This window comes from Pleomorphomonas oryzae DSM 16300 (assembly GCF_000422965.1).
Lineage (GTDB): Bacteria > Pseudomonadota > Alphaproteobacteria > Rhizobiales > Pleomorphomonadaceae > Pleomorphomonas > Pleomorphomonas oryzae.
This window is the reverse complement of record NZ_AUHB01000002.1, coordinates 1-57,671: the sequence shown is the minus strand read 5'-3', so window position 1 is coordinate 57,671 and position 57,671 is coordinate 1. Positions and strand designations below refer to the sequence as shown.

The window sequence follows — 57,671 nt, the reverse complement described above, 5'->3', positions numbered from 1 at the left end:
ACGCTGGCCTCGATTAACACCGACGCCCGCACCGTCGGCCTCGATTACCGGCCGGTGCACACCTACACGATGACGCCGGAGATTGAGTACATCAAGCCGAAAGCGCGCGTGTACTGAGGGCCAAGGCTTAACCAAGCCGATGAGGACGATATTTCATGCAGTTGAGGCTGCTCAGAACAAAGTCTCGGCCGGAAGCCTTAATGCTTGCAGTGGTCACGGTCAGTGTGGCGTTCTTGCAGTCCTGTAGCGGCTCCCCGTCTGCCATTGGCACGTTCTCATCGCCATCCACCCAAAATGGAGGCGGCCTGATTGGCGAGTGGACAATGTTCGATGGTCCATCAAGATCCTGCGCCAAGGAGAGTGACTTCTATAGGGAGATAACAATTGGGGTCCATAAAGACCGCACAGTCTCGTATCAGCGAGTTATTTGCGCTGGCCAACCTTTAGGAGCTTATGAAGAAATCGATGGTGAAGGATACTATCGCCTATCTGGAAATAGGATCTCCTTCCTCTCGAACGACCCTGGTTATTTTTCAGCATTCGCGAAGTCTCCGACGACTTGCACATACAGGATCACTTCAGAAGACCGGCTAATCCTCACAGATTGTGATGGTATTTCTGAGGATTGGACCTTCGATAGGTTTGAGAACGTCCACCAGCTGGTTTCACCTGCCGAGCTGGAACGCAAAAAATAGAGACTGATTTGAAATGATACAGGCGTGCAAGCTCAGCATGGTATGGATAGTGGCGGCTACCCTTTTGGTTGCCAGCTGTGTTGCTTCACCTCGACCTGAAACCTCTGCAACGAAAGCTCAAGCAGGGAGCCCAGGGATTCCTGTCAGCCGGGCCAACCTAGCCAGGTTAATCGGATGCTGGACGTATGACGGTCCCCAAGATTCTCATGCGACGAACTTGCCAGAAGCAATTTACGGCGCTGATCGCCCCCTTGGAACAACCACTGTTTGCTTCGGTCCACGGGGCAGATTCGTTCATTCCACGTTCTACCAGCGCGAGGGATTGCGTGATGTTTCAGCCAAATACTCCCTTCTACGCGAAGGTCATCTTGGGTTGAGCGAACGCGATTTCATCTGGGGTTCTGACAGAATTGAGCTCCACTTCACCGCAACAAACCAATTGTACATGGTGATTCGCGAGGCAGGAGCAAACACAAAAACTGCCTATCTCCTTCAACGAGATATGGCTGACAAAGATTATCTAGAGACGACAGGCGACCGCTAGGCTCTGGCTTAGGTTATGGGCCTCAACAAAGCAGGATGATCCCATGGTTCAGCTGACTCTGCCGAAGAACTCGAAGATCAAGGCTGGCAAGGTCTGGCCGAAGCCGGAGGGCGCGACGCATGTTCGCGAGTTCCGCATCTATCGCTGGGATCCGGAGGACGGGCGCAATCCGCGGCTCGATACCTTCTTCGTCGATCTCGACGATTGCGGGCCGATGGTGCTCGACGCGCTGCTGTGGATCAAGAACAAGGTCGACCCGACGCTGGCGTTGCGCCGCTCCTGCCGCGAGGGCATCTGCGGCTCGTGTGCGATGAACATCGACGGCATGAACACGCTGGCCTGCACCAAGGGCATGGAAGAGATCTCCGGCCCGATCAAGATCTATCCGCTGCCGCACATGAACGTGGTGAAGGACCTGGTGCCGGACCTCACCCACTTCTACGCCCAGCACAAGTCGATCGAGCCCTGGCTGCACACCGTATCGCCAACGCCGGAGAAGGAATGGCTGCAAAGCCACGAGGACCGGGAGAAGCTCGACGGCCTCTACGAGTGCATCCTCTGCGCCTGCTGCTCCACCTCCTGCCCGAGCTACTGGTGGAATGGCGATCGCTACCTCGGTCCGGCCATTCTGCTGCAGGCCTATCGCTGGCTGATCGACAGCCGCGACGAGGCAACCGGCGACCGGCTCGACAATCTCGAGGATCCGTTCCGCCTCTATCGCTGCCACACCATCATGAACTGCGCCCAGACCTGCCCGAAGGGCCTCAACCCGGCGAAGGCCATCGCCGAGATCAAGAAGATGCTGGTCGAGCGGCAGATCTGATCGTCTTTTCATCTCCTGCCTGAATTGGCGGCCCGGCTCACGCTGGCGCCGCCTTTTTTGGCATTGCCGCGATAACACCTTATCGGCGGCCCGCTTCCGTCCCCTTTCCTCCGCAATGCCGACGGCTTCCGATGGCCTAATGCCATCATCACCGGATCCACCGGTACCCTTGGAAGCCCAGATTATGTTCGTTCGGAAACTCCTCGTCAGCCTCCTCTTCGCCGCCATGTTTGCCGAGGCTCTCGCCGCCCTTGCCGACTATGCCGCTGTGGAAAATGCCGCCTCGAAATCGACGGTGGGAACCATGGCCGCCGCTGGGGAACCGCCGGTCTCCTGACCGCGTATGTGGCTGTAGACTGCCCACAAAGCCATCAAGAGTGGCAGTCGAATATCACCGGCAACGACACCCCGAAATGTGAATCAACGGATGCGCTACGCCCTTCGGCGGGGTTGAAGGCGGGCATCTGAGACTATACCTCGCCATCGACCGACTGGCGGCCAGCCGATTCCGCCTTGAAGATGAATGACTTAGACTTTTGTCTATTTCGCTTGTCGGAAAGGCCCCGATTGATGGCGCGCTTTATGCATTTGAGTTTTGCGAGAGGCGCGTCATCGGCCTGTCTCGCAAACGTCATGGAGAGTCCATCGACGCGGCGCACAGGAGTTTGGGATGGCTCGCGGACCGAGAGGGACGCGTCGCTTTCCCGAGTAGCGAAAAGAGATGGAATGATGGCGTTGGCGACACCTCAGAGCGTCAGGGGCTTGTTCAGGATGCAGACCGTCGATGTGCTGTTTCTGTGCGAAACCAACAGCGCGACCAGCCTGATGGCCGAAGCGCTGCTCAACCAGCGTGGCGACACGCGCATTCGCGCCTTCAGCGCCGGCAGCCGGCCGGCGGCTGCCTTGCTGCCGGAGGCCGAACAAGCCCTCAGCCAGCGCGCCATTCCGACCGATGGCCTCGAGCCCAAGTCGTGGACGATCTTCGCCCTGCCGGGCGGCCTTCGGCCGCATATCGTCGTTGATCTGGCGACCGTCACCTGGACTGAGCCCGACTGTGCTGCGCTCGCCGAATACGCGACACTCCGCTGGCCCCTGCGCGACCCGGCGCTGGTCGAACGCAAGGCGGATCGTCGCGCGGTGACGGAGACGGTGCTCAATGCCCTGCAGACGCGCATCGAAGGCGAGCTGATGCGCCGTATCGACGGCGTGCGCCAGACAATCGATGGCGAGCAGTCGCCGGCTTCCAAGCTCTGGGCCTGACCGCCGGGCCAGTCCCGGCATTCAGGTATGAACAGACCGGCCAACAGGGTCCGTCGGCGCTTTTTGACGCGAATTTCCTGGTGCAAGTACCTATAGGAAACAAAGGGTTGGCGCGAAAGCTGGCTCTTATTTCACGGACTTTTTCTTTGAGTTCGCTACCCCTCTTGCGCTCCGAACGAACATCGCTATAGTGCGCGGCCACGAGCCGGGGCGCCGGCCGTATGGAGAGGTGGCCGAGTGGTTTAAGGCGCACGCCTGGAACGCGTGTATAGGGGCAACCCTATCGAGGGTTCGAATCCCTCCTTCTCCGCCATCGCATTCGCAAACCATTGATGTTCAAGAAGTCCTGGTTTTGGGGACTTCTTTACCGCCGGACTGGTACACAACGGTGGTACACACATGGTCCTCGCAATGGCACGCCCCTTCAAGCATCCGGATACCGGCATTTTTTGGTTTCGAAAGAGGGTTCCTGAAGCCCTTCGGGAAATGGTTGGCAAGCGGGAGGAGAAATTCACCCTTGGAACCCGCGACCCTTCCGAAGCCAAGGCCCTTTTCGCCATCGCGGCTGCTGAAGTCGAATCACGCTGGAAAAATCTTCGCAGGGGTTTGATTAGCCTTAGCGAGCGGCAGGCTGCGGCAATTGCAGGCGAAATCTATCGCGAGATTGTAGACGGCGAAAAAGACAATCCATCGGATAATCGCGAACATCGAATAGACGCCCTCATGCACGATCGGCTCGGAGAAGATCCGAAGACGGTTTCTGTTGCCATTTTCGGAGACCAGAATACTGGACAGCGCTTCTTGGCCGTCATGCAACAGCGCCGCGTGGAAGAGCCGATTACGAAATACCTTGATCGCCATGGGCTCCGGATCGATCCGCAAAGCCGGAAATTACTGGAGACGCAGGTTGGTCGCGCAATTTACGAGGCACGCCAATATCTGCAGCGGCTTACCACGGGCGATTGGAGGGAGGATCCGAATGGAGACCGTTTCCCGGTACTAGAAAAGGCAGAAACCTCCCCATCGCAGAAAATTGGAAAGAGGACCGTTCTCGACGCTTTCGAGGGATATCTAAAAGAGCGCAAGCCCTCGGCCGCGACCGAAAAACGGTGGCGTCCAATTATCACTGCTGTATCCGATGAAGTCGGCGATATTTCGGACTTAACCGACGATTGGTGCATCGCTTGGAAGAATCGTCTTCTAGATCAAGGTCTAGAAAACGGAACGGTTCAAAACGCGTATCTCGGATCGTTGAGGACAGTTTGTGAGTATGCAGTCGACCAAAAGTGGATTCGAGAAAATCCTGTCGCTAAAATTTCAGTCCGTGTTCAGAAAAAACGGCGAACTCGTGCTCAAAAAGGATTCACCCACGACGAAGCGCGGACCATATTGAAGGCTACGCTACAATCAACAACCGAGCGAATGACACCTGAAGGCGCCGCCGCGCGGCGCTGGGTTCCTTGGCTTTGCGCTTATACTGGCGCGAGAGTTGGCGAGATTGCTCAATTGCGCAAAGAGGATGTGCGGCAATCCGATGGCGTTTGGGTTTTCCATATAACCCCCGAGGCCGGGACCACCAAGAACGCTGCCGCCCGTGATGTACCACTTCATAGCCATTTGATTGAACAAGGGTTTTTGTCTTTCGTAGCTCAATCACGTTCTGGCCCACTATTTTATGATCCACGGATGGGTCGTGGCGGAACCGTCGCTAATCCAACTTATAAGAAAATCGGCGAGCGCATTGGCAAATGGGTTCGCAGTCTGGGAATTAATGATCCGGAACTTCAACCTAATCACGGCTGGCGCCATAGATTCACGTCGGTAGTGCAAGACCCGGAAGTGCTTCTAAAAACAAAACAAATCAATTACATACAAGGTCACGCGCCCGCCAACGTCGGCGAGGAATACGGCGATTGCCTTCCTGCGGCACTCAAAAGAGGCGTCGATACGATTCCGAGAATCATTGTCGACGGGCTGTAACCTCTCGGTTCGTTCGGACAGCTTAATCACCCATTGTCCCGGTTCCACCATCATCATCCGGCGGCTGCTGCGAGGACGGGATGACAACGGCTCGATATCGCCAGACATAGACCGTCGAATCCGCATGTGATGCGGCTGTAGCGGCCGAAATCACGGATGCGAATCCGAGGGCGATGAGGGCGGTAGCTAAGATGCGCATGTCGGACTCTATTTCTGAGTTGCTGCGGGTTTCGGGCCGGAGGTCGGACGATCCGGCGTGATCAGTTTGAGCAATGAGCGCCGTCCGGTTCCACGCTCCCGGAACAAGTTTGATGCGGGGGAAGCGGGGTCGCGTCGGTTTCGGGTCGCGGCGGCGATCAGTCGAGCACCGGCCGCCCGCCACGCGGCGGCGGCCTGTCGCTGCGAACGTCGAACGGCAATCGCCAGCCGAGGCCATTCGTCGTCCGGGACCGTTGCGAAAAACGCCTGCATTTCGAGATCGTCGGCCACGGTCATATTCGGACCTAACCAGTCGTCCCAGCGCTGCGCTGGAGTTTGTGTCCGGCGGACGAGGTCGTCGCGGCCGGAGTTTTTAGCTTCGGATTCGGTGACCGTGGTCCACCCAATCCAACCCGGAAGGCCGTCCGGTGTGGGTGGGAGAAAATACACAGCTTTCTCCCACCCGGGCACGGGACGGCCCGAAGCCCGGCGGTTGACGTAAATCCGCACCATGTCATCCGAGGCCCGCGAGGCCCGGGCGCGCTTCATTTTGGCCTCCACGCGGGGGCGTTGTCGGGGGCGGAAACGCTCGGGGATGGAACAGCGTATCCGGCATCCTGCGCATCGTAAATATCTTGCAGTTCTTCGCACCCGACTTTCTCCCAATGGTAGATATTATCAATAATATCAATCGGTTGCATCTTCGCGAGTTCCGCACGCTGCTTGTCGTCGAGATAAGAGCTGACGAACGCCTGCAGTCCCATATCCAACTTTTTGAATGCTTCCTGATCGCCTTTCGCGGCGCCGACGAGCAAATTGGCGTTTGCGGTGCGTTCCTTAACATCGGCAAGGAACTCTTCCTCGCTCTCATACCAGTCCATGTCAAATTGTGTCATTTCTTCCTCCACTTTTGCAGTTCAACCATTGTTTTCGTGACGAACGAAATACGGATCACGTCGGCCGTTGTTCGTCCGTCGGGGCGGCCTCGACGGCCGGACGGGCGATCGAGCCGAGGGCATCGGGATCGTGCTCGGCTTCGGCACGGCCTTTGGCACGCCAGTTTTCCAGTTCGGCGACGATGTCGAGCGGCCGCTGACGGGCGAGTTCGGCGCGCTGGTTGTCATCGAGATATGAGCTGACGAATTTTTTCAAATCCGGATCGAGCTTTTCGACGGATTCGAGGTCGCCACGGGCGGCAGCAATGAGCAAATCAGCCTCGGACGCGACCCGGCGCACACCGGCTAAAATCTGTTCGTCGGCCGCCTTCTGAGCGACCTCGGCGGCCCAACGCTGCTTGAGGGCGTCTGAGGCATCATAGCCGATCACGGCCACATCCTGACGCTGCGCTTCAAGCCACAGGCGTTCGCGAAATTCCTCGGGGCCGTGGCTCTCAAGCTGCGCGCCCCATTCGTCATGGGCTTTTTCGACAAGGGCGCGGATGGATTCGTCAGAAAGCGAGCCGTGGACGGTGACATAGTCGCCCGTGTCATGCAGCCTCGATTCCGCGACCGAAACCCAGGCGCCATCATGGCTTTCGGTGACATCTTCGTAGCCCCTTTCGCGCCAACTGTCTGCGATCGATGTAATTGCATATTCGGTTAGGGGGACAGGACGGCTGCTCGGGTTCCGGCGGACGGCAGCAGACTTTTTAAGATGCTGGAAGCCGCCTTTATCGATGCCGATGTCCTCGGCAAGGGCGGCGGCAAGCGGCGCGGCCTGACCGTCCGGACCCCATGTGGAGATTCGGCGGCCCTTGACCTCGACCCAGCCGCCATCGTTGCACTGGATGCGAATCCGATCGCGGCGCCGAACGTCAACCAAGTTGATGTCAGAGGCGAAAGGCGACGGATCGAAATCCGGAAACCGTTGGCGGAGTAGGCCGGACTTGTAATCCGTTCGCGCCTCCTCGGTTGGGAGCCTCGGGAATCCTTTTCGATTTTGTGACATCTCTTCCTCCACTTTTTGCAGTTCGTTCAGGGCTTTTCGATGTTCACGAAATGCTGACACAACGGCCGTCCGTCGATCGTGCAGCCGACGGCGACGAACGGATGCCATCCTCTGTTCACCCATCTGCGGTTCCGGTTCGCGATCGAGCCCTCGGGCGGCGTAGCTCCGGGAGTCGACACGACGGCCAGAATCGACCTCGCGGAGCAAGCTGTTGATGAGGTCGGAGACCCTGGCGCGTTCGGCTTTCAGAGCCGAACCACGCTCTCCACCCTGTCGGCCGCCGGATTCAAACATGGCGGCAAGGGTGGCGTTGCGGACGCTTGCAAATCCGGACTCGGTCGATGGATCGAGCCGACGGGGCGTCATGAGAATGTGTGCGTGGGGTTGTTCCTGGCCGTCGGCCGCCTTGGGAGCATGGATAGCGACATCACAGACCGCGCCCGCCGTAATGTATTTTTTCATGACGCTCTCAACGAACTCGCGCCATCGATCGCGGGGCAGATCGCGAGGGATGGAAATCTCAACCTCGCGGGCGCAGACGGCATCTTTTCTTCGTTCGGCGGCCTCGACGTGGTTCCATAGCTGCGCGCGATCCAAGGCCCATGACGGAGCACCTTCGGGGGCGAGGATGAAACTATCGATGACGTGTTTTTTCCGGCGAAAGTCGAACTCGCGGCCGGTTCGGGAGTCGGTCAGCACCGTCGCAGCGCGGTAGGCGGCGGCTGCGACGGTGCTGCGGCCTTTCGAGCGTTGAAGAACCTTCACGCTCATATGGAAAAGCGCTTCGGAGGCTGGGAGCGATGTCATGATGGCCGGGCGCTTAAGCGTCGGCCCATGACATTCGACGACGGATTTGAGAGGTCGGGAGACCGCGAAAATCGTCCAGGCGAGGAGTGGGCGGAACGGATTCGGAATACGTCGAAAACATCGGGGCACTTAAGCGTCGGCCGAAATTCAGGGACGAATTCGATGCCCGGATCGGCGAGTATAAATCGACCCTGAAACCGTGTTCCGGCCGTATCACCAGCGCCGATGGTAGAGTTTAAGCGCCGTCGGAGCATGTAATCCGTCTCCATGAAGTCCATACAGGCAAGCTGCGTCACTTGTGACGCTTAAGCGCGCCTTTCAGGTACATCTTTATTGGTTTCAGCATGCGACTACACTTGTGCCGGCGCAATATTGAGAGAAAGATATTCTCATTCAGAAAAGCTATTTCGGGAGGAAAACATGGTCGATTTGAGCGCGTTGAAACAGCGAAAAGCGGACCTCGAAAGCCGCTTGGCGCAAACCGAATCCGCACTCAAGTCGGCTCGCCGGGCGGATGACAGCCGTAGAAAAATCGTCCTCGGCGGAGCGATCTTGGCGGCGTTGAAAGCGAGCGAAATCGACGGGTCGGCCGTGCGGAAAATCCTGGCCGCGCATGTCGCTGACCGGGATAAGCGGCTGTTTGACGGCTCGCCGCTTGCGATCAGGGAGCCGAGGCAATGAGCACGATTGATATCAATCCTGCCGTCGATCTTTTCGCAAACCTTCCCGCGACTGACTGGTCCAAGAGAATGATCGAAGCCATTCTGGGAACCACAACTGAGCCGTCAACGGTGTCGGGGTTGCTCGGAATCATCGCGTCGGCGCTGATGCTCATAGGTGTGATGTGGATGGTCTACAGCGTTGGCTCAATGATCATTGGAGCAGCGCGAACAGGGCATCCGCTTCCAGAGGCGACCTCGGGATATTGGGCCATGATGAGGCCTACGATTGCGCTTGGAATGCTAGTTCCGATGACGACAGCAGGTCTCTCCGGCGTCCACTATCTTGTCAAAGAAGTGGCAACGATTAGCGCCAATCTGGGAAACGCGGTCGCTCTGCAATATGTTGAAAACGCAACGGTTTCAGGCAATTCACCGTTACCGATTTCAGGCTCCGGGCAGTCGCTCGTTTATGGGTTGGTGCGCGCCGAGGTCTGCTCGGCCGTGAGGCTGAGGGCCGGCCGCACACTGGGGGAAACGGCGACCACGGCGGCGCGGATTCCGGCCGCATCCGGGAGCGTGATTCAAGCGGGCGAACGGAGATCCTGGTGGACTGGCGAGGTCACAGAAGCCGGAAAAAACACCGGATACGCATGGGACTATGGTCCGGCGTGCGGCTCCTTGACAGTTTCGAACCCTGAAAATTTCGGAGATTTCGGAACGACACGGAGGCAGGCGGTTGCAGGAGTGGTTTCGTCCATTCGGGCGCTGAAAATCGGCGACCAGATAGCTGATGTGATCGGGCGGACTCCCGGCGCAACCTCGGAGGACTCGGAAACACTAGTGAAGTCAATAGTTTCGACATGGCGAAATAACGGGACACTGATAACCCAACTCGTCGAGCAGCTGAATCAAATCGCGGAAAATTATAATCGCACGATTTCACAAGCTGCTCGATCGGCCGCAACAGCCTCGGATTCTGGACTGAGACAAAAGCTCGTCGAGCATATCAAAAGTTGCGGTTGGCCTTGTGTCGGCGGCTACTATCGAACTGTCGCCACTCTGAATCTAGCTGCGTCGTCGAACGCTGCGGAAAAGCCAACGGTCACCGAGCCAGATCCAAAATCATGGGGAATGTATGGTTCGACCGTCGGCGCAGCGCTGAAACTCGTTGATAATCAAATACTTACAGAAAGCGCAGATGTCCGATTGACGGCTGATGATCTTCGGACGCAAGCCGACGATGATGCAGACAGCACGTTCGCACGGATGATTGAGAGCATAACTCAGCCGATGAAAGATTATTTGACAGTTTATCCAGGGTTTTCACCGGACCCGATTTCCGATTTGATGAATACAGGTAACTCATTGATAGTTGGTGCGGAGGCGGCTTTCGGCATCGGGGCGGCCGCGACTGGAACGGCACATTTCTTCGGATCGGCGGCAGGGGCCACCCTTGATTTTCTTCTCGGGGCGGCCTCTCCGGCAATCAAGGCCTCCTACGGCGCGGGTGTCATGCTGCAATATGTTCTTCCTATAATACCTTGGATATACGTGACATTTTCATTTTTTGCATGGGGACTTGAGCTGTTAGTGGCCTCGATCGCCGTCCTCATCTGGGCGTTCGGGCATTTGCGTCTCGACGGCGGCAGCTTCGTCGATAAGGCCCAAGCGTTCGGGTATGGCTCCTTGTTCGTGTCCATCTTGTTGCGTCCGGCTACTATCGTGGCCGCGTACGTTGCCGCCATCAGCGTAAGCATCGTTGGTCTGAATTTCCTGAGATATAGCTTCTCGTTCGCCTCTGATGCCGCGATGGCCGGATTTACATTGGGAATTTCTGGGGTATTGGTCTATGGGATACTCGCAATCGTCGTTCAATTCATGGCATTTCATTACATTTTCCGATCGATACTTACCGCTCCCGAACGCGTCGGTCAGTGGTTGGGGCTTCAGATTTCGAGCTGGCGGGAGTCCGAAGGCGGTGCCCTGATAATCGGAAGCGTCGGCGGACGGCTAAGTGGGATGGGAGGTGGGCTCCCGGGATTCAAGGGAGGCGGCGGCAAAGGATCGGCGGGCGAGACATCCGGCAGTGGTAGTGCCGGAGCGTCGGCGGGGCCGGGCGCTTCGAGACCTCGATAATAAAGAAAAGGGCGGTCCTGGTGGGCCGCCTTTTCGATTCAAACTCGCCCTCTGCGGGACGGACTAGCGATCTATCTGAATTTAAAAGCAATATTTGATATGGTCAATGCTCGACAGGGCATAATGAGATTTCAATTTCATCACCCTCGATCTCAACCATGAGGTCAGTTGGATCGCCGCATTGCACCGATGCGCAGGCCATCGCAGCCATATCCTCGATGTCAGCTGCGATGTCGATTTCATCATAATTATCAAGAAGATAAAGTCGAAGTGCAGCGGCCCGAAGGCGACTTGCGACTGGGCAAGAGGCGCATTGCGCCGGGAAAAAAGAGACTCGCATGTGGCTGGCCTCACGAAAGAAGGAACGGGCGCTACAGCGCGCCCGCGAGGTGAAGAAAAACGATGGTTGTAACCGGCGTCAGGATCGGCAGAAGAGCCGCGATCTCGGCCCAATGATCGCGGATGCGGTAGCTGTGCATCGCGGCCTCCATCAGTGACCGAGCCACGCGACGAATGCGAGGATCGCGAGGAACCAGAGCAAAGTGATCACGGGAGAGAAGGCGTAGAGGGCAGCTGCAAGGGCGCGGCGGAGGCGGTAGGACATCGGGGTTCTCCTGTTTGGCCGCCGCATCGGCGGTCATCATGGCGTCCGATGAGACGTCGATCCGGTCGGGTAGCTGCCTGTCGCACAGCGACACGCTTGCGCTTGGGCATGAGCGCGCCCGATCCGGATCGATGTAAGGAAAAGCCGATGATGACCGTTCAGGCGGCCGGAAGTCGGAGAGCGAGAGTAAGTCCGCCCATCAGCATAACGCCAACAACCACGCTAGCGCGCCAGTACAATGACTGCCCTTGCGCTCGGTGCCACACCAGAGCGCCACTGGCTATTGCGGTCACGACAGCGGCGTACAGCAGCCACCACAGCCCGAGGCGGTAGCCACCTGTCAGCTGATAGCCAATGATCACCACGACCGCCGCAGCGTAAATGGCTGCAATGGCGCGGATTTTCCAATTCTCCATTGTCCTGTCCTTTCATTTCGTTCGCCGTGAGTTTCGCGGTGGGAGGCTGGCCCTCCTAGTCGCCGTCTGCGTTCGACGGCGATTAAGCAAGGTCAGATGGCACCAACGATAACGTCGCGGCAGGTGTCGACGATTAAAATGGTGCAGGCTGCTGCTGTCAGTTGCGCTTTCTAAAAACGCACTTGGCGATTTCCGCCCCGACTATGCCGTATTGGAAGTCAAATTCGCAGGTGGAGATTGTCGGCTTGCCCGCCTCGATAGCGGTAAACATGGAGATGTGTGGGCCAACATCCCGCCCCCATTCCTCACGGACTATCACGAGTCCGGCATACCTCGTTGCGGCACACGACTGAACGCGGCCAGCCTTAAGTTTCCGAGTGCTCTGGGCGTCGGTGTGGGCCTCCACGTACTTCTCGTGCTCTTCAAGAATGCGATAGATTGACTCGTTGCGTGTGATCACGCCCTCACTTACAAAAAGTCTCACTGCGACCTCCTGTTAGCTCTTGATCTAGCGTTGTATTTCATCAGAGAACCCGCCTGCAGATGGGCGGAAAATGCGTCAGACTTAGGTGATCAACACGCGTCAGGCATCGGCGTCGCCATGCCGGCAACCATCGCCGCCGACGCCGCGCGGGCGGCTTCGCGGGCCGCACGTAGTGCCTTGGCGGGAGTCGGGTACTGATCAAACACGACGGAGTCGTCATCGAAATCGATCGAGATAATGTGCCAGTACTCGCGATCGGGTATCCGTCGTCCGCTGCCCGTCGTGTAATCGCCACCGAACTCAATCACATCGTTGGCCTTGATTGTGGTCAGGTCGACGATGCGACCGCGCTGCGACAGGTAGGTGCGGGTCATCCGGGCCGCGTTCGGACCAGATAACACCGCAGCCCAGTTGCCTCCCCGCTTGTGGGAACAATACACGAATGACCTGATTGAGCCGCCGTCCATCGGCAGTTCATAGCGCTCTGCGCCCTCTGGCGCGTTGTCCGCTATCTCGGCGGTTTGGGTGTCACTCTCACTCATATCAGTCTCCAACTTTGCTCGGCCTCGCCGTACCACCCGGCTTCGCCATTCATGTTGCCTCATTAGCAACCCCACCATAAAAGCACATCCTCCTCGTCGGCGCAACAGTATCGATTGTTTGTGTTAGGCTATAGTTAAAATCAAATCATCGTATTATCTCCGTCTCAGGCCTCGCGATACTATTTTATGCTCTAATTAATTTTTTGGTTATTAACATCATTTTGGGCATTTCTTTTCGTTTGTTACCATCGAATTCGTTACGCCTTATTTTTTAATTCGTGCTCATCGAATTCGAAATTCCATTTATTTCGCGCGACAGTTGGGAATTAACCAACTGCGAATTCGCAGCGGAACGGATTCGCATTTCGTGCGTCACGAAAAGGAAGGCGTCGTGAAATCGTTCGCGAGGCGGTCAGCGAACGGGTTGACGGCCTCGTCGTCGGCATAGGCTTTCGCTGGTCACGCCCCCGAGGAGGTGGGACCCAGCATCGAAGATGCGTCAGAAAGCCGACGACGAGGCCGTCACCGACGACCTGGCTCCGGTGACTATGCGTGAGGAGTGGTCGGCGTAGCCGATCCGGGCGAGACAAGTGGCTCGTCCAGAAGCGAGGGAGCATCGCCGCCGGAAGGGAGGAGGGAAACCCTGAGCGGGTTTTTCGAGGTGAGGAATCGTACTGCCGGAACGACAACAGGCCTCTGGCGGGCTCTGTAGGCGGTTTTAGAATCGCGTCAAACGGGTGGAGTGACGAGAGCGACCGAATTTACCGCTATGACGGGATAATGGAGATCTGGGATTCCAATCCCCTCCGGATCGTTGATTCGGCTGCGGTCCCCCAGGGGACCTCGCGCCGCCTCGCGGGGGCGACCTCGATTCCCCGCCTTCGGATCGGCTAACCGATCCTCGGCGTTGCGGATTGAGGGCTAAGCGGCAACGGGCAACGAGTCGTCGTCGTCCCACGGCGGCGGTTCGGACGATGCATGGTCCTGTGACGACAGCCACGACTCGTGCGCCAGCAGCATGATGACATCCTCATCGTCCTCATCATCGTCGAGAGACGGTCGGACAGCATGAGACCATATGGAGACCACATCGACCGACGACGGTGGAGCAGTTTCGGTGTCGGGTTGTGGAGACCGATCTGGATCAGAATGGGACTGAAGAGCTGTGGCTGACTGGACAATTGCCGGAGCATCATCGTTGTCCGAACCACCGTTCTGAAATGTCGTGTGATGTGATGATGAGCGAGCCGTGAAAACCTCTGCTATTTTTCTAAGACCGTCTGTCACAGTGGTCTTGCAGGCCTCGGAAACCTCGCTAACGACGGACATCGCCGCCTCGAAATGCCGGAGAACCGTGCGATAAGCAATGCCCGCACGATCGGCGACGGCCGCCTTGGTGATCTCCGCACCCTCGGCACGAAGGGCGGCCACGGCCTCCCGTATCGCGTTGAGAGATGCATCCCTACGAGTGCCTGCCGCATGCCGGCCGCCAGCAGCCTGGCGGTCGTGAAGTGACAAGCCGCCGAGGGTGCCCCTGAGGGCTCCCGGGTTTGCCGTCCGGCGCCGGACGGACGGGTCAAAGTGCTTCGCGGCCCAACGGCAAACGGAACCTAACATCGCCATCGCCTTGCGGGGCGGGACACTTGCCATTGCGTGACGAGCATCGTGTCCGAGAGCGGCGACGAACGCCTCGGCGAGGTCGTCGCCGGCTAACGCGCCGCGTTCGTCACCGTCGGTGATCCATTGACGAGCGAGCGACCAACAGGCGGCAGACGCTTCCTTGAAAAAAGCGTTTGACTGGCATGTGTCGAGACCGACGGCGGCGGCGCGAACAGCGGTCTGGCGTTCGGCCATCGTCGTATCGTCTTCGCCGATCCAAGGTTCCAGTCGAACAAACATATGGCCGAGCGACATCGGATCGCGGGAATTCATAATCGCCGTCGTCCAATGGGGGCAAAGTGGATTTTTGACGCGCATCGGATTCGACAAACCACCCAAGTCGGAACCGACGGGCCTGGTGGCCGCCGTCAACGCCCGCGCGACGGCATGATAGAGACGCTGGGGAGCTGGAAATGCCTTGGAATCGAAGCGAATTCGGCTCTTTTCCGGAAGCAGCCAGATAAAGTGCGGCCGGACGATTCTGCCGTCGGACAATTCGTCCCCCACGACGAGATGAGGTAGCAACTCTATGCTTTCAAACGCCTCAATCAACGCGAAACGAAGAGCGTCCCAGCTGCTGAATATCCCATCACAATCGACGCGGATGAAGCCCCTCACACTTTTTTGCCCCTCGACATACACTTCGTCGAGTCCGAGCAATTTGCTGCCGACTGCCTTTGTGTATTCTTTCGAGCCGACCTTAAGCGACTGTTTCAGCTCGGTTTCGTCGGCATCGCGCTTGCTTGGGCGGGCCTTGGGAAGGCATGAGGCGAAGAGCTTCAGAAGCTCGTGTTCGTCGCTTCGGAGGCCCTGATATGTGAACGCCGAGCGCTCACGACCCGTCGCCAGATCTTCGCCGCCCGCCCATTTATAGCCGGCGACCAAACGGTCGATGACGGCCTCACGTCGATTGCGGAGGGCATCGCGGATGTCGAGTTCCTTGACGACGCGCCTGCGGATGCCTTCTTCTGTTGCATTCGGGAACTTCTGTCGGGCCTTCTCAGCGAGGTCGGCTTTCAGAATCTCGCCGCTGGCAACGTGCCACGCGTCCGAGATCGAACCAGCCGCCCCTGATGCGAGTATCTCCCGCGCCGCCTCGCGTATAAGCGCCTCCCGGATCGACCGTTTGGCGTCTCGCACAAGGCGAGCATTCTGGCGGCAAACCCGACGAAGGTCAGTCTTCTTGAGATGCGCTCCTTCGGCGGCGGAAGCGAAAGTGATCGTGCTTGGGCCGATCGAGCCTGCGGCTCCGTCGGCCCACGTTTTCACAGGCCGAGGCCAATTTTGTTGACAAGCAGATTGTGAGGAGGACGTCGTCTGGCTGGGTGCGTATCCCAGCAGGGCGCTCACCGATTATCGGCGCGGGTCTTGACGACTATGCGGAACGGGCTGATCATGATCCTGTCCTTGACATGACCCCCGCGAGCGGCTCCAACCGCGTTGACCGGGGGTCTTGTTATTATTGGACCCACCGGGCGGTTTCAGCGTCAAGCCGTCGGCAGACTCGTTCCGCATCCGAAACAACTATCTGCAATGAAATCAGAAGCGTATAAGCCGTAGGGCATCGCCCGGGGGCCATTCGCGACCCGGCCGGCGGTTAACAGGGCAGCATAAAGAGGTAGGAGCCGACGGCGACGGACGGGACATTCTGCACCCGTCGGACGGGACAATTTCGTCATGAACTTTTTCGTTACGCGGATTGCTTATAGGCTGAGCCCAAAGCCCTTAGTGGAGTGACCACATTAAATAGCGGAGGCGCGGGACCGGACCTTGTGCCCCATGGTCGCGAAGATTTGGCACCCTCAGTCAACGTATTGATATCGATCCCAGTTCAATCTGACATAGTCGGCCATGCCGCGCGCGGGCGAGTAAGGTGGGTAGAGTAGCTGGAACGTCTGAAGCGCTTCGACAAAAGCCATGCCTGCGAAGCGATTGGTGTGTCGCCTCAGATAGAGCAAGGCGATAGAGGGCGAACGCGACTGGCCCTGGTTGCAGTGGAGTAGGACCTTGGTAGTCCCCAGATTACGATGAATGGCTTCAAGCGCAGCCTCGACAATCTCCATGGGGACGTAGGCGACATCATTCGTATCAACCAAGTTGAGGAATAGGTGACCATCGCGGTGCGCGATCAGGTATTCTGGATGATCCTTAGGCGCGCCACGCCCAGTATAACCGACCGCTCGGCGATGATATGGATCCTTGCAGGCGTGGATGAAGAACCAGCCGGGCTCGCGGCATAGGTGCTGTTCATCCTTTTCGTCGCCGACGAAAAGGTTCGAATGGATTTCGATCATAATGGTCTTTCCTTAATCGATCAGGCGCTCTCGGAGGCGACAAGCGCTCCCTCCATGTCAGGCAGCGCTTGGACAACTTCCGTCGCAAGTTCCGCAGCGGTCGTGGCTGCATCATCTTGGGGAGGCGCTTCCTCTGGCCCCATCATCATCGCGTAGTGCGCGCCATGATTGGTAGTCTGGAAAATCTGTTTGAAGACCGCAAGATAGCGCCCAACGGTCGTCTCGTCGGCCGCGACATAAAGATCGTCCGCGAAGTTATGCGATCCGTCATTGATCCATGAGAACAGCGATGCGCAGATCTGCTGGTCACGCCCCACAAACTTCGCGATGACGGCGTCCTTATCCATATTTCCGAGGATCGTGAAGTAGTACTCCAAAATCCTCCGCAGAACGTTTTGAATCGTGAGGTTTGAACGACCTGGATTCTGGACCTCAGCCCAGAGCAATTCGTATGAGGTCCGGATTGGGTTCTTTTGGTGCCCTTCGACGATCGTGATGTTTCCGGTCTTCCGGACGATCCAGAACGTTTCGTGGGAGCGGCGTTCACCTTGCTGTCGTTTCGGATCGAATGACACTTCCTTATGGAAGTAGATGTTGTGGGTCAGGACAAAAACCTGTTTCACCCGCCCTTTGCCGTCCACCGCTTCACCCAGAACTCGCTTGATAAGTGCGCTGACAATGAAAAGCACGTCGCTGTCGAGACTTGACACTGGATCGTCGAAGACGACGATACGATCGACATTCATCCCACTTGCCGACGTGCTGCCGCGGATCAAGTGATAGAAGTACAAAAAGGTGATGAAACTTCGCTCGCCCTCGCTGAGGGTTTCCCGGGCATCGCTGCCGTCGCCGCGAACAATGGCATAGAATTGCTGTTTGTCGCCGGCGGTCGTCAGCCAAAAGCTACTGAACCCAAATGACGCGAGGATTGCGTTGATCTCAGTCACCGTGGGCTGAACGCTAGTCACCTGCCTCTCAAGCTCGGCCAGTGTTGATTGCGCTCCGATCAAGGCTTGGGCCTTGGCCTCGATGCCGATCGATAGCCCAGCGATGGCCCTGTCGAGATTGCTCTTGGCAGTCGTATATTGTGCGATCAAGTCCTTCTTTTCTTCAGTTAGGCATTTCCAAATCTCGGCGACGAGCGTCTTGCGCTCGGCGACGAGGTTATCGACGAGGGCATTGTGCCTAGCGATCTCTCGGTTTGCCTGCTCAATGACGGAAGCCACGGCACCTAGAGGCTCAGCCATAGGCTCTAGGGTCACCGGTATGCTGGGTTCCTTTCGCTTGCGTTCAAGGTGCCCCTTATTGAGGAGGATTAGCGTGCGTAGCCTCTCGCATAGGGGACGCAGCTTCTCCACGTCGATATGTGGGCTTCCGGAGGCAAGAGCCGCTTCGGCTTTAGTGAGGATCGCGTCAGCAAAAGTGCGATAGGCTTCTTCCAAGCGTGCGATCGCCACCACATCGGCTAGATATGCTTCGTCGAAGAAGGCGTTCAGCTTGGATAGCAATTCCTCATCAAGGGGCTTCTGGCAGAATGGACATGGAGAACCAGGCCCCTCGGCATAGCGGATTCCCTGGCGCACCCAATCGCTGTTGCCCAGCCGACGAATGAGCGCACCGATGTCGATATCTTCCTTGCCGACGACCTTCTTAGCGAGCACAGGCTCCTGTTCTATATCGAGCAGGTCCTGCCCACCTAGCGTCGATACTGCCGCTAATCGAGTGACACCCTCAGCGAAGACTGTTTGGGCACGGATTTTCAGGTCGTCGACCGAATAGACGACCGCCTGATTGCCCCCAGCCTCTTCGAGGACTCTGTCGCAAAACCTCGTGCGCGAGTTACGCAAGCCGGTGAACGCCTCAGAGAAATGAGCATCATGCGCGGTCTTGATTTCCCAGCATTGGGTTTCAAACGCATCGCGAAGTGCTCGTAGTTCGGCCCGTTTGCCGGTCGAGTGATCCGCAGCTCCAAGAGTTGTTTTCAGCGTACCAATCTGGGTTTCGATCTCTATTACCTTCGCGCGGACATCCTCGATCCTTTTAAGGGTATCGTTCTCAACCTCTCCGAGGGTGAATATGCCGCGCAGTTGTGGGGTAAAGGTCCTATCTACGAAGTCGCTGTTGTAAACGAGCGCTTCAAGTGGACGAGCTCCGCGCCAGATCACAGCGCAATTTGGATATGCAGTCGGGTCAGCGATGATCCTTGAGATAGTCGTCTTCCCCGATCCATTCGTTCCAAAGAGAAAGTTGATGTGCCTAAGCCCATTAAGACGCTGTGGCCCTTCCCCATAAGTCGCCACTCTTGAAATGCTGACTTCCTCGAGCATTTTGCCCCCCATCGGACGACGGCGTTATTGTTGGCTTATCGTCGATCCAGAGGATGATTGGGGGTGAATTAAGCGGCGAAATCAATTCGCTTTGTTGACTGTTAGTCCCTTTCAACCCTTAGCTTCGATAAATCCTATTGTCTTTGCCAAAGGCAGCAGTGTCTTCTTTTAGATTGCCGGAAAGATAACCGCCACGACCAACTTGAGCCGCGGAAAGCCTCGTTCATATGGGGCGGCTTCCGGTCAACTGGCCGCGGTACGATCGTTATCGTCATGAACTCTTTCGTTACGTCCGTCGGTTACGAAACCCCTCTGCGACATGGAGTTTGCGGGGGGCGTAGGTGCGAGCGGTCGATCTTTTCTGCGGAGCTGGGGGCTTGTCCATCGGACTTAGCAAAGCGGGAATGGACGTCGTTGGCGCGATCGACTCTTGGAATGTGGCGGTCGATGTTTATCGTCGGAACGTCGGCGATCACGTGCGGCTCGGAGACATCCGGGATGTCGTTCAGATCGCTCCGATAGTCATGGATCTGCGGCCCGACATTGTTATGGGTGGGCCGCCATGCCAGGATTTCTCGACCGCCGGTCAGCGCATCGAGGGAGCGCGCGCCGAGTTGATGACGGCGTTTGCCATGGTGGTTGCTATTACGCGACCTGAATGGGTTCTGATGGAGAATGTGGCGCCGGCAAAAAAATCGGCAACTTGGGCACGATCTCGCGCAATCCTGAAAACGGCAGGCTATGGGCTGACCGAAACTGTAGTCGACGCCTCTTGGTATGGAGTGGCGCAGACTAGAAAGCGGTTAATCGTCATTGGGCGACGCGATGAAGCTGATGGATTCCTATCGGCGGAAATCATGGCGGCACGGCGACCGCGTCGGACAACGATCCGGGACATCTTAGGCGACGATATTGGCGAGCAGGTTTATGTTCATCGGCGACAGGGCGAATGTACTTTGTTGCAGACCACGGATGCGCCAGATTCCACCCTAAGAGCAGCATCATCTCGCGTGCCTGGCGCGGTAAGTCGCTATATTTTTGTCCGGCCGTACGGTAAGGGGCGTGGCGTGAGGTCGATCGACGAACCTATGCCGGCTTTGATCAGAACATCGAGAGAGGCGCCGACCTCAGGATACCTATCATCCCCATCGCCAAAGGACCCCGTTCCAGCAGAAAAGGTGCCGAGTCTGACTCAAAAGCAGACGTCCCAATTGCAAGGCTTTCCCGATAGCTGGGATTGGAGTCCTGTCCGAAGGGTGCGCGATCTAGATCAGATGATCGCGAATGCTGTTCCGACGCAGCTCGCTGAGGCTATTGGCCGCGTGATCGTGGCGAGGCATAGGGGAGAAACTATCCCAGCGGTTGACGATGGATTCTCGGATTGGCTCCGGGCTCAAGGGGTTACTGGGCAAGTACTAAGAAATCGACGACACGCCCTTCGACGGGCGCGGCATCTTCTCGACGGTCGTATCTATGCCAACCTCGGCGAGGAACTATGGGCGCTGGACAGAGCCGATGGCTTTTCGGAGTTGCCGCCATCGACGCGCTCAGATCTTCGTGCAGCGCTCCGGATGCACGCTGACTGGCGAGCCTCTGAGAAAGACATACAAAATAAAAAAACACCCCCCAGAAGCCACGGAAAGCGAATTTAGTTACCTTCGTTGTAAACCCCATTGCGACATGGAAATCTCTATTCAATCTGCGGCTTGCTTCTAGAGATCACTAATCCTTAGTGATCTCCTCTAGTGAAGTGGTGTCTCGAACCTAGTGATGTCGATAGTTCTCGAAAAATGAAGAGCCTGCGGGTTCCATCAGAGCGCCGCATGAGGGTCGCTTGGAAAGCGCATCTCTTGCTGACACATGGCGACAGCTGACGAACATTTGTCAGGATTGACGGCGTTTCAACTTGAGAACATAACGCGAACATGTACTCAAGCATGTGAGTCCCAAATGAGGCAACCCAATACTCTCGAAAGGTTGTATTTGGATTTCGATGGATTTTTCGCAAGTGTCGAACAGGCAGCGAACCGCAAACTTCGTGGGCGCCCTGTGGGGGTCGTGCCGTACGAGGGCGGCGGTGACCGAGCAATGCTCATTGCAGTTTCGAGGGAAGCGAAAAATGCTGGCATCACCAGCTTGATGAGTGTTCGCGAGGCGTTCGCGCAATGCTGCGACCTGGTGACGGTGCCCCAAAAGCCAGACTTATATCGGCGGGCGCACAACGCCCTCCTGAGTGAGATCGAGACGGTGATTCCCATAGATACAGCTAAGTCGATAGACGAGCTCACATGCGTGGTTGGGATCGATGGTCGAGAAAATCCAGAAGCCCTCGCTTGGCGCATCAAGAAGGCAATCCGGGATCAGGTGACGCCAGTCATAACCTCGACAATCGGCTTCGCTGCTAATAGGCAGTTGGCGAAAATGGCCTGCAAGGCAGGTAAGAGAAGCAGGGGCACCTATGGCGACGGGTTGGCAATTTGGCGCCCCGAGGACATGCCAGGGCCGCTGTTCAAAGTCCGCCTTGAAGATATTCCCGGCGTCGGTAGTCGGCTGGCTACTCGGCTGAAGGCTATGGGAATTTTTTCAACTGAGGATTTGTATGGGCTCCAGCCAAAGCATCTGCGGAAAATATGGCGCTCGGTTGTGGGCGAGAGAATGTGGTATGCCCTGCATGGATACGACATCCAATCTCCTGCTTCTCAACGCGGCATGTTTGGCCACGGCAGAGTTTTGCCTCCAGAATCGAGATCCAGAGCTGGAGCCAAGGACATCAGTCGTCTTTTGCTTACCAAAGCCGCTCGTAGGCTCCGACGAGAAAATTACTACGCAGGGGCTTTGTGGCTTTGGCTTGCTTTGCGCGAGGGCTCCTGGTTCCGCCAGTTGACGCTCCCAGTTGTCAATGACAATCAGGCCATTTTGTCCGCCTTGGCGTTGCTTTGGCGGGCATTCGATGACGAACATCCAGAGAGACTCGCCATATTTAGGGTCGGGGTGACGCTCCTAGACCTTTCGCCTGCCACCGAGCGGCAAATGGATCTTCTGCTGGCTGACGACGACAACCGCAGACGCTGGGAAGCAGCTTCTGCAGCAGTCGATGCCTTAAATACCAAGTACTCTGGAACCGTTGTGAGCCTCGGTACGTGGAAGCCACCCAAAGGCGGAAATGTGGGCGGCAAAATCTCCTACACACGCGTTCCGACGTCAGAGGATTTTTGGTGATGGCGAAGAACAAAGGTGGCTGGCAATCACAGATCCAAGTCCAAGATCTTAGTGACACTCAGAAGTTAGAATGCACGTGCATCAAGTGCGGTCACGTGCATTACCTTTTTAGGGCTTCTCTAGCCGGCCGAGAGCAGGACTACATCGATGAAGTGCAGTCGACCGAAAGGTGTTGGGCACGAGGTTGCGGCGGTCCAGTTCGAATTATGTTTGTTCGTCAGAACGAATTAAGCGGCTTTGTAGGCGGGATGGCGTGAGTCACGGGCACCAGGGATGACGAGCGCCATCCCATTGCCTTGCAACACCCTCGCTCACAAGAATTGCCCCTATCGATTCGCCCTGTTCGTTCCGAACTGTTCGCAGCTTCCGACCGTATCGGTCTTCATCACGATCGACATGCTCCAGTGTGACCCTCCCAGAGTTGAGTAGTTCACGAAGCCTGGCTTTGGCTTTGAGGCCTAACTGTCGTTCATATTCGCATCTGGGAGGGCTGAGCTCTGGCGTGTCAATGTCGGATATCCGGACCTTGAAATCATCGATCCAGAATGTGTCGCCATCAACGACGCACGCCATCTTCGAAGCCGATCCACAATCGTCGAAGGTTCGCTTATAGCTTCCGATCGCGATGGGCTCTTCGCCATTACAGCGGATTAGCTGGCGAGCTTGGGGCGAGAAACCCACAGCGATCAGTAGCAAAGACGCCAGAAAAGCAAACCCACCTCGCATTGTTCGACGATGGCGACGATGCCCTTTAACCTTCAAATTCATCGTAGCCTCGACAACATGCGCGCATACACCAAGCAGAAGGCAGCAGTATCACATCAGTTATTTCCAACATCATTAGGCCGCCTACACCGCAACGAGACCATTTGGCCCCGAAGGAACAACAATGGTTGATCGGCTCTCATCTGACAGGCGCTCTTGGCTGATGTCCCGCGTCCGATGTCGCCATACTGCTCCAGAAATGCGCGTCCGGCAGGCAGTACATGCACTGGGCCTGAGGTTTCGCCTACACCGAAGGGATTTGCCAGGGAAACCAGATTTGGTTCTTCCGGGACGACGTCTCGCAGTCTTCGTTCATGGATGCTTTTGGCATAGGCACCTCGGGTGCAAACATGCGACCACCCCCAAATCAAACGCCGAGTTCTGGAATGCGAAGTTCGAAGCAAACATCGCTCGCGACAAACGTGTGACGAGTGAGCTCGAAGCGCTTGGATGGCGCGTAGAGGTCATTTGGGAATGCGAGACAGAAAACTCGGCGACCCTTGCACAAGCGATATTTGCCAGGGTGTTCGCTATAAGGCCCGCAGCGGAACCCAACGGAAACAGCTAATTGTGAACAGGATAGGAACGTTCATGTCCTTGACCCCCGACACCGGCACGGTACGGTGGTTATGGACTCGCTTCGTATGCATGAGGCGAAGGAAAGGCAAAAATGAAAGTCGTTGGCCTGTTTGCAGGTATCGGTGGATTGGAGGCTGGACTGGCCGCAGCTGGGCATGAGACCACGCTCTTTTGCGAGATATGGTCGCCCGCACGTGCCGTATTAGCCTCCCGCTATCCCGACGTACCGTGCGAAGCCGACGTCGCCGACCTTCATTCCCTTCCGGGTGATACGGAGGTTCTCGTCGGCGGCTTCCCTTGCCAGGATTTGAGTCAAGCAGGCCGCACAGCCGGTATCGCAGGAGAGAAATCAGGATTGGTTGGGCATGTATTCCGATTGCTCGACGAGAAGCGAATCCCGTGGGTGGCACTAGAAAATGTCTCGTTCATGCTCCACCTTGACCGCGGCCGAGGACTACGTACGCTCGTTGAGGCGTTTGAAGAGCGCGGATATCGGTGGGCATATCGCGTCGTCAACTCGCTCGCTTTCCTTCCTCAGCGGCGGGAAAGAGTTATCTTTCTAGCGACGAACACGGATGTCGATCCGGCCACCGTTCTTTTCGAAACCGATGTTCGCCCTCCCGCAGCTAGCCCTACCCCAGAAGCAACGGCCTATGGATTCTACTGGACCGAGGGGATTCGGGGTTTGGGCTGGGCCGTCGATGCGATTCCGACACTTAAGAACGGTTCGACAGTCGGCATTGCTTCTCCTCCCGCTATCCTTCTCCCAGACGGGACAGTCATTACGCCCGATATCCGGGACGCCGAACGGCTGCAGGGATTCGACGCGGACTGGACAAAACCTGCCGAGGATGTCGGACGCGCCTCGTTACGGTGGTCGCTCGTCGGTAACGCGGTCACTGTCCCTGTTTCGAAATGGCTAGGACAGCAGCTCGCCAATCCAGGGTTCTACGACAATGGTCTCGATCGGCATCTAGACAATCACGATCGATGGCCGCGTGCGGCGCGTTTTGACGGAAAGACTCGTCATGCGGTGGAGATCGGGGCCTTCCCAGTTTGGAAGAGCCGCAAAAGGCTTGCGGAATACCTCAAGTTTCCTGGAAAGCTATTGTCCGTCAGAGCTACGAAGGGCTTCCTTTCTCGGACTGAGAGAAGCAGTCTTCGGTTCGAGCCATTCTTCCTAGATCAGCTGCGAATGCACCTTGCCAAAATGGAAGGCGAGAACAAACTCGGTCTCAATACCGCTTTGCGCTCCATCGCAGCAGAGTGACGTAGCGTTGTTGCTAGGAGTGCGCAGCATCTTTTTATGAAGCTTATAGATCCTTAAACCGAGTGGTATAGGTAAGAGCCAAACGATCAATCATCGACTCATACATATATATATCACCGGCTTGGGGGGCTGGCGCTGTCTCTACTAGCTGAGCGTGTGACCCGTCGTTCCGCATGTCAACCACTACGATCGCAAGTGCATCGTATCCAACTTCACCAGGCTTCGAACGACGCGGCAGCTGTTTCACCTTATCGACGGCCAAGGTAGCATCGCGCGGCTGTTTGTGGCGGCTCCATTCTGGATCAGCTGCCCGGTTCTTCTTGTTAAGATCGGGGCTGAGATATTCAGAAGCCATATTGACCATTACAAAGCCTGCAGCAATCGCTTGGTCAGTCGCTCCATGTACGGTGAGATGTGACGAGTTGAGCTCGTCGTAAAGGCGTGGAAGCGCCCTCTGATGTGCTGTCATGCAGGCTTTTGCCTCTAGCGCCATCAGGACACTGCCAACCGGTGCTTCGCAAAGCATCGGCAAACCTGAAAAGGCCGCCTCCTCAATTATATCTAGCTCTATCTCATATCCTTTTAGCATATCGAACAGAGACATAGATCTCTTGTTGGCGTGAGAACTGGATTTGGTACACAAAACTAAATCCAGGTTCTTCTTCCGATCCTGCACGAAATCACGCATCTCATGATTAATACCAAAGAAAACTTTACCGTTCGCTACATGTTGACGCAGTAAGGGGCAAACCAGCAAGAGGTCGAAAACAATGCCCCAACACGCGACTTTGGAGTGATGATCACTTCTAGATAGATACTGCCAACGGTTTCCAAAACGATCCTCGCGCGTCGATTTAGATAGTGTGCGAACCAATATGCGCGGGCCGAACATCGGGTCTGTCCAACTAATAGAATCACCACATGATGAGGGATACCATATCCTGGTTTCCTACACATCTCAGCGCAACCCGCAGTGTAATTAATCGACGCTCAACGCCGTACGGCATGTAAGGAAATGCAACCTTATTCAAACGACAAAGGCGCATTCTGCTCGGTTGAACCCACATTAATGCGAGCCATGTAAGGCGACCATTCGACATAGCCTCAAATAGACTGCTGCCCTAAATAGCATTCCAGAAGTCATTGTCCCTTGCGCTGTAACGAGGGCGGCCCAAATCGCCATAGAGCCGAGGCAGAATTGGCTGTTCGCTGCATCGAGAAACCTGGTTGACACAAGACCACTATCGGTACATTTCTTTGGTACACAAAGCGTAGGTCTGGCACCCCAGAATTGGCGGTTTTCTGCGGTTTTTGGCAGCTGTGGCGAGATTCCCTCCTTCTCCGCCATCGCACTCACAAACCGTCATTTTTTACACCAGGCCACCTGCGGCGACGTTTCATTGTCGCTGCTGGCAAGGTAACTGGCACCCATGCCGATCAACGCCATGACTTGCGGCGAAGCAGAGATCAGCCGGGACATGATCAGCCCCGGCTCGTTCGTGATCTCTTCGAAGGTCAGAAGCCCGAGAAGGCCCATTCCATGCGGTGGGAATAACGTTCGCCGGGCCGCAGCACCGAAGACGGGAAGCCCGGCTCGTTGATGGCATTGGGGTAGGTTTGCGGCTCGAGCGCGATGCCGCCGTTTTTCACGACCTTCGAGAATGGCGAGATCAGTGCCTCGGAGAAATGGGTCGCCGTATAGAGCTGAACACCGGGTTCGGTGGTCGACAGCGTCATGGTCCGCCTGGTTTCCGGCTCAACCAGACGCGCCGCCAAGTGGAGAGGACCACGGCCGGCATCCAGGCAGAAGTTGATGTCGTAGTCCTCGCCGATGGTGCGGAGGCGCCGGAAATCGAAGCGCGTTCCGGTCACATCGGCAATCTCACCAGTCGGAATGAGCATCTCATCCGATGGCGTGTAGCGGGAAGCCGGGATTTCGACCTGATGGCCCAGAGCCGAACCAGCTCCGCTCAGGTTGAGATAAACGTGATTGGTGAGATTGATCGGCGTTGACCGGTCCGTCTCGGCCGTCATGTCGAGGTAGAGCGAGGCTCCATCGAATCCATAGGCGGCGACCACGTCGAGATTTCCTGGAAAGCCCATGTCGCCGTTTGCCGAGAGCAATCTGAACTCGACACGAGACTCGTCGACTTGTGCCACCGTCCACTCGCGGCGCGAAAAGCCGATCGGCCCGCCATGCAGGGTGTTCGGCGCCTTGTTGATCGGCAGCTCAAACCGTTGACCGTCGAGTTCGAACACGCCACCGGCAATGCGATTGGCGACGCGGCCGCAGATGGCGCCCCCCGAGGCATCGGCGCCCTCGTCATTGGGATGGGCAGACGAACCGATGACCACCTGGACTTCGGCTCCGTCCCTGGTGGGAACGAAGAGGGCCACGAGCTTGGCCCCAACCGGGCTGAGAATTGCTCTCAGACCGCCCTCGCCCTTGATCGTTACAAGCTTATGCTGGTCAGTCATGTCGTTTCCCTCCGGGCCGCCGCGGATAAGTCCGGACGACCCAAGTCGTGGTCTTGATAGCATTGCAAGGGACAGTCGAGGAACCCGCCAATAGATAACGTTTGACGGCCTGGAACAGTTGCCTCCGGGGCGGGTCAGCCGATGCCGATCACAGACTTGTCATCCGCCGGCCCGTTCCCGGCGAGGCCATGGACACTGCCAACTGGCTGGAGACCGAAGCGGCGCGGATTGTGCCTGAGTATTGGCTTGCCCACCGACGGACAGTGAACTACCAGCTGCCGGCAGACCATGTAGTAAACCGGGGTGAAGGCGAGTGTTACCTCCGGCGGCAGACGTGAACTTGCTGTTCAGCCAATTGTATCGAACGAAATTGCAAAAACAGAAAAGACATTGGCCTCCGCTTAACTAAACGACAGGGATTATCGTTCAGCCTCACTACTTGCCATAACGGACGGTTCGGCGGCGCCGGTCGCGCTGCTTCGTCGTTCTCGCACCGGTACCGGGAGGAGGAACCCGCGCATCGGAAGCTTGGCTGGAGGCCTCATGTTCGATCGTCTACGCATCATTTCCCGCATTGCCCTGATCTGTGGCGTCATGATCATTCCGGTTCTTACTCTCGGAACGATCTTCTTTCAGCAGTCGCAGGAACAGACCCGGCAGACGACCGCCGAGACAAAGGGCATGCAGCATTACCGGCTCGGCTTCGCCCTCTGGGAAGCGCTGCTCACCGAAGAGCGGGCACCGGGTGCCTCCATGTCGCAAGCAGTGGCCGACGTGCGCAAGACCTATGCCGAGGGCACGGTGGCCTATGACGGGCTGCATGGCACCGACAAGCTATCGAAGGACTTCGTCGCTGCGGCGGAAGTGGGGCGCGGCAACGAAGCCAAGGTGACCGGCCTGAAGCTGCTTGATGCGGTGCGCAACACGTCCGAGCTGACGCTCGATCCGAAGGCGGCCAGCTCTTATCTGGTCGATGCCGTGACGTCCCAGATGCCGACGCTCCTGATGGCATCGAGCAACCTCGGCGATCTCTTCAGTCTCGCCGACCATACCAAGGGCTTCATCACACCGCAGCAGCGCATCGACATCGTCAGCGCGCTGCATGACATCGATAGAAGCGCCACGGCCCTGACCGACGATTTCGAGATCGGCCTGGCCGACGTCACCGATGCCAAAGCCGCCGATCTTAAGGCCAAGGCGGCCAATCTTAGCAAGACGGCCGCCGCGTTTGCCGACAAGCTCAGGCCGGCCGTGCTGGTTCTGGCCACCGGCAAGTTCCCCAAGGATCTCAATGTCGGCGTCGCCGAGGCCAAGGGCGCCCTGCGAACTGAGACGCTGGCGCTTTGGCACCAGACGGCCGACGAGGTAGATACCCTGCTTGGCAACCGCCTCAGCGGCCTCAGCTGGGCCATGTATAGCAGCCTTGCCATCATTGCCGTGATCCTGGCCATTGCCGGCGTGCTCGCCTATGTCGTCACGCACTCGATTGCCCGGCAACTCAAGCGCCTCACCGGTGTGCTTGGCGACATCGAGGCCGGCCGGCTCGACGTCGAGATCCCCTATGTCGGTCTCCGAAATGAGATCGGCGTCATGGCCAAGAGCTTCGCGGTTTTCCGAGACGGTCTCACCGAGGCCGAACGCATGCGGTTCGACCGGGAACACCAGAGCGCCGAGGCGGTCCGTGCCGCCGGCCGCCGCATCGAGCTGGTATCCGCATTCACGGACCGGATGACGGCGCTGGCGAGTGCCTTTACTGCCTCGTCGGGCGAGGTAAACACGGCCGCCGACGGCCTGTCGACCAATGCCCGCCATTCGGCCGATCGCACGGACGTGGTCAACACCGCCGCCGAGGACGCGTCTCTCAACGTCAACACCGTTGCTTCGGCCACCGAGGAACTAGCCGCCTCCATCGGCGAAATCGCCGGACAGGTCCGCAAGTCGGCCGACGTGGCGGCGGCAGCGGTGGATGATGCAACGCTATCCGAACAGAGCATCAGCGCGCTGTCGTCGGCTGCCGAGAAGATTGGCGACGTCGTCAGCCTGATTTCGGCGATCGCCGAACAGACCAATCTTCTGGCGCTCAATGCCACCATCGAGGCGGCACGAGCCGGCGAGGCTGGGCGCGGCTTCGCGGTTGTGGCGTCGGAAGTAAAGCAGCTCGCCTCCCAGACCGCCAAGGCGACCGCCGATATCTCGCAGAAGATCGTCGAAATCCAGACGCAGACCTCAACCTCGGTCGAGGCGATCTCACGCATCGTCAGCACCGTCCGGTCCCTAGGCGAAATCACCCAGAGCATCTCGGCCGCCGTCGAGGAGCAGGGTGCCGCCACCCGGGAGATCGCCGTCAACTGCCAGCGCGCCGCCGTCGGTGCCGGTGCCGTCACGGAGAATATCGGCGAGGTGGCAGCGGCGGTCGACCTGACCGGCACATCGGCCGGCCGACTGACCAACCTAGCCCATGATCTCGCCCGCCGCGCCGAGGATCTCAATCGGGAAGTCAGCACCTTCGCGGAGCAACTGAGCGCCGCCTGAAGGTCATTGCAGCAAAACAAGCAAAGGGACCGGTCTGTCGTGACCGGTCCCTTTGCTTTTCATGCCCTGCAAAGTCGCACCATGCCCCAACTAGGCATGGCGCGACCGCACCGGTGTTCGGACGCTCATCGCCCGAACGCTGTCCCGATCAATACTCGTAGTACATGGTCTGAATCGCCTTGGTGTCGTCGGTCTTGGTCAGCGCCAGCATCAGCAGGATGCGGGCCTTCTGCGGATTGAGCGTATCCGACACCACAAAGTCCAACTCGTCATCGTTGGCCTCACCATTGCGGGCGACGATGCCGTTGCCGACGCGCGAGGAGCGAACCACGACGACACCCTTCTTGCGCGCTTCGATAAGGTCGGGCTTGATGCCGGCGCCGAGGCTACCGTCACCGACGGCGGCATAGACGATGCCCTTGTCGCCGGCGCCTATGAAGGCATTGAGGGCAATCGGATTGATGTTGGCGTAGCCATAGACGATGTCGACCGCCGGCAGCTTGTCGAGATTACTGACGTCGAACTCGGCATTGGCAGTGTGCCTGCGCAGCGACTCCCGATAGAAATGCGGCGCGTTGTTCTGCATGTAGCCGATGACGCCGAGTTCCGGCGTGCGGAAGGTGCTGGTCAGCGAGGTGTTGGTCTTGGTGACATCGCGAGCTGCGCTGATCTCGTCGTTCATGGCGATCATGACACCCTTGCCCTCGGCCTCCTTGGAGCCGGCAAGCACGACAGCGTTGTAGATGTTGACGGGACCATCGGCCGAGATCGCCGTCGACGGGCGCATGGCGCCGACCATGACCACCGGCTTCTCCGACTTCACCGTGAGATCCAGGAAATAGGCCGTTTCCTCAAGCGTATCGGTGCCGTGGGTGATGACGATGCCATCGACATCGGGCTGGGCCAGCAGGGTGTTGACGCGCTTGGCCAGCTTCAGCCAGTGATCGTTGGTCATGCTCTCGCTGGCGATCTGGAAGATCTGCTCGCCCTTGACGTTGGCGACCTTCTTGATTTCCGGCACGGCGTCGATCAGCGCCTCGACCCCGACCTTGGCGGCCGTATAGCCGACAGTGGTGGTGCTATTGGCACCGGTTCCGGCAATGGTGCCGCCGGTGGCAAGGATCGTAATGTTAGGCAGATGGCCCGCGTCGGCGGCCTCTGCGGTGTAGCCAGACCAGGCCAGCGACAGCGCGAATACCGGCGCCACGGCAAACCTCGTCATGAGCTCAATCTTGGTCATGCGTTCCTCCGCTTGTGCTTTGTCAGCCCGAGAACCCTCGGGGTCGGTCCCTCCTCCTAGACGGACCGATGCAAAACGGATTGAGCAAGCCATATGCCATGGCGAAAGCTCGTATGACGCCGAACTAAACACCTGTTTTAAATGCTTATTCTTTGATTTGATTGCTTCGCCAATGTTCGGATCTCCGAACACCACGCTTTGCCTGTTCGGAGATCCGTATGTTTGGCAAGCACCGCGCCCTCTGAAATGGCGCGGTAAAGCCGCGCGCGCGTCGGAATGTGCCGGAGAAAGGCAAGTTTCTTGCCCGCAAAACAAACCACCGCCGCCCGAAGGCAGCGGTGGAGCGTATTTTCTCCAGGCAGATCCGATGATTTCGAGCGCGGGTCGCCTGGCTTTCGGAGGCGTTCGGATTTCCGAATGTCCAAGTCAGGCGGCTCAGCCCAGGTTGAGCTCGGCGAAGAAGTCGTTGCCCTTGTCGTCGATGACGATGAAGGCCGGGAAATCGACAACATCGATCTTCCATACCGCCTCCATGCCGAGTTCAGGAAACTCGACGAGGTCCACCTTTTTGATGCAATCACGGGCGAGCCGTGCGGCCGGACCGCCGATCGAACCGAGATAGAAGCCGCCATGACGGGCGCAGGCGTCGCGCACCACACGCGAACGGTTGCCCTTGGCCAGCATCACCATCGAGCCGCCAAAGCTCTGGAACTGGTCGACGTAGGAATCCATGCGGCCCGCTGTCGTCGGTCCGAACGAACCGGAGGCATAGTTCTGCGGTGTCTTGGCCGGGCCGGCGTAATAGATCGGGTGGTTCTTGAAATAGTCCGGCAGCGGCTCGCCCCGCTCCAGCCGTTCGCGCAGCTTGGCGTGCGCCAGATCACGGGCAACGATCATCGGGCCGCTGAGGCTGAGGCGGGTACGGATGGGATGGCGCGACAGCGTTTTGAGAATTTCGGCCATCGGCTGGTTGAGGTCGATCTCCACCACCGCGCCGCCAAGGCTGCGCTCGTCAATATCGGGCAAGAAGCGCGCGGGGTTATGCTCCAGCTCCTCAAGAAATACGCCATCGCGGGTGATCTTGCCTTGGGCTTGTCGATCGGCGGAACAGGACACGCCGATGCCGATCGGCAGCGACGCGCCATGGCGGGGCAGGCGGATGACACGCACGTCGTGGCAGAAGTATTTGCCACCGAACTGGGCGCCAACGCCGGTCGCCTGTGTGGCCTTGAACACTTCGGCCTCGAAGGCGAGGTCGCGAAAAGCATGGCCGGCCGTTGAACCGACGGTGGGCAGGCCATCGAGTGCCTTGGTCGAGGCGAGCTTGACCGTCTTGAGGTTCATCTCGGCCGACGTGCCGCCAATGACGATGGCCAGATGGTAGGGCGGGCAGGCGGCAGTACCGAGCGTCAGGATCTTTTCCTTGATGAACGCCAGCATGCGATCGTGGGTCAGCAGTGAAGGCGTGCCCTGGAAAAGGAAGGTCTTGTTGGCCGAGCCGCCGCCCTTGGCAACGAACAGGAACTTGTAAGCATCCTCGCCCTCGGCGTAGATGTCGATCTGGGCCGGCAGATTGTCGCCGGTGTTGACCTCGTCAAACAGGGTGAGGGGCGCGAGCTGGGAATAACGGAGGTTCTTGGCCGCATAGGCATCGCGCACGCCCTGGCCGAGCGCCGCATGATCGCCTCCAGCCGTCCAGACGCGTCGCCCCTTCTTGGCCGATATGATGGCCGTGCCGGTGTCCTGACACATGGGCAGCACGCCACCGGCCGAGATACAGGCATTCTTTAGAAGATCGTAGGCGACGAAGCGGTCATTATCGGTCGCCTCGGGATCGTCGAGAATGCTGGCGAGCTGGGCGAGATGGGCCGGGCGCAGCAGATGATTGATGTCGTCAAACGCGGTGGCAGCCAACAACCGCAGCGCCTCCGGCTCGACTTTCAGAATGGTCTCGCCCTCGAACGACGCGGTGCTAACTAGATCGCCGGTCAGCCTGCGGTAAGGCGTGTTGTCATCGGCGAGAGGAAACAGGCCACTCTCATCAGACATCGAATCGTCCTCCATTGAGGGAATCGGCCGGCGCAATACCGCCGCCGGAATAGGTGGCGGCCTCTCTAGCGCGACGTTGCGGCATGGCCAATACCGGGCGCCTCGTCCAATGGGATGATTGTACATGGCCACGATTTTGCCGACGTTCGCGGTCTCGAATATAGCCCCAGCCGCGTTCGGATTTCCGAACGAACGACGGATGATCGTTAAAATTCCCTTTAATAACAGTTAGATGGCTAAACGCGATTGCAAGTCGATCGCACCTATGCCGTCACGTCCCACACCGGCAACGCCACACTGCAGCCACATCGTTCGGATTTCCGAACAGAGCGACGAATATGCCACATAAAATCGTTTAAAAACAATGCTTTGCCAGATGCGTTTTCGGAGCACCCTTGGCACGCCATTTGCCGATATCACCGTGCCTTCTTGGGCAAAGGAGGCGGGAAAATGGGAGTGAGTGATGCCCACCGACAAAATGAGGATCGAACACGATCTGCTCGGTAACCTGGAGGTTCCCGACAGCGTCTACTACGGGGTTCACACCCTGCGCGCCGTCGAGAACTTCCCCGTCACCGGTACGCCGATTTCACATTATCCGGACCTCGTCAAAGCCTTGGCGATGATCAAGCAGGCTGCGGCACGCGCCAACGCCGACCTCGGGCTGCTGCCGCTGCCGATCGCCGACGCGATCGCCGCCGCCTGCCGCGAAATCCGGGACGGCCAGCTCAACGACCAGTTCGTCGTCGACGTGATCCAGGGGGGCGCCGGCACCTCCACCAACATGAACGCCAACGAGGTGATTGCCAACCGGGCGCTCGAAATCATGGGGGCCAAGCGCGGCGACTACAAGCGCCTGCACCCCAATGAGCACGTCAACATGAGTCAGTCCACCAACGACGTCTATCCGACGGCGCTGAAGGTGGCGACCTATGCCGGTATATACAGGCTGGTCGATGCCATGGCCTATCTGCGGGCGGCGTTCCAGCGCAAGGCCGACGAATTCCGCGACGTTCTGAAAATGGGCCGTACCCAGCTCCAGGATGCCGTGCCGATGACGCTCGGCCAGGAGTTCGCCACCTATGCCGTGATGCTCGAGGAGGACGAGGATCGCCTCAAGGAAGCCGCCCAGCTGATCCGCGAGATCAATCTCGGCGCCACCGCCATCGGCACCGGCATCAACGCCCATCCCGGCTATGCGGCACTGGTCTGCCGACACCTCGCCGAGATATCCGGTATCCCGGTGATTACCGCGCCCAATCTCATTGAAGCGACGCAGGACTGTGGTGCCTTCGTACAGTTGTCGGGCGTACTGAAGCGCGTCGCCGTGAAACTTTCGAAGGTGTGCAACGACCTTCGCCTGCTGTCGTCCGGCCCGCGTGCCGGCTTCGGCGAGATCAACCTGCCGGCCCGTCAGGCTGGTTCGTCGATCATGCCGGGCAAGGTCAATCCGGTCATCCCGGAAGTGGTCAACCAGATCGCCTTCGAGGTGATCGGCAACGACATGACGGTGTCGCTCGCCGCCGAGGCCGGTCAGCTCCAGCTCAATGCCTTCGAACCGATCATCGCCCATAGCCTGTTCAAGTCGATCACCCATTTGCGGCAAGGCTGCATCATCCTCGCGGACAAGTGCGTCGACGGCATCACGGCCAACCGCGACCGCCTCGAAGCCATCGTTCGGGATTCGATCGGCATCGCCACCGCCCTCAATCCGTTCATCGGCTATGCCAACGCCACCGAAGTGGCCGTTGAAGCCCATCGAACCGGACGCGGCGTTGCCGAACTGGTGCTCGAACGAGGACTGATGAGCGCGGAAGAACTCGCTGACGTGCTCCGTCCCGACGTTCTGACCCATCCGCGCCTGTTCAAGGCCAGGTCCGAAGCCGTTGCAAAATAAACAAAATCCAGGAAACCCAAGGTAGACAAACATGCAGCCCGTAACGACAACCCCACAGAAGAAGTCGCGCCAGTCGACTTACATTCTCATCGCCATGCTGCTCGGCATCCTTGCCGGCTACATCTGCAACAAGACGGCGGCGACCCCGGACGACGCCAAATCGGTCGCCAGCTACTTTGCGATGATGACCGATATCTTCCTGCGTCTCATCAAGATGATCATCGCTCCGCTGATCTTCTCGACGCTGGTATCCGGTCTCGTCAACATGGGCGACGCCAAGACTGTCGGGCGTATCGGTGGCCGGGCCATCGGTTGGTTCCTGATGGCGTCGCTCATGTCGCTCACCATCGGCCTTATCCTCGCCAACGTCCTGCAGCCGGGCGGCAGCCTCAGCATTCCCCTGCCGGACGTCAACGCCGCCGTCGACCTCAAGACGTCGTCGCTGAATCTCAAGGACTTCCTGACGCACGTCTTCCCGCGCAACATCTTCGAGGCGATGGCCGGTAACGAGATCCTGCAGATCGTCGTGTTCTCGGTGTTCTTTGGTCTGGCTCTCGGCAATGTTCGCCACATCAAGGCGGCCGATACGCTGGCCACCACCATCGAAGGCGCCGTACCGGTGATGCTGAAGGTGACGGGCTACGTCATGCTGTTCGCCCCGATCGGCGTGTTCGCGGCGATCGCCAATGTCGTCACCACGCAAGGCCTTAGCGTGCTGGTGGTCTACGGCAAGGTGATGGGCGGCTTCTACTTCGCCCTCCTGGTCCTGTGGGCCGTGCTGATCGGCCTTGCCTACATGGTGCTGAAAAACAAAGTGTTCCCGCTGCTCAGCGCCGTTCGCGACCCGATGATCCTCGGCTTTTCGACCGCGTCGAGCGAGGCTGCCTATCCGCGCGTCATGGAAGCGCTGAAGCGCCTCGGCATTTCCGAGCGTGTCATCGGTTTCGTGCTGCCGCTCGGTTACTCCTTCAACCTCGACGGCTCGATGATCTACACCACCTTCGCTGCCCTGTTCGTGGCGCAGGCCTATAACATCCCCATGGATCTCGGCACCCAGATCACCATGCTGCTGGTGCTGATGGTGTCGTCGAAGGGCATCGCCGGCGTGCCGCGTTCGGCGCTCGTCGTCGTCGCCGCGGTGATGCCGATGTTCCACCTGCCGGAGGCCGGCGTGCTGTTGATCATGGGCATCGACGTGTTCCTCGACATGGGCCGTACCGCCACCAACGTGCTCGGCAACTCCATCGCCACGGCCGTCATCGCCAAGTGGGAGAACGCCTACGACGACCAGGACAGCGTCGAGGAGATCGAGGCGGACGTCGCTCCCGAGGCCGTCTGACGCACGATGCGCCGCCTGTCGCAAGATGGGCGGCGCATTTCACCGGCTACGGTCCGGCACCCTAGGCAAAGCGCGCATTCGGCCGACACGTATGGACAAGCAGCCCGGCCAATGCCAAGCAGGATCGCAATATCGGAGCTGGCCGGAGGCCTTTCGGCCCATGACCCAACGCCACGCGCAGCGATCGCTCGCTCTCATGCTGCCCGCCATTCTCGCGCTGGCGCTGGCATCGAGTTTCGTCGGCTTCAAGGTCAGCGAGGGCACCAGCATTGCCCGACTTGCCGAGCGCGGACGCCAGCGTCTCGATCTCTACGAGACCAGCCTGGAACGCGAGATCGACAAATATGCCTTCTTTCCGGCGACGCTGGGCCTCGAACGCGATGTCGTCGATCTTCTTGTCAACGGCGGCGAGGGGCAGACACGACGGATCAATCGCTATCTCGCGGAGCTCAACAAGAGGGCCGGATCGCTGTCCATCTATGTGCTGGATTCGCGCGGCCATGTGGTCGCTACCAGCAACTGGGACCTGCCCGACAGCTTCATCGGCGAGGATTTATCCTACCGTCCTTATTTCCACGATGCCATGTCCAAGCGGACCGGGCGCTTCTTCGGCATCGGCACGACGCGCGGCGAACCGGGCTATTATCTGTCTTCGCCCATCCTGGTCGATGACCACGCAATCGGTGTGGCGGTCGTCAAGGTCAGTCTGGAACAGCTTGAGAAATCCTGGTCGACGGTTGAAGCGCCGGTGCTGGTCACCGACGAGAACGGCGTCGTCATTCTTGCGTCCGTGCCCTTCTGGAAGTTCACGACGGTGGTGCCGCTCAGCGATGCCCGACGTCGTGAACTCGCCCAGTCCCTGCACTACAACGCCCGCCCGCTGCCACCGCTCGGCTTGCAGTCACAGGGCGTCGTCGGGGCCGACAAGGCTGAGATCGTCCAGCTCGTCCGGCCTGCCGGCGAGGCTTCGCAGACCTTTCCGGTATCCGGCTTGTTCCTGTCACAATCGGAGCCGCTCCGAGGCACCGACTGGCGGCTGACGGTCCTCTCTCCCTTCGGCGACCTGCGCACCATGGCGTGGCTCAACGCCGCCCTTGCCGCGGCCGTCGGCGTCATCTTGTGCATCGCCATGATCGCGCTCTATCTGCGACGCGTCCGCCTGTGGGAACGGCTGCGTGCCCGCGAGGCGTTGCAGCAGGCCCACGATGAGCTCGAACGCAAAGTCGAGGAGCGTACGCGCACCCTCAAGGAGGCCCAGGACGAATTGATACATGCCGGCAAGCTCGCCGTGATCGGCCAGATGTCGGCGGGCCTCGCCCATGAGCTCAACCAGCCACTCGCGGCCTTGCACACGCTATCCGACAACACCGTGAAATTCATGCAGCGCGGGCTTCTTGAGGAGGCGGAAAGCAACCTTACGCTCATTTCCGAGCTGGTGACCCACATGGGCACGCTGACCGGTCAGCTCAAATCCTTCGCGCGCAAGTCGACCGGCCAGCCGCGTCCCGTCGAGGTGCGGCACTCCATGGAGAACGCCCTGTTCTTCCTCGACCGCCGGCTGTCTCAACGGTCCATCCGGCCGGACATCGACGTCGAGCCTAACGATCTTGCCGTCCTCGCCGACTCCAACCGGCTGGAGCAAGTTCTGGTGAACCTCATCGCCAATGCGATCGACGCGGTCGAAAGTATCAAGGAAGCACGCCTCCATCTGTCGGCCCGCCGCGATGGCGAGCGTGTTCGCATCGAGGTGCGCGACAACGGACCGGGGTTCAGCGACAGCGTGCGCGACCGGCTGTTCGAGCCATTTTTCACGACCAAGGACTCGGGCGGCGGCCTGGGGCTGGGGCTTGCTATCTCCGCCGGTATTGCCCGAGACTTCGGCGGCTCGCTATCGGCCGTCAGTCTTGAGGGCGGAGGCGCGCTTTTCGTGCTCGACCTGCCATCCGCGGCCGCTTCGGAGATCATCGATGCCTGACACGCTCAAGGTCTTGATCGTCGAGGACGACCCCAATGTCAGGCGCGGCTGCCAGCAGGCGCTGGTGCTGGAAGGCATTCTTGCCGATGCCGTCGACAGCGCCGAGAACGCCTGGCGCTATATTTCCGACAACGCACCGGCCGTTGTGATCTCCGACATTCGCCTGCCCGGCTTGGACGGCATGGCGCTGATGGCGCGCATTCGCGCCTTTGACCCGGACCTGCCAGTCGTGCTGATGACGGGCCATGGCGACATCTCGCTGGCCGTGCAGGCGATGAGGGAGGGTGCCCAGGACTTCATCGAGAAACCCTTCTCGTCGGTGCATCTTGTCGAGGTCACGCGCCGCGCGCTTGAGAAACGGCGCCTGGTGAACGAGGTGCGGGAACTGCGTCAGCAGCTCAAGAACGGCCAGAACCTGGAGACCCGCATCATCGGCAAATCGCCGCAGATCCAGATGGTGCGGCGGCGCATCGTCGATCTCGGCCAGGCCTCGGCGGACGTGCTGATCACCGGCGAAACCGGCACCGGCAAGGAACTGGTCGCCCAGTGCCTGCATGATTCGAGCCCGCGTCGGAACGGCAACTTCGTCGCCCTCAATTGCGGCGGCATGCCCGAAAATCTCATCGACAGCGAGATTTTCGGCCACGAGGTCGGCGCGTTCACCGGTGCCGCCAAGCGGCGCATCGGCAAGATCGAGCACGCCAATGGCGGAACGCTGTTTCTCGACGAGATCGAGAGCATGCCGATGGGCATGCAGATCAAGCTGCTGCGCGTGCTTCAGGAACGCAAGATCGAGCGTCTCGGCTCCAACCAGGTCATCGACATCAACTGCCGGGTGATTGCCGCCTCCAAGGCAGATCTGCGCGAACTGTCCGACCAAGGGCGCTTCCGCGCCGACCTCTACTATCGCCTCAATGTTGCAACGCTACGCCTGCCACCGCTTCGCGAACGGCGCGACGATATCGGTTTGCTGTTCGAGCATTTTGCCCATCAGGCTGCGGCGCGCTACGGCCGTCCCATTCCCCGCGTCGACAGCGAAAAGCTTCAGGCGTTGATGGCCTACCAATGGCCCGGCAATGTACGCGAACTCAAGAACGCCGCCGATCGCTGGGTGCTCGGCGACGTCGAAGGCTTTCCACTCGACGATCCGGATGGCGAGAATCGCAGATCGCTGACGGAAACATTGGAGGTTTTCGAGCGCCGGCTGATTTCCGAGGCGCTGCGCCGCAATGGCATGTCGCTGTCGCGCGCTGCCGAGGACCTCAAGATGGCCAAGACCACGCTGCATGACCGGATCAGGAAATATAAACTGTCGGTGCGCTGACGCGGCTCCCGTGAGAAAATCCCGTTGAAATCACCGGCGGTCCGTCTATGCATAGGCGGCGCAACCGAACCCCGAGCCCAACGTGAAACCGCGCACGACAATCCGCGACGTTGCCAGGAAAGCCGGCGTGTCCGTTGGTACGGTTTCCCGGGTGGTCAACGGCCACCCATCGGTCACCGAGGCCAAGAAGAATATTGTCCTGCGGGTAATCGCCGAACTGGGCTTCCAGCCGGACGCCGCCGCGCAAAGCTTGCGGCGCGGCACCAACCGAACGCTCGGCGTCATCATCCCCGATCTGCGCAATCCATTCTTTGCCGAACTCATGCAGCGCATCGAACTGCGCGCCAAGGAGCATGGTTACAGCGTGCTGTTCGCCAGTTCCGACGAACAGGTCGATAGCGAGGCGGAGCTGATCGCCAACCTGGTGCGCCGCAAGGTCGAGGGCGTGGTGGTGGTGCCGAGCAACCGGGCCGAGACGATCGCCAATCCCGACGGGATACGCCTCGTTGTGGTCGATCGCCAGATTGCTGGCCACCCCTTCGTCGCCGCCGATCACCGGGCTGGGGCGCGGATGGCCGCGGACTATCTCGTGTCGCTCGGCCACCGGCGCATCGCCTGCATCTCCGGCCCCGAGAATTCCTTCGTTGCCCGCGAGCGTCTCGCCGGCTTCATGGATGTCATGGCTGCCCATTTCGTTGAAGTTGGCCTTGACCCGGCCTCTTGGGTCATTTCGGCCCCGTTCAACTACGAGGGGGGACATGAGGCAGCCAAGACGTTGCTTGCCGAGGATGGTCCGAAACCGACGGCGGTGTTTGCCTGTTCGGACCAGCAGGCCATCGGCGTGCTGCGCGCCGCCTTCGATCGCCGCATTGCCATACCCGACCGGCTTTCGGTCGTCGGCTTCGACGGTATCCTGATTTCCGATCTGGTGGTGCCTCGCCTGACAACGGCCGCCCAGCCGGTGGCATTGATCGCCAATTGCGCCACCGATCTGCTGATTGGCGGCGAGCCGCTCGATGCTGCGACGAGCCACATCTTTCCCTGCGCCATGGCGCTGCGCGAAACCTGCGCTCCCCTGCCCTAAAGCCGCCCGCCAACTGATGACCGGGCCGGATTTTGACGCAAACACCTGTAAAGCAACGATAATTTCTATCACCCCCCGACTTTGGTCGGAATGCCGTCTCTCGCCTTGATGCGATTGTGCTATACTGATAGCGTCATTTGGAAACGTTTCATCGGGCCGGTACATTGGGTCCGGCTCAACGAAAACGTTCGCTTGGGAGGGTAAAATGACTTCATTTTCTTCGGACGGGCGGACTCTGTCTGGCGTAAGCCGTCGTCAGCTGCTGGTGGCCGGCGCCGCCGGTTCTCTGATCCTGGTTTCGGGTGGCCTTCCGGTGCTTGCTGCCGGCAAGAAGCCCAAGGTCGGCCTGGTCATGAAGTCGCTCGCCAACGAATTCTTCAAGCAGATGCAGGCTGGCGCCGAGAAATATGCCGCTGAAAACAAGGACAAGTTCGACTTCAAGGCCGTTGGCATGAAGGACGAACGCGACTTTGCCGCCCAGGTCGACGCGGTCGAGAATTTCGTCACCCAGAAATATGACATCATCGTTGTCGCCCCGGCCGATTCCAAGGCCATGGTTACGCCGCTCGCCAAGGCCGTGAAGGCCGGTGTCGCCGTCATCAACATTGACGTCGAACTCGACCAGGACGCCAAGAAGAAGGCCGGCATCGACCTCGCCTTCTTCGGGCCTGATAACCGCGGCGGTGCCAAACTGGCGGGCGACGCGCTGGCCAAGGCTCTTGGCGAAGGTGGCAAGGTCGTCATCCTCGAGGGCAACCCGGAGGCCGACAACGCCCAGCAGCGCAAGAAGGGCTTCGACGACGCAGTTGCCGCCGGCAAGCTGAAGCTGCTCGACAGCAAGACGGCTCATTGGGAGACCGAGGAAGCCAACACGCTGATGACCAACTTCCTGACGAAGTACAACGACATCCAGGGCGTGATGGCCGCCAACGACTCGATGGCCCTCGGCGTCGTCAAGGCCCTCGACAGCGCCGGTCTCTCCGGCAAGATCAAGGTGGTCGGCTTCGACAACATCCCGGCCGTGCAGCCGCTGATCAAGGCTGGCAAGATGCTGGCGACCGTCGAGCAATATGGCGCGCAAATGGCCGCCATGGGCATCGAGTACGGCCTGCGCCAGATGGCCGGCGAGAAGTTCACCGGCTGGGTCAAGACCGACATCAAGCTGATCACTGCCGCCGATCTCTGATCGGTCGTCGTTACTTCACCCTGGGTCCGGCACGGGACAACCCGCGCCGGATCCCCTGTCCCTGCCGCGCCGAAGCATTCAGGGTATTTCCTTTCATGACCACAGACTTCAAGGAAACGGCGCCGGGCGCCGATCCTGTTGCCATCGCCGAGCGCGATCAAGAGCATGGCGCCGGGCCGATCCTGAAGCTTCAGGGCGTTGGCAAGCGCTTTCCGGGCGTGGTCGCCCTGCGCAACGTCACATTCGAGATCGAGCGCGGCGAAGGCCACGTGCTGCTCGGCGAAAACGGCGCCGGCAAGTCGACGCTGATCAATCTGCTCGGCGGTCTCTTCCCGCCCGACGAGGGCAGCATCTGGTTCAACGGAGAACCCTATCGTCCGGCTTCGCCATTCGAAGCGTTTTCAAAGGGCATTCGTGTCGTTCACCAGGAACTCAATCTGCTCTCCAACCTGACGGTGGCCGAGAACCTGCTGTTCGAGCAGCTGCCGAGCCGGCGCGGCCTCGTTAATTTCCGGGAAATGAATCGGCGCGCCGCCGAACTCCTGGCCGAGGTCGGCCTCGACATTTCTCCGTCGACCGTGGTGAGCCGGCTTGGCGTCGCCCAGATGCAGTTGGTGGAGATCGCCAAGGCGCTCGCCCATGAAAGCAAGTTGCTGGTGCTCGACGAGCCGACGGCAACGCTGACCTCCAAGGAGGTCGACCGTCTGTTCGAGATCTTGCACCGCCTCAAGGAACGCAAGGTCACCACCCTCTACATCTCGCACCGCCTGCAAGAGATCTACGAGGTTGGCGACCGTGTCACCGTGCTGCGGGATGGCCAGCACGTCACAACGCGGCCCCTTCAGGGCCTCGTCATCCCGGACATCGTCCGCCTGATGGTTGGTCGCACCATCGCCGACCAGGGCGTGTTCCGCGAGGATATCCAGCCCTCGGGCGAAGCGCTCGCCGTCGACGACCTTCGCTTGACCGAGACGAGCCCGTCGATCAGCTTTTCAGTGCGCAAGGGCGAGATCGTCGGCATAGCCGGCCTGGTCGGTAGCGGCCGGACCGAGGCGGTGCGCGCCATCTTCGGCGCCGATCCCAAGGCCTCGGGCACCGTCCGCGTCGGAGGGCGTGTCGTCACCATCGCTTCACCAAAGGACGCGGTCGCCGCCGGCATCTGCCTGATGACGGAAGACCGCAAGCAGCAAGGCCTGCTGCTCGACATGAGCTGTGCCGAGAACATTACCATTACCGATCTGAAACGCCTGTCGCGCCGGGGATTGCTCGACCGGACCACAGAGAACGCAGCCTCCGAAACACTGGTTGCCAGCTTGCGCGTCAAGACGCCGACCATTTTTCATAAGGTCGGCACCTTCTCGGGCGGCAATCAGCAGAAGGTGGTGATTGCCAAGTGGCTCTATCGCGGCTCCAGCGCGCTGATCTGCGACGAACCGACCCGCGGCATCGACGTGGGCGCCAAGGCCGAAATCTACGAACTGATGGGGCGTCTCGCCGCCGAGGGCAGAGGCATCCTCGTGGTGTCTTCGGATCTGCCGGAGCTGATGTCCATCTGCCATCGCATCCTGGTGTTCTCCAATGGGCGCATTGCCGGCGAAGTGCCGCGCGCCGAGTTCGACCAGAACCGCATTCTCTCGCTTGCCTATGAGGAGTATGGACGTGCCCGAGGGAACTGAAAGCGCCAGCGAGCGCAAGACGGCGACGGTGTGGGACAACTTCCTGCGCATCTCGATGCGTGAGGCAGGCGTCGCCATCGCGCTGGTGATCATCGTGGTGTTCTTCTCGGCGACGGCGCCCTATTTCGCCACGCCCGAGAATTTTCTGAAGATCTTCGTGCAGATCGCCATCAACACCGTTCTCGCGGCCGGCATGACCTTCGTCATCCTGACCGGCGGCATCGACCTGTCGGTGGGGTCGGTTTTGGCGCTGTGCACGGTGGTCGGGGCCACCATCATGGTGCGCGAGGACCTGTCGCCCTGGACGTCGATCCCCCTGGCACTCCTCGCCTGCATGGCCACAGGCGCGGCCTGCGGCGCCGTCAACGGCTGGGTCTGCGAGAAGTGGAAGTTGCCATCCTTCATCGTGACGCTCGGCATGCTTAACGTGGCGAGCGGGCTTGCCCGCGTGGTGTCCGACAACTCGACCATCACCGGTCTGCCACAGCCCTTCGTCGACTTCGGCAATCAGATCTACTTCGGCGTCCTGCCCTCGATCTTCCTGATTGCCATCATCGTCGTTCTGATCGGCTGGTTCATCCTGCGTTTCACCGTGTTTGGCCGCTTCGTCTTTGCCATCGGCACCAACGAGGAGGCGGTGCGCCTCTCCGGCCACAATCCGCGCATCTTCAAGATCGCCGTTTTCACGCTGAGCGGCCTGACGGCCGGCATTGCGGCCATGGTGTTCCTGCTGCGCCTCAACGTCGGTAGCCCGATCGCCGGCATCGGCTATGAGCTCAACGCCATCGCGGCGGTGATCATCGGCGGCACATCGCTATCGGGCGGCAAAGGCTCGATCATCGGCACGCTGGTCGGCGCCTGCATTCTCCAGGTGCTGGCAACCGGCCTGCAGTTGCTCGGCGCCGAGGACAACGTCAAGCCGATCGTTATCGGCACCGTGATCGTGCTGGCCGTGGTGCTCGATACTTACCGCAATCGCCTGCTGCGCAACCTCGAATCGCGCTGACCGCGAAAACCCAACGAATAGGCCTGCCCCGTGAAGCGAACGGTGGCAGGCTTATGAAGATCCGACAGCTTGCTTCGACCTGCGGCGTTTCAAATCGCCATGAACACCTGCTTCTTGGGTGACGTCGAGTGAGGCGAAGCGAGATGGAAGGTGTCGGCGAAATGCGACGCCAGCATCGGCTTGCCAATCAGGTACCCCTGCCCTTCAGTGCAGCCTTGGCGCAGCAAGCTTTCGCGCTCGGGCTCCCGTTCGATGCCCTCGGCAATCGTCTCCAGATCGAAGGCCCGGGCTATGTCGAGAATGGCCCGTACCACCGAAGCGTCCTTTTCAGACACCAGCATGCCGTCAACGAAAGAGCGATCGATCTTGATCCGCGTCAGCGGGTATCGCTTCAGCAAGCTGAGCGACGCGTAACCGGTGCCGAAATCGTCGAAGGCGATGCCGACGCCGCAAGCCCTGAGGTCGCGCAGCTTCTCGAGCACGACGTCGTCGTGATCCAGCACGATATTTTCCGTAATCTCGAGCTCGAGGCAGTTGGGTGGCAAACCATGCTTTTCGAGCGTGTCCATCACCTCGGCGGCAAAGTCGCTTCCCCGAAACTGCGCGCCGAACAGGTTTACCCCGATGCGAAAGGTTTCGAGGCCCTGACGCCGCCAGAAAGCGGCCTGAGCGCAGGCCTCGTCGAGAACCCAGGAGCCGACCGTAGCCGCCAGCGGACCATGTTCGAGGGCTGGCAAAAAGGCCGCCGGGGCCAGAAGGCCGCGCACGGGGTGCCGCCAGCGGATCAGCGCCTCGGCCCCCGTCAGGGCGCCGTCGCTCAGGCGGATCTGCGGCTGGTAGACGAGCAGGAACTCGCCGTCCTTAACCGCCCGATGGATCTCCATGCCGTAAAGGCGCCGCGCCGCCGCCTCCATGCGTAGCGACGGCTCGAAAACCAATGATCTGCCTCGTCCGTTCGTCTTAGCCCGACACAAAGCAAGGTCGGCGTTGCCGAGCAGTTCCACGGGACTATTCGTATGCAGCGGGGCCAGCGCAACACCGCAACTTGCCGCAATACGGATCTCCTGGTCATCGACGAACATCGGTTTGGCGATGCCCTCGTTCACGGTGTTGGAGATCTTCAGGGCCTGCATTGGGTCGACAACATCATTCAGCAACAAGGCAAATTCATCGCCGCCGATCCGCGCCACCACGCCGGTGTTCCCGAAATGACTTTCCAGCCGCTGGGCGACTTCCCGCAGAATGTGGTCGCCCACGGCATGGCCCAAGGTGTCGTTGACGTCCTTGAAGCCATCGAGGTCGATCATCACGACAGCGACGTTGAGATCGCGCGCCAAGGCCTCCTCCACCTCACGGAAGAATCGGCCACGGTTGGCAAGCCCAGTGAGCATGTCGAAATTGGCGAGCCGGTAGAGCTCCTTGGTTTCGCCTTGGTAGGCCGCCGCGTCATGCGAAGCGTTCGGCCGAACGGTCCGCTCCGTAGACACTTCGATGCGCCGGAGCTCCAGCCTGTCCGAGGCCATGGTGGCCAATTCCCGCAGGCGAGCCCTGTCGTCTTCGGAAAAATCCTCGTGGGGTTTGCTGTCGAGTACGCAGAGCGCCCCAAGCGCCAGGCCATTGGGCGAAAAAAGCGGAACGCCGGCATAGAACCGCACGCCGGCTGATCCCCTGACCAGGGGATTGTCATGGAAACGCTCGTCCGCGGTCGCGTCCGGAACCACCATCACACCATCCTGGGCAATGGCATGAGCGCAGAACGATGCATCGCGGCTCATATCGACGTCACCAACCCCGATGCTGGCGGCGAAGAACACATGATCGCTTCCGATCATGTTCACCGCGGCCACGGGCATGTCGAACATGCGGGCGGCAATCCGAACCACGGAATCGAGACTGGGCAGCGCCTTCTCGTCTCCCAGGCCATACTCGGAGAGCGCTTTCAGCCTCTCGGGTTCTGTCGGCAAAATCGGAGGACACTTCATAGACCTCGCTCCCGAGCGCATCCGTGAGAAAGCATCGTGCCTGAGCGCCCTATTGCCGTACCCGTCTGCGGCGCCTGTATCCGCGTCCGGGACTCAACGGCTGATTCCCATGCTGAGGAAACATCCTCCGTCCCTCAAGTAGCGCAAAGGTACTATTGCGGCTTCTTTCTCAACGAATGGTTCATCCGACCATAGAGACTGGGCGCGCAACAACGATCCTTCCCTTCGGAAGACGGCTGTTAGCGGACCGGGTGTTGGCGGGCTCTGTCAGCCTGCCATGGCCAGATGTCGCCGGGATGGATCAGGGATCGGGACGGCGGCGATCAGCCGGCGGGTATAATCCTGTTCCGGGTTTTCGAAGACGGCACGCCGCGATCCATATTCGACGATCCGGCCACCGTTCATCACCGCGACGTCGTGCGACATACGCTCGATGACGGCCATATCGTGCGAAATGAACAGGTAGGCTAGCCCTTCCGTCTCCTGCAGTTCCAGCATGAGATCCAGCACCTTGGCGCGCACCGACACGTCGAGCGCGGCGACGCTTTCGTCGGCGACGATCAGTTTCGGCTTCAGCGACAGGGCGCGGGCGATGCAGATACGCTGCCGCTGGCCACCAGAGAATTCGTGCGGGTAGCGGCTCGCCACGTCCGGCGTCAGGCCGACGCGGCGCAACAACTCGGCGACCCGATCGGTACGATCCGTCCGGTCGCCTATGCCGTGGATCGCCATCGGTTCGGCAATGGCTGAGCCAACCGTCATGCGGCTGTCGAGCGAGGCGTAGGGATCCTGGAAGATCATCTGGGCAAGGCGCCTGACCGGCCGCATGGCCCGGACGGAAAGGTCCATCAGCTCCTCGCCATCGATGGCGACATATCCTTCGTAGGGAATGAGGCCGAGCACCGCCTTGCCGGTGGTCGACTTGCCCGAGCCGCTTTCGCCGACGAGGCCGAGCGTCCGGCCAGCCCTGAGCTCGAAGGAGACGCCGTCAACGGCAAGCTGCCCGGCCTTGCGGCCGAACAGGCTGGCACGGGCGCCGTAGGTCACCTTGAGATTCTGGACCGCCAGGACCGGCTCCAGCGACTTCTCGGCGCGAGGCGTTGCCTTTGCTTGCGCGGTGACCGCCGGCGGCCCGTCAGTGCCGGCACGGGCGCCGATGCGCGGCACGGCGGCGATCAGCTCGCGCGTATAGGTCTGGGTCGGACGCTCGAAAACATCGATCGCCGAGCCGATTTCGACGATGCGGCCATCCTTCATGACGGCGACGCGATCGGCCATCTCGGCGACGACGCCCATGTCATGGGTGATCAGGATGGTGGACGTGCCGAACTCGCCCTTCAGCTCGCGCATCAGCTTCAGGATCTGCGCCTGCACCGTGACGTCGAGCGCCGTGGTGGGTTCGTCGGCGATCAGCACCTTCGGCTGACAGGACAGCGCCATGGCAATCATCACCCGCTGGCGCATGCCGCCGGAGAGTTCGTGCGGATATTGGCCGAGGCGCCTTGCCGGCTCGGTGATCTGCACCGCGTCCAGCATGCGCAGCGCCTGGGCGCGGGCAGAGGCTTCGTTTCCGCCCTGATGGATCAGGATGGGTTCGATGAGCTGCTTGCCGATGGTCATCACCGGATTGAGCGATGTCATCGGCTCCTGGAAGATCATGGCGATGTCGCGGCCGCGCACCTCCCGCATGGCCCGCTCGCTGAGGCCGGCGAGGTCACGGTCACCGAGCGTTATCGAGCCGGAGACGATGCGCAGCGAGGCGCGCGGCAGCAGTCGCATCACGGATAGCGACGTGACCGACTTGCCCGAACCACTTTCGCCGGCAAGACAAAGCGTCTCGCCTGCCACCAGATCGAAGCTCACGGCGTCAAGCACGCGCTTGGCGCCGCGATCGGTCAGCGCGTCGACGGTCAGCCCTTCGACGCTTAAAACTGGCGCAGCCGCTGTCCTGAAATCTCCACTCATGTCCGTCACGACAGCACGATCCTCGGGAAGTAGAAGCTCACCACCACGTTGGGCATGTCGACGATCTCGGAGATGCGGAGGTCACCGGCGACCGAGCAGAGCATGTAGGCATCGGCAGGATTGTAACCGTGCTCGGCAGCAAGAAGATCGATCATCCGGCTGAGCGCCTCGCGCGACGCCGTCAGGAGGTCCGGACCGACACCGGTCGTTACCTCGTAACCGGCCGCATCGAGATGGCGTGTCACCGGCCCTGGCGTCGTGAAGCGCGGGCTCTCGAGCTTCTGGCCCTTCAGAACGCTCAGCGTCAGCGTCACGTCCATGGCGCTTTCGATGGCGGTGCCGCAAACCTCGCCGTCACCCTGGGCAGCGTGCGTGTCGCCCACCGAGAACAAGGCTCCTTCGACCTCGACCGGCAGATAAAGCGTGACGCCCGAGGTGAGATCGCGGATGTCGAGATTGCCGCCGACGCGGCGCGGCGGCACCACCGAGTGAACGCCCGGCTCGCGTGGGGCGACACCGATCGTTCCGGCAAACGGCTTGAGCGGTACGCTGCCGCCTGGACCGAACAGGGAAGGCGCCATGGTGCTGGGATCGTATTTCCAGACATGCAATGCCGGATCGGTGAACTGGTCGGCCAGTAGGCCGAAGCCGGGGATCACCGCCGTCCAGCCAATGCCGGACGGAACGAATTCGCGGATCTCCACCTTCAAGACGTCGCCGGGCTCGGCGCCTTCCACATAGACCGGACCGGTCACCGGATTGACCTTGGCGAAATCGAGGTTGACCACGTCGGCCGCCGTGGCGCCCGTGCCGAGCTGGCCACCGGAGCTGTCGAGACATTCGAAGTGGATGGTCGAGCCGGATTTTGCCACGGCGGCCGGCGTGAAATCCCGGCTCCAGCCGTAATGATGGTCGCGGCGATGGATGGTGTAGTCGCAGGCAACGCACATGGCGGTTTCTCCCTTGAGCCAGTTAGCGGGGGAGGATCGCTCCTCCCCCGCTCTGGCGCGGACTTGCGGTCAAGTCCTTGTTATTGCTTCACATAGATCGCGTCGTAGTTGATGACGCGCGTCGGATCGATGTAGAAGTTGCCCGGCCCGCCCATGCGCTTGGACTTGGCGACGACGCGGCGTTCGTTGAACACCGGGATCCACGGCGCATCGGCCATCAGGTCGGTGAAGATCGAGCCCCAGAGCTTGGCGCGCTCCGCCTTCTTGGCGGGGTCGGACATCGAGTCCGCCTGAATGGCGCGGGCATCGAGATCCTTGTTGCAGTACCAGGACCAGTTCCAGCCACCCTGCACCGCACCGGCACAGCCGAGGATCGGCCCGTAGAAGTTGGAGGGATCCGGGAAGTCGGCGATCCAGGCCATGCCGCCCGACCAGATCATCGGCGCCTCGCCCTCGGTGCCACCGGCGGCGATGACGTTGGCATTGGCCAGCGCCTTGATCTCGGCCTTGACGCCGATGGCCGCGAAGTCCTGCTGCAGGGCCTGCGCGATACGCGGGTTGGGATCGGTCGAGGAAGCGTAGAGGGCCGTCTCGAAACCGTTCGGGAAGCCGGCCTCGGCAAGCAGCGCCTTGGCCTTGGCGACGTCGTAGGCGTAGCCCTTGAAGTCCTTGTCGTAGCCCGGCATCAGCGGCGGCAGCGGCTGGTTGGCCGGTGTGGCGCGGCCGTTGACGATGCGGGTAATGCGCTCCTTGTTGACGGCCATGTTGAGGGCCTGCCGCACCTTGACGTTGTCGAGCGGCTTGACGCGGGTGTTGAGGGCAACGTAGCCGGTCTGGAGCTGCTCGCCATCGACGATGATATCGGCGGCATCGGGGCCGTTCTTGATCTCGAGGAACTTGGCCGGCGGGATGCCGTCGCCGGCGATGTCCACTTCGCCCTGCTGCAAGCGCAGCAGCGCCACCAGCGGCTCCTGGCCAACTTCGACGGTGAAGCCGTCGATCTTCGGCGTGTCGGGAACGTAGAAGTTCGGGTTCTTCTCGAACACCAGCTTCTGCCCGATCACCCAGTCCTTCAGGACGAAGGCGCCGGAGCCGACCGGCTTCTTGCCGAAGTCCTGGCCCTCGGCCTCGACGACTTCCTTAGGGACCACCGAGGAGAAGTTGATGGCGAGCACATGCAGGAAGGTGGCGTCGGGCCGGCTCAGCTTGAAGACAACGGTGTGATCGTCGGGTGTTTCGATGCCTTGGAGACCGTCGGCCTTGCCGCCCGACAGGGCGTCGAAGCCGGCGATGGCGCCGAAGAAGCCGGCGCCGGGGCCTTGCGTCTTCGGATTGACGGCGCGTTCGATGGAATACTTGACGTCGGAGGCCACCACTTCGCGGCCATTGGAGAACTTGACACCCTTGCGGAGCTTGAAGGTGTAGGTCAGCCCGTCGGGCGTGATCTCGAAGCTCTCGGCCAGTGACGGCACCAGATCGGCGGTGCCGGGGGTATATTCCATCAGGCGGGAGAACAGGCTCTTGATCATCGACCAGTTCTGCCAGTCGTAGCCGATGGCCGGGTCGAGGGTGGCGATATCGTCCTTGTAGGTGACCGTGATGGTCGCGCCCTTGACGGGCGTCTCCTCGGCCAGCGCGACGAGTGGCGTCAGCGCCATCAGTCCAGCCAGCGCGGTTCTTTGCAGCCAATGTGTCATGCGGGTTCCCCTTTGTTTAAGGTCTGTTGTTTTCGTTGGCCGGTCTAAGCCGGCGTCATCGGAGCCCTAACGGGCCCGAATTCTGGGATCGATCAGCGGCGCCACGAGGTCGGCGATCAGGTTGCCGATCACGATGGCGAGCGAGGAAATGAGCGTGACACCCATGATGATGGGAATGTCGACCTGCTGGATGGCCTGCCAGGCGAGCTGCCCGATGCCGGGCCAGCCGTAGACGGCTTCGACGACGACCACGCCCCCCATGAACTGACCGATGTCGATGCCGATCATGGCGACGATCGGCAGTAGCGCGTTGGGGATGGCGTGGCGCAGCACGACGGTGCGTTCGGCGACGCCCTTGGCCCGCGCGGTGCGCACATAGTCCTGATTGAGAACGTCGATCATCGCCGAGCGAACCATGCGGGCATACCAGCCGGCACCCAGCACGCCGAGTGTCAGGGCCGGCAACACCACGTGGCGCACCGTTCCGAAGCCGGACATCGGGAACCACTGCAGCGTGGCGGCGAAGACGTAGAGCAGCAGCAGGGCCACCACGAACTGCGGCGCCGAAACGCCGATGAAGGAGCCCATCATCACCAGCCGGTCGACAGGGCCGCCGCGGCCGAGGGCGGCGATGGTGCCAAGCGTCAGGCCGATCACCACCTCGACCAGGATGCCGGTGACCATGAGGATCAGCGTCGCCGGCAGGCGGGCGACGATCAGCGTCATCACCTCGGTCTTCTGCGTGTAGGAGCGGCCGAAATCGCCCTGCACGAGATTGCCGAGATAATGGACGAACTGGACGAGGAGCGGCTGATCGAGGCCGAGCTCGTGCCGGATGTTGGCGACCGTCTGGGCGGTGGCGGACCGGCCGGCCAGCTGCACCGCCGGGTCGGCCGGCAAGGCGTAGAGCAGCACGAAGGTGATGGCGGCGACGCCGAACAGGATCAGCAGCGCGCCGCCGAGCCGGCGCAGGATCAGCTCGATCATCTCACATCCTCCCGCGCTGGGTGGGGTCCAGGATGTCGCGCAGTGCGTCGCCAACCAGGTTGAAGGACAGCGCCGTCAGCAGGATGGCGATGCCGGGGAACACCACCAGCCAGGGTGCCGAGGTGAAGAAGCTCTGGCTTTCGAAGATGATGTTGCCCCAAGAGGGCTCGGGCGGCTGCACGCCGACACCGAGGAAGGACAGCGTTGCCTCGAGCAGCACCGTGGTGGCGATGCCGAGCGTGCCCCAGACGATGGCCGTCGGCATCAGGTGCGGCAGGATGTGACGGAAGATGATGCGGCCGTGGCCGGCGCCCAGCGAACGCTCGGCAAGGATGAAATCGCGCTCCACCAGCCCGCGTGTCTCGGTGTAGACGATGCGCGCCACCTGCACCCAGTTGACCATGGCGATCACCATGGCGACGATCCAGAGGCTGGGGTGAAACAGCGCCGCCAGGACGATGGCGAGCAGCAGCGCCGGAAAAGCCATCATCAGGTCGGTGAAGCGCATCAAGGCATTGCCTGCCGGTCCCCGCAGGTAACCGGCCAGCATGCCGACGCCCAGACCGATGGCGACGGCGGTGCCATTGGCAACCACACCGATGATCAGCGAGGTGCGGGCACCGAACAGTAGGCGGGTCAACAGGTCGCGGCCGAGCGTGTCGGTGCCGAGCAGGAAGGCCGCATCGGGGCCGATCGGCGCACCTTCGAGGGTCAGGCCGTCGAACAGTTGTTCGTCGGGTGCGTAAGGCGCGACCCAGGGTGCCACCACGGCACCGATCACGACGAGCAGCACGACGATCAGGCCGAAGACGGCTGTCGGGCGGCGCAGGAACTCACGGGCGATGCGCATCATCCGGCCTCCGACAGCGGAATGACGCCGGCCAGCATCTCGGCGGCGGTCTGTTCGATGGTGATGCGGCGCTTCATGGCGGCCCTCCGCAAGGCGGCGTAGGCGGCTTCCTCGTCGCAGACGGTGGCCACCTCGATGGCTCGCACGGCGGCATGCACCAGCGGCCGCATGCGAAGCCTTTCTTCGAGCCGCTCCATGCGGGCGGCCGCTTCAACGCCGCGAGCGTGCGCGGTGACGGCGAGCACCAACGCCGGATAGACCGCGGCAGGCGTCACCGGCTTGGGCAGGATGGCGAGGGCACCTTCGGATATGGCCCAGGCGATACGGCCGGGCGCTTCGGACTGCAGCAGCGCTACCAACGGGACAGGTGCAGAACCGCCCGACCACGGCAGCAATCCCGACCACCCCTGGTCGGCATCCACCAGCACGATGTCGGCCGGCGTCGCTTCAAGATCGAGCGGCGCCCACTGGACGCGGGCCTCGAGACCCAGCAGGCCGAGCTGTCGGACAAGCCGCTGCGTGCCCTCGTCGGGGCGATGGAGGATGACGGCCCGGCGGCCGACGAGATCGGGGATCATCGTCATGACACCACCCTCAGGCTGGAGCGGCCGCCCTCGCGCGATGCCGTCATGTAGGGATCGGCGGCAATGGCGGGCCGGCTGGCGATGATCTCGAAGTTTCCATCGTCGCGGATGCGGCCAAGATGAAACGGCAGGGCGGCGTGGTTGGTGCGCGGGTCGACGCGCATCGGACCATGGGGCGTTTCGAACAGGCCGGCGTGCACCGCCGCGCGCACGGCGGCCGGGTCGTCGGACCCGGCCGAACGAACCGCGTCCATCAGCATGTGAGCGGCGACATAGGCGCCTTCGATGAAGGACGAGAGCCGACGATCGGCGCCCAAAGATGTAGCGGCACGCGCGCGAAAGCGTTCGTTCTCCGGCGTTGCCAGGGTGCCGAAATAACTGGCGGTCGACAGATGGCCGGTAGAAAGGCCAAGGCCGATCTCGCCAATCTCGGCCTCGGTGAGATCGCAGCTCACCACGGGCCGAACTTCTGGCCGGAAGGCAGGATCGGCATCGCCGAGCGCCTTGTAGGCCCTCAGGAAGGCGTGGCTGGAGGGACCGATCAGGTTGTTGAGGATGAAGTCTGGCCGACGGCTCTGGATGTCGGCGATCAACCTGTCGACATCGGTTTCCTCGATCGGCAGATAGCGCTCGCCTACCACCTCGCCACCGGCATCCCGCAGCAAATCGCGGGCGATGCGGTTCATCTCCCAGCCCCAGACATAGTTGGCGCCGATGAGGTAAACCCGCCGGCCCTGCCGCGGCAGCAGATGCTCGAAGAGCGGCATCAGGTGCTGGTTGGGACAGGCCCCGGTGTAAATGGTGTTCTCGTTGGCCTCGAAACCCTCGTAGGGGCAGATGTACCAGAGCAGGCCGTCATGCTTTTCGATGAGTGGGATGACTTCCTTGCGGGCCAGCGAGGTGATGGTGCCGATGATGAGGCGACATCCCTCATCACGCAGCATGGCGCGCGCCTGCTCCAGATAGGCCCGCGGCTCGCCCTCGGGATCGGCATAGACCGGCTGGAAGGATGTCCCGCCGGACCCTTTGGCAGCCTCGTCAAAGGCCAGCGTCGCCCCATCGCGGCAGTCGCGCCCGATAGCGGCATAGGGACCGGTGCAGGAGAAGAGAACACCGACTTTCACCGTGTCGACCATCGCAAACCCCAACGCGGCGGCGAAATGCAAAAAGCCCCACGACACAGTCCGGTCCGATCGCAAGATCGCCGAAAGGTCATGGGGCCATGCTGCCCGCAGCTCTCAAGAGCCATGTCTGGTGAGCCAAGGCTTAGCCGATAGCTCACTTATTAGGCGTGAATGTTATCTGTGCTTTTTCCGTTCTGTCAAGGCCAGGGCAATGGGCAAAGAAGGGGCATGAATGACCGCCGGCCGATTTCTCACCGTTCAGACGCCGGGTAGCAGGGTGATAACGCCAGTTAGCGAACGTGCGATATTGCACGCCGTTTACCGGGATTAAGCGAGATTGTCCGGGATTTGGCGGGATAGAGCGGTGAATATCGCTTGGCACAGCCGCCACTGAAATCGACAGGGAATTCCGCTCAAATGTTCTGACCGCTAAAAGCAGTTGCGGAATACGCAGCAAGGGGACATTTTGTCCGTGCGGCGTTAGAAATCTGTGCCATCGCCACTGAGGGAGATCAGCGCCCTCCAGCCGCACCTTCCGCTAAAACTGTCATTCCGCCTCCTATGGCAGCACTGCGCAAAACTCCCGAAGGTACATTCTTGGGCTGGGCGACTGAAAGTCTTGCCAATTGCATATGAGGGAGATCAGCACCCTCCAGCCGCCTGCTTCGCTGTAGTAGCCAGAGGCTTAAGCCACATTGTTCTTCACGACCTGCCTGTAGCCAGCACGCGAATACCAGGCCCATCCTCTGGAGAGCCGACAAACTCAACTCCTGCCGCCTCAAGTGCTGCTTTTAGCGCGACAAGCGTCGAAACGTGACTTGCAGGAACACCGTCCATCGCCTCAAGCCGCTTAATGGTCCGCTGCGCAATGCCTGAGCGTTCGGCCAACTCCTGAGACGACAAACGCAAAGCAGCTCGAGCAGCCCGAATTTGAGCAGACGTGATCATTGACTACCCACATAATTGCCCATATGGTGCCATTTTATTCCCAAATAGGACATTTTGGCCATGTTGAGCAACAAAGAGACTAACGGTTCCAGTTGGCGAGAGGCTATCAACCGCCTTGAAGGAGCATACTCTGACCAGACACTTCGAAGCTATCGGTCCGATTTCGCAATCTTTGACAGCTGGTGCATTGCCAACAACCTTTGCTCGTTGCCGGCTTCACCTAGCGCGCTTGCCGCCTTCATCGCAGCCCAAGCGCCCGAGCTTGCAGCCAACACGCTACGCCGCCGTTTGGCCGGCATACGCAAAGTTCATCGTTTGTTCCATCTGCAAAATCCCGCCGAGGATGAGGACGTACAAATCGCCATGCGGCGAGCACTCCGAAGCAGGACGCGGCGGCCGCGGCAGGCTCTAGGCCTCACTAAGGAACTCAGAGACCAACTCGCCGCTGCCTGCAGCACTGACCTTGCCGGTCTTCGCGACCGAGCGCTCATCGTGGTCGGCTACGACACAATGTGCCGCCGGTCAGAGCTCGCCGCCTTGCGGGTCGAAGATCTGACCTCGCTTGATGACGGAAGCATGCTGGCGCTGATCCGACGCGCCAAGAATGATCCATTTGGAGATGGCCGCGACGGCCTCGTGTCGGTAGTTAGCGCTGAGGCGCTCAAGGCTTGGCTTGAAGCGGCGAACATTTCGGACGGATGGCTGTTTCGACGCGTGAATTCCGGGCGGGTTGGAGCGGAGGCCCTTCACCCACATTCGATCGGCCGCATTTTAAAGCAGCGCGCCCTCGCTGGAGGCCTTCCGGCCGAGATCGTCAGTCGCATCTCCGGGCATTCGATGCGTGTTGGCGCTGCGCAGGATATGGTGGCAAACGGCGCCGACATCCTGCCGATCATGCGAAGCGGCGGTTGGAAGTCGATTAATGTTGTGGCGAGGTATGTGCAGAACGTGGAGTTGACAAGGTTGGCGGGCTGGCGGCGATAACACGAATGCGGTTTCTTCCCTGAGCCAGCTCGCACAATATAAACCAATGCGATAAATGTGACTTCGAACGACCACAGAGCGGCGAGCCACTCGGTCAATAGCTTCATACAAGCTGATAATCGAAACCAGTTAAGAACTGAAATTATTGCGTTAATTAAGTCGGTAGCCAGGCTTCAATTACCAACCACTCTGGTCGCCGGCCCGTCAAATCAGAGCTTATTGAAATGCAACGCTGTTTCTTGGGTTGCGAATCTGGGATCAGCGCTTTACCCTACATGAACATTCCTGTTTTAGGCCGTATTCGGTCGATTTTTTTTAACAAATAGAAATCGGAGGCGTCATGCGCAGACTTGTAATTCTTCTTGCATCGTCAGCCCTTTTTTTTGCGGCAAACGGATTTGCGCAGCAGACTGTTGGTACACCGTTACAAATCGACGTTAGGGCCCTGGCTGATACACTTAATAAGTCCTCTCCCACATCCCCAGACGCGAAAGCGGCGTTGGAACAACTTATGCAAGCCGCGGATGCAGGGGACAAAGGCGCCCTGACCGCTCTGGGTTACGCCTATAATTCGGGAACCGGCGTCGCCAAAGACCCAGCTAA

At 59.9% G+C, this 57,671-nt stretch carries 45 protein-coding genes, 1 tRNA gene and 1 pseudogene (1 of these 47 running past the window's edge); 23 read left to right on the top strand and 24 right to left on the bottom strand.

Annotated features, from left to right (window positions below; genetic code table 11):
• The 6 genes from sdhA to G522_RS29900 form a co-directional block, all read left to right on the top strand.
• Positions 1-117 carry the end of a succinate dehydrogenase flavoprotein subunit gene (gene sdhA / locus G522_RS0103295; RefSeq protein WP_026789816.1) on the top strand. It extends 1,725 nt beyond the left edge of the window, so only the last 117 of its 1,842 coding nucleotides appear in the window; its start codon lies off the left edge, out of view; its stop codon occupies positions 115-117.
• A 1,165-nt stretch (positions 118-1,282) separates the two neighbouring features.
• Complete coding sequence (locus G522_RS0103285) at positions 1,283-2,062, top strand: succinate dehydrogenase iron-sulfur subunit (protein WP_026789814.1); 780 nt, start codon at positions 1,283-1,285, stop codon at positions 2,060-2,062.
• Positions 2,063-2,246: 184 nt separating this feature from the next.
• Positions 2,247-2,399 carry a hypothetical protein gene (locus G522_RS29905; protein ID WP_156886808.1) on the top strand — a complete coding sequence of 51 codons (153 nt, stop codon included), beginning with the start codon at positions 2,247-2,249 and terminating at the stop codon, positions 2,397-2,399.
• 434 nt (positions 2,400-2,833) lie between these two features.
• A complete protein-coding gene (locus tag G522_RS28795; protein WP_051228243.1) occupies positions 2,834-3,322 on the top strand; it encodes an arsenate reductase/protein-tyrosine-phosphatase family protein in 489 nt (162 codons plus the stop codon).
• A gap of 223 nt (positions 3,323-3,545) precedes the next feature.
• Positions 3,546-3,635 (top strand) — tRNA-Ser (locus tag G522_RS0103270).
• 86 nt (positions 3,636-3,721) lie between these two features.
• Positions 3,722-5,302, top strand: a complete 1,581-nt coding sequence (locus tag G522_RS29900; protein WP_156886806.1) for a DUF6538 domain-containing protein — start codon at positions 3,722-3,724, stop codon at positions 5,300-5,302.
• A gap of 207 nt (positions 5,303-5,509) precedes the next feature.
• Here G522_RS29900 and G522_RS28790 read toward each other — a convergent pair whose 3' ends face one another.
• From G522_RS28790 to G522_RS28785, 3 genes are read right to left on the bottom strand one after another with little or no spacing between them, the layout of a single operon-like run.
• Positions 5,510-6,049 (bottom strand): hypothetical protein, encoded by a 540-nt coding sequence (locus G522_RS28790; RefSeq protein WP_051228241.1) that lies wholly within the window; start codon positions 6,047-6,049, stop codon positions 5,510-5,512.
• Entirely contained in the window at positions 6,046-6,396 is a 351-nt protein-coding gene (locus G522_RS0103250) for a hypothetical protein (protein WP_026789811.1), read from the bottom strand. Before G522_RS0103250 ends, G522_RS28790 begins: the two co-directional genes overlap by 4 nt.
• A 55-nt stretch (positions 6,397-6,451) precedes the next feature.
• The gene (locus tag G522_RS28785; protein ID WP_051228239.1) at positions 6,452-8,218 is read right to left on the bottom strand and encodes a MobA/MobL family protein; all 1,767 of its coding nucleotides are present in this window, start codon (positions 8,216-8,218) and stop codon (positions 6,452-6,454) included.
• A gap of 456 nt (positions 8,219-8,674) precedes the next feature.
• On the opposite strand from G522_RS28785, the gene G522_RS0103240 reads away from it, so the two are divergent.
• Both G522_RS0103240 and G522_RS0103235 read left to right on the top strand, forming a co-directional pair.
• Positions 8,675-8,935 carry a hypothetical protein gene (locus G522_RS0103240; protein ID WP_026789810.1) on the top strand — a complete coding sequence of 87 codons (261 nt, stop codon included), beginning with the start codon at positions 8,675-8,677 and terminating at the stop codon, positions 8,933-8,935.
• Entirely contained in the window at positions 8,932-11,052 is a 2,121-nt protein-coding gene (locus tag G522_RS0103235; protein WP_026789809.1) for a DotA/TraY family protein, read from the top strand. The genes G522_RS0103240 and G522_RS0103235 overlap by 4 nt, the downstream gene beginning before the upstream one ends.
• A gap of 103 nt (positions 11,053-11,155) precedes the next feature.
• Here G522_RS0103235 and G522_RS29895 read toward each other — a convergent pair whose 3' ends face one another.
• The 7 genes from G522_RS29895 to G522_RS0103195 form a co-directional block, all read right to left on the bottom strand.
• A complete protein-coding gene (locus G522_RS29895) occupies positions 11,156-11,392 on the bottom strand; it encodes a hypothetical protein (RefSeq protein ID WP_156886805.1) in 237 nt (78 codons plus the stop codon).
• Between the two features lie 422 nt (positions 11,393-11,814).
• A complete protein-coding gene (locus G522_RS0103220; RefSeq protein WP_026789808.1) occupies positions 11,815-12,072 on the bottom strand; it encodes a hypothetical protein in 258 nt (85 codons plus the stop codon).
• 157 nt (positions 12,073-12,229) lie between these two features.
• The gene (locus G522_RS0103215) at positions 12,230-12,556 is read right to left on the bottom strand and encodes a hypothetical protein (RefSeq protein ID WP_026789807.1); all 327 of its coding nucleotides are present in this window, start codon (positions 12,554-12,556) and stop codon (positions 12,230-12,232) included.
• A gap of 89 nt (positions 12,557-12,645) precedes the next feature.
• Positions 12,646-13,098, bottom strand: coding sequence for a hypothetical protein (locus G522_RS28780; protein ID WP_026789806.1), 453 nt, complete (start codon positions 13,096-13,098; stop codon positions 12,646-12,648).
• A 921-nt stretch (positions 13,099-14,019) separates the two neighbouring features.
• Positions 14,020-16,107, bottom strand: coding sequence for a hypothetical protein (locus tag G522_RS0103205; protein ID WP_169453473.1), 2,088 nt, complete (start codon positions 16,105-16,107; stop codon positions 14,020-14,022).
• A 452-nt stretch (positions 16,108-16,559) separates the two neighbouring features.
• Positions 16,560-17,051 carry a protein-tyrosine phosphatase family protein gene (locus G522_RS0103200; RefSeq protein WP_026789804.1) on the bottom strand — a complete coding sequence of 164 codons (492 nt, stop codon included), beginning with the start codon at positions 17,049-17,051 and terminating at the stop codon, positions 16,560-16,562.
• 20 nt (positions 17,052-17,071) lie between these two features.
• A complete protein-coding gene (locus G522_RS0103195; protein ID WP_026789803.1) occupies positions 17,072-19,378 on the bottom strand; it encodes an AAA family ATPase in 2,307 nt (768 codons plus the stop codon).
• Between the two features lie 341 nt (positions 19,379-19,719).
• Here G522_RS0103195 and G522_RS29415 point away from each other — a divergent pair, with 341 nt between their 5' ends.
• Together G522_RS29415 and G522_RS0103180 are read left to right on the top strand one after the other, a co-directional pair.
• Positions 19,720-21,030 (top strand): DNA cytosine methyltransferase, encoded by a 1,311-nt coding sequence (locus G522_RS29415; RefSeq protein ID WP_036837971.1) that lies wholly within the window; start codon positions 19,720-19,722, stop codon positions 21,028-21,030.
• Between the two features lie 298 nt (positions 21,031-21,328).
• A complete protein-coding gene (locus G522_RS0103180; protein ID WP_026789802.1) occupies positions 21,329-22,597 on the top strand; it encodes a Y-family DNA polymerase in 1,269 nt (422 codons plus the stop codon).
• Between the two features lie 258 nt (positions 22,598-22,855).
• On the opposite strand, the gene G522_RS29405 is transcribed toward G522_RS0103180, so the two are convergent.
• The gene (locus G522_RS29405; RefSeq protein ID WP_425414043.1) at positions 22,856-23,170 is read right to left on the bottom strand and encodes a thermonuclease family protein; all 315 of its coding nucleotides are present in this window, start codon (positions 23,168-23,170) and stop codon (positions 22,856-22,858) included.
• 316 nt (positions 23,171-23,486) lie between these two features.
• Here G522_RS29405 and G522_RS29400 point away from each other — a divergent pair, with 316 nt between their 5' ends.
• A complete protein-coding gene (locus G522_RS29400) occupies positions 23,487-23,930 on the top strand; it encodes a very short patch repair endonuclease (protein WP_084632686.1) in 444 nt (147 codons plus the stop codon).
• Between the two features lie 102 nt (positions 23,931-24,032).
• Positions 24,033-25,211 (top strand): DNA cytosine methyltransferase, encoded by a 1,179-nt coding sequence (locus G522_RS25345; protein WP_036837969.1) that lies wholly within the window; start codon positions 24,033-24,035, stop codon positions 25,209-25,211.
• Positions 25,212-25,254: 43 nt separating this feature from the next.
• Here G522_RS25345 and G522_RS0103170 read toward each other — a convergent pair whose 3' ends face one another.
• A complete protein-coding gene (locus tag G522_RS0103170; RefSeq protein ID WP_026789801.1) occupies positions 25,255-26,103 on the bottom strand; it encodes a hypothetical protein in 849 nt (282 codons plus the stop codon).
• A gap of 623 nt (positions 26,104-26,726) precedes the next feature.
• Positions 26,727-27,689: an aldose epimerase family protein gene (locus G522_RS0103160; RefSeq protein WP_036837967.1), complete on the bottom strand. Its 963-nt coding sequence runs from the start codon at positions 27,687-27,689 to the stop codon at positions 26,727-26,729.
• A gap of 543 nt (positions 27,690-28,232) precedes the next feature.
• On the opposite strand from G522_RS0103160, the gene G522_RS28775 reads away from it, so the two are divergent.
• A complete protein-coding gene (locus G522_RS28775; RefSeq protein WP_051228235.1) occupies positions 28,233-30,221 on the top strand; it encodes a methyl-accepting chemotaxis protein in 1,989 nt (662 codons plus the stop codon).
• A gap of 148 nt (positions 30,222-30,369) precedes the next feature.
• Here G522_RS28775 and G522_RS0103150 read toward each other — a convergent pair whose 3' ends face one another.
• Positions 30,370-31,461 carry a type II asparaginase gene (locus G522_RS0103150; protein ID WP_156886803.1) on the bottom strand — a complete coding sequence of 364 codons (1,092 nt, stop codon included), beginning with the start codon at positions 31,459-31,461 and terminating at the stop codon, positions 30,370-30,372.
• A 435-nt stretch (positions 31,462-31,896) separates the two neighbouring features.
• Positions 31,897-33,510 carry a fumarate hydratase gene (locus G522_RS0103145; RefSeq protein ID WP_036838076.1) on the bottom strand — a complete coding sequence of 538 codons (1,614 nt, stop codon included), beginning with the start codon at positions 33,508-33,510 and terminating at the stop codon, positions 31,897-31,899.
• Positions 33,511-33,973: 463 nt separating this feature from the next.
• Between G522_RS0103145 and aspA the strand changes: the two genes are divergently transcribed.
• From aspA to G522_RS0103105, 8 genes are all read left to right on the top strand, one after another.
• The gene (aspA, locus tag G522_RS0103140) at positions 33,974-35,407 is read left to right on the top strand and encodes an aspartate ammonia-lyase (RefSeq protein WP_036837964.1); all 1,434 of its coding nucleotides are present in this window, start codon (positions 33,974-33,976) and stop codon (positions 35,405-35,407) included.
• A gap of 31 nt (positions 35,408-35,438) precedes the next feature.
• Positions 35,439-36,746 (top strand): dicarboxylate/amino acid:cation symporter, encoded by a 1,308-nt coding sequence (locus G522_RS0103135; protein WP_036837961.1) that lies wholly within the window; start codon positions 35,439-35,441, stop codon positions 36,744-36,746.
• Positions 36,747-36,906: 160 nt separating this feature from the next.
• Positions 36,907-38,721: a sensor histidine kinase gene (locus G522_RS0103130; protein WP_026789795.1), complete on the top strand. Its 1,815-nt coding sequence runs from the start codon at positions 36,907-36,909 to the stop codon at positions 38,719-38,721.
• Positions 38,714-40,045, top strand: coding sequence for a sigma-54-dependent transcriptional regulator (locus G522_RS0103125; protein ID WP_026789794.1), 1,332 nt, complete (start codon positions 38,714-38,716; stop codon positions 40,043-40,045). The genes G522_RS0103130 and G522_RS0103125 overlap by 8 nt, the downstream gene beginning before the upstream one ends.
• Positions 40,046-40,127: 82 nt before the next feature.
• Entirely contained in the window at positions 40,128-41,129 is a 1,002-nt protein-coding gene (locus G522_RS0103120; RefSeq protein ID WP_026789793.1) for a LacI family DNA-binding transcriptional regulator, read from the top strand.
• A gap of 205 nt (positions 41,130-41,334) precedes the next feature.
• The gene (locus G522_RS0103115; protein WP_026789792.1) at positions 41,335-42,315 is read left to right on the top strand and encodes a sugar ABC transporter substrate-binding protein; all 981 of its coding nucleotides are present in this window, start codon (positions 41,335-41,337) and stop codon (positions 42,313-42,315) included.
• A gap of 95 nt (positions 42,316-42,410) precedes the next feature.
• Entirely contained in the window at positions 42,411-43,991 is a 1,581-nt protein-coding gene (locus G522_RS0103110) for a sugar ABC transporter ATP-binding protein (protein WP_084632682.1), read from the top strand.
• Positions 43,969-44,997, top strand: coding sequence for an ABC transporter permease (locus G522_RS0103105; RefSeq protein ID WP_026789790.1), 1,029 nt, complete (start codon positions 43,969-43,971; stop codon positions 44,995-44,997). Before G522_RS0103110 ends, G522_RS0103105 begins: the two co-directional genes overlap by 23 nt.
• An 89-nt stretch (positions 44,998-45,086) precedes the next feature.
• Here G522_RS0103105 and G522_RS25335 read toward each other — a convergent pair whose 3' ends face one another.
• From G522_RS25335 to G522_RS29395, 9 genes are all read right to left on the bottom strand, one after another.
• Positions 45,087-46,979, bottom strand: a complete 1,893-nt coding sequence (locus G522_RS25335; RefSeq protein WP_051228232.1) for a putative bifunctional diguanylate cyclase/phosphodiesterase — start codon at positions 46,977-46,979, stop codon at positions 45,087-45,089.
• A 267-nt stretch (positions 46,980-47,246) separates the two neighbouring features.
• Positions 47,247-48,944, bottom strand: coding sequence for an ABC transporter ATP-binding protein (locus G522_RS0103095; protein WP_026789789.1), 1,698 nt, complete (start codon positions 48,942-48,944; stop codon positions 47,247-47,249).
• Positions 48,945-48,949: 5 nt separating this feature from the next.
• Entirely contained in the window at positions 48,950-49,894 is a 945-nt protein-coding gene (locus G522_RS0103090) for an acetamidase/formamidase family protein (protein ID WP_026789788.1), read from the bottom strand.
• 80 nt (positions 49,895-49,974) lie between these two features.
• A complete protein-coding gene (locus G522_RS0103085) occupies positions 49,975-51,591 on the bottom strand; it encodes an ABC transporter substrate-binding protein (protein WP_026789787.1) in 1,617 nt (538 codons plus the stop codon).
• Positions 51,592-51,657: 66 nt separating this feature from the next.
• On the bottom strand, positions 51,658-52,578 hold the full coding sequence (locus tag G522_RS0103080) for an ABC transporter permease (protein ID WP_026789786.1): 921 nt from the start codon (positions 52,576-52,578) through the stop codon (positions 51,658-51,660).
• A 1-nt stretch (position 52,579) separates the two neighbouring features.
• Entirely contained in the window at positions 52,580-53,428 is an 849-nt protein-coding gene (locus G522_RS0103075) for an ABC transporter permease (RefSeq protein WP_026789785.1), read from the bottom strand.
• Positions 53,428-54,012, bottom strand: coding sequence for an ANTAR domain-containing response regulator (locus G522_RS0103070; RefSeq protein WP_026789784.1), 585 nt, complete (start codon positions 54,010-54,012; stop codon positions 53,428-53,430). Before G522_RS0103070 ends, G522_RS0103075 begins: the two co-directional genes overlap by 1 nt.
• Positions 54,009-55,148, bottom strand: coding sequence for a transporter substrate-binding domain-containing protein (locus tag G522_RS0103065; protein WP_026789783.1), 1,140 nt, complete (start codon positions 55,146-55,148; stop codon positions 54,009-54,011). Before G522_RS0103065 ends, G522_RS0103070 begins: the two co-directional genes overlap by 4 nt.
• A 690-nt stretch (positions 55,149-55,838) precedes the next feature.
• The gene (locus G522_RS29395) at positions 55,839-56,084 is read right to left on the bottom strand and encodes a helix-turn-helix domain-containing protein (protein ID WP_026789782.1); all 246 of its coding nucleotides are present in this window, start codon (positions 56,082-56,084) and stop codon (positions 55,839-55,841) included.
• A gap of 60 nt (positions 56,085-56,144) precedes the next feature.
• Between G522_RS29395 and G522_RS0103055 the strand changes: the two genes are divergently transcribed.
• Positions 56,145-57,068, top strand: coding sequence for a site-specific integrase (locus tag G522_RS0103055; RefSeq protein WP_026789781.1), 924 nt, complete (start codon positions 56,145-56,147; stop codon positions 57,066-57,068).
• Between the two features lie 340 nt (positions 57,069-57,408).
• Positions 57,409-57,671 (top strand): annotated as a pseudogene (locus tag G522_RS30355) (hypothetical protein); the annotation flags it as partial.

Excerpts from the sequence above, each read along its gene's own strand:
- G522_RS0103240 (WP_026789810.1), top strand. The coding sequence starts at position 8,675 with ATGGTCGATTTGAGCGCGTTGAAACAGCGAAAAGCGGACCTCGAAAGC.
- G522_RS0103160 (WP_036837967.1), bottom strand. The coding sequence starts at position 27,689 with ATGACTGACCAGCATAAGCTTGTAACGATCAAGGGCGAGGGCGGTCTG.
- G522_RS0103055 (WP_026789781.1), top strand. The coding sequence starts at position 56,145 with ATGTTGAGCAACAAAGAGACTAACGGTTCCAGTTGGCGAGAGGCTATC.
- G522_RS28775 (WP_051228235.1), top strand. The coding sequence starts at position 28,233 with ATGTTCGATCGTCTACGCATCATTTCCCGCATTGCCCTGATCTGTGGC.
- G522_RS29895 (WP_156886805.1), bottom strand. The coding sequence starts at position 11,392 with ATGCGAGTCTCTTTTTTCCCGGCGCAATGCGCCTCTTGCCCAGTCGCA.
- G522_RS29905 (WP_156886808.1), top strand. The coding sequence starts at position 2,247 with ATGTTCGTTCGGAAACTCCTCGTCAGCCTCCTCTTCGCCGCCATGTTT.
- G522_RS0103195 (WP_026789803.1), bottom strand. The coding sequence starts at position 19,378 with ATGCTCGAGGAAGTCAGCATTTCAAGAGTGGCGACTTATGGGGAAGGG.
- G522_RS0103080 (WP_026789786.1), bottom strand. The coding sequence starts at position 52,578 with ATGATCGAGCTGATCCTGCGCCGGCTCGGCGGCGCGCTGCTGATCCTG.
- G522_RS28790 (WP_051228241.1), bottom strand. The coding sequence starts at position 6,049 with ATGAAGCGCGCCCGGGCCTCGCGGGCCTCGGATGACATGGTGCGGATT.
- G522_RS0103150 (WP_156886803.1), bottom strand. The coding sequence starts at position 31,461 with ATGACCAAGATTGAGCTCATGACGAGGTTTGCCGTGGCGCCGGTATTC.
- aspA (WP_036837964.1), top strand. The coding sequence starts at position 33,974 with ATGCCCACCGACAAAATGAGGATCGAACACGATCTGCTCGGTAACCTG.
- G522_RS0103285 (WP_026789814.1), top strand. The coding sequence starts at position 1,283 with ATGGTTCAGCTGACTCTGCCGAAGAACTCGAAGATCAAGGCTGGCAAG.
- G522_RS28795 (WP_051228243.1), top strand. The coding sequence starts at position 2,834 with ATGCAGACCGTCGATGTGCTGTTTCTGTGCGAAACCAACAGCGCGACC.
- G522_RS0103180 (WP_026789802.1), top strand. The coding sequence starts at position 21,329 with ATGAGGCAACCCAATACTCTCGAAAGGTTGTATTTGGATTTCGATGGA.
- G522_RS0103200 (WP_026789804.1), bottom strand. The coding sequence starts at position 17,051 with ATGATCGAAATCCATTCGAACCTTTTCGTCGGCGACGAAAAGGATGAA.
- G522_RS0103110 (WP_084632682.1), top strand. The coding sequence starts at position 42,411 with ATGACCACAGACTTCAAGGAAACGGCGCCGGGCGCCGATCCTGTTGCC.
- G522_RS0103170 (WP_026789801.1), bottom strand. The coding sequence starts at position 26,103 with ATGTTCGGCCCGCGCATATTGGTTCGCACACTATCTAAATCGACGCGC.
- G522_RS29400 (WP_084632686.1), top strand. The coding sequence starts at position 23,487 with ATGGTTGATCGGCTCTCATCTGACAGGCGCTCTTGGCTGATGTCCCGC.
- G522_RS29395 (WP_026789782.1), bottom strand. The coding sequence starts at position 56,084 with ATGATCACGTCTGCTCAAATTCGGGCTGCTCGAGCTGCTTTGCGTTTG.
- G522_RS0103250 (WP_026789811.1), bottom strand. The coding sequence starts at position 6,396 with ATGACACAATTTGACATGGACTGGTATGAGAGCGAGGAAGAGTTCCTT.
- G522_RS0103065 (WP_026789783.1), bottom strand. The coding sequence starts at position 55,148 with ATGGTCGACACGGTGAAAGTCGGTGTTCTCTTCTCCTGCACCGGTCCC.
- G522_RS0103085 (WP_026789787.1), bottom strand. The coding sequence starts at position 51,591 with ATGACACATTGGCTGCAAAGAACCGCGCTGGCTGGACTGATGGCGCTG.
- G522_RS0103235 (WP_026789809.1), top strand. The coding sequence starts at position 8,932 with ATGAGCACGATTGATATCAATCCTGCCGTCGATCTTTTCGCAAACCTT.
- G522_RS0103145 (WP_036838076.1), bottom strand. The coding sequence starts at position 33,510 with ATGTCTGATGAGAGTGGCCTGTTTCCTCTCGCCGATGACAACACGCCT.
- G522_RS29405 (WP_425414043.1), bottom strand. The coding sequence starts at position 23,170 with ATGGCGTGCGTCGTTGATGGCGACACATTCTGGATCGATGATTTCAAG.
- G522_RS0103090 (WP_026789788.1), bottom strand. The coding sequence starts at position 49,894 with ATGTGCGTTGCCTGCGACTACACCATCCATCGCCGCGACCATCATTAC.
- G522_RS0103075 (WP_026789785.1), bottom strand. The coding sequence starts at position 53,428 with ATGCGCATCGCCCGTGAGTTCCTGCGCCGCCCGACAGCCGTCTTCGGC.
- G522_RS28780 (WP_026789806.1), bottom strand. The coding sequence starts at position 13,098 with ATGAGTGAGAGTGACACCCAAACCGCCGAGATAGCGGACAACGCGCCA.
- G522_RS29900 (WP_156886806.1), top strand. The coding sequence starts at position 3,722 with ATGGTCCTCGCAATGGCACGCCCCTTCAAGCATCCGGATACCGGCATT.
- G522_RS0103115 (WP_026789792.1), top strand. The coding sequence starts at position 41,335 with ATGACTTCATTTTCTTCGGACGGGCGGACTCTGTCTGGCGTAAGCCGT.
- G522_RS28785 (WP_051228239.1), bottom strand. The coding sequence starts at position 8,218 with ATGAGCGTGAAGGTTCTTCAACGCTCGAAAGGCCGCAGCACCGTCGCA.
- G522_RS0103105 (WP_026789790.1), top strand. The coding sequence starts at position 43,969 with ATGGACGTGCCCGAGGGAACTGAAAGCGCCAGCGAGCGCAAGACGGCG.
- G522_RS0103135 (WP_036837961.1), top strand. The coding sequence starts at position 35,439 with ATGCAGCCCGTAACGACAACCCCACAGAAGAAGTCGCGCCAGTCGACT.
- G522_RS25345 (WP_036837969.1), top strand. The coding sequence starts at position 24,033 with ATGAAAGTCGTTGGCCTGTTTGCAGGTATCGGTGGATTGGAGGCTGGA.
- G522_RS0103220 (WP_026789808.1), bottom strand. The coding sequence starts at position 12,072 with ATGGAGAATTGGAAAATCCGCGCCATTGCAGCCATTTACGCTGCGGCG.
- G522_RS0103095 (WP_026789789.1), bottom strand. The coding sequence starts at position 48,944 with ATGAGTGGAGATTTCAGGACAGCGGCTGCGCCAGTTTTAAGCGTCGAA.
- G522_RS0103070 (WP_026789784.1), bottom strand. The coding sequence starts at position 54,012 with ATGACGATGATCCCCGATCTCGTCGGCCGCCGGGCCGTCATCCTCCAT.
- G522_RS0103130 (WP_026789795.1), top strand. The coding sequence starts at position 36,907 with ATGACCCAACGCCACGCGCAGCGATCGCTCGCTCTCATGCTGCCCGCC.
- G522_RS0103125 (WP_026789794.1), top strand. The coding sequence starts at position 38,714 with ATGCCTGACACGCTCAAGGTCTTGATCGTCGAGGACGACCCCAATGTC.
- G522_RS25335 (WP_051228232.1), bottom strand. The coding sequence starts at position 46,979 with ATGAAGTGTCCTCCGATTTTGCCGACAGAACCCGAGAGGCTGAAAGCG.